The following is a 57671-nucleotide window of genomic DNA, read 5'->3' as shown; positions in this document are numbered from 1 at the left end:
GATCATTTACGATGTCGAAAACCTCCGTGACGGACACAGCTTCAGCACCCGCCGGGTCAAGGCAATTCAGTACGGCCGGCCAATTTTCTATATCACGGCGTCTTATCAGGCAGAAGAAAGTGGGTTCGAGCACCAATCGACCATGCCCAATGTCCCTTCCTATGAAGGATTGATGTCAGAACAGCAGCTCGTGCTGGCAATGGCCGATAAACTACCGAAAAGTGCAGTTAAGCATTTCGGCTGCGATCGGCCGATTGAAGTACGGCCGGTCAATGTGGTCAACCCGCTAGCCCCGCAGCCAACCGAGGCCAAGCAGTACCTTTGGATCAAAGCCAACGGCGAGATGCCAGACGATCCGCGTATCCACCAGTACCTGTTGGCTTACGCCTCCGACTGGGGATTCTTGGTCACCGCCTTGCAACCGCACGGTGTCAGCTTATTCAACCCACAGATGAAAGTGGCAACCATTGACCACTCCATGTGGTTCCACCGCCCGTTCCGTATGGATGAGTGGCTTCTTTACGCTATCGACAGTCCATCGGCTAGTAATGCCCGCGGCTTGGTCCGAGGTGAGATCTACAACCAGAAAGGCGAACTGGTCGCCTCCGCGGTACAGGAAGGCCTGATGCGCCATACTGGGGATAAATAGCTGGGTTGAGCTTACTACATGATTTTAAGAGGCGGTATTCCCGCCTCTTTTCATACCAAATCAGCACCCGCATACTTTCCCTGCATATTGACCCAAGGATTACACCGGCAAGGCCGTGGTGTACTTGAGCGGCTCCATGGCAAAGGTCGACGTCACATTGGTCAGCCCTTCGATGCTGTTCACCAGCTTTTTATAGAACTGATCAAACGCTGACATATCGGCCACCTGCACCTTCATCATGTAGTCATACTCACCGGCCATGCGGTAGAACTCCATCACTTCAGGAAAGTCAGACACCGTATCAACAAATTTGTGGTACCACTCCTTAGAGTGGTTACTGGTTTTGATCTGAACGAAAGCTGTAAACGACAAGCCGAGCTTTACCGGATCCAGCAAGGCAACCCGCTGGCGTAAAATCCCACTCTCTTCGAGACGCTTGAGGCGCTTCCAGCATGGCGTTGTCGTCAGGTTTACTGCCTCTGCCAGCTCCGCCAGTGCCAGCGTGCCATCTTGTTGCAATAGACGTAGTAGGGTTCTGTCTGTTTTATCCAAATCAGCCAATTTGTTTTACCTTGGTAATAGTAATTAGAATATTTTTCTCCATTTTAATTCATCGGGAGTAAATTTGATAAAGATTTTTTCTGCTCTTAGTCATACATTACTTACATAATATGTATACCCAAGTAACTCCAGCAACACAGCAAAAGGAACGACCATGAGCCACGACCCGCAATGGATTCACACCGCAATCCGCAAAATTGAAGCCGACTTTCAACGCTCAGCCGATACCCACCTGATCAAGCTGGATATCCCATCGCTGGACGGCATTGACATCTACCTAAAAGACGAAAGCACTCACCCAACCGGTAGCCTCAAGCACCGTTTGGCCCGCTCGCTGTTCCTGTTTGCCCTGTGTAACGGTTGGATTGGCAAAGATACCCCAATCATTGAGTCCTCATCAGGCAGTACTGCGGTCTCCGAGGCCTATTTTGCCCGCTTGCTCGGCTTGCCGTTTATCGCCGTGGTACCGCGCAAAACGGCCCGCAAGAAAATTGAGCAAATCGAGTTTTACGGTGGCCGCGCCCATTTGGTCGACAGCCCTAGCGAGATCTATGAGGAATCCCGGCGCTTGGCCAAGGAACTCAATGGCCACTACATGGATCAGTTCACCTACGCCGAGCGGGCGACTGACTGGCGGGGAAATAACAACATAGCCAACAGCATCTTTGATCAGATGAAGCTCGAAGAGCATCCCATTCCAAGCTGGGTTGTTATGAGTCCGGGTACCGGCGGCACATCAGCCACCATCGGCCGCTATATTCGCTACCAAATGCACAGCACCAAACTGTGTGTGGTCGACCCGGAAAACTCGGTATTCCACCAGTACTACAAGACCCGCGATCCTTCGCTGACCGGCGAATGCGGCAGCCGTATCGAAGGTATCGGTCGCCCGCGTGTAGAACCTAGCTTTATCCCCGATGTGGTGGATGAAATGCGCACGATTGCGGATGCTGCCAGTATTGCCACAGCGCACTGGCTGGAGAAACTGCTTGGCCGCAAGGCCGGTGCCTCTACCGGCACCAACCTATACGGCGTGCTGCAGCTCGCCAGCGAGATGAAAGCCCGAGGTGAGACCGGCTCAATTGTCACCCTGCTGTGCGACAGCGGCGAACGTTACCTCGATACCTACTTCAACCGGGACTGGGTTGAAGACAACATTGGTGATATCAGTGGTTACCTGGCCCAGCTTGAGCAATTGGAGCAAACCGGCAAACTGAGCTAGCTCTATGTTTCTCCTCGCCGCAGCAACAACCACAACCAGTGCTGCGGCATTTCGTTTCAAGACTTTTTTCTTTTCCCCCGCTGCGGTAGCATGAGCCTGCCAATAGAGAACCTGCTGTTGGCCTACCCTTATGACAATAGGGGTAGTCCCTACCGACTGTTTTTCGGTACGACAACAACATAGGAAAATTTTTCATGCGCAAAGCCGTAGTTGTATTTAGTGGCGGTCAAGACTCCACGACCTGCCTGATCCAGGCCATGGCCCATTACGATGAAGTTCACTGCATTACGTTCGATTATGGCCAACGCCATAAGCTGGAAATCGAAGTGGCTGAATCTATCTGCAAAGAGCTGGGCGTGGCCGCGCACAAAGTGATGGACGTGGGCCTGCTCAATGAACTCGCGATCAGCTCCCTGACCCGCGACAATATTCCGGTCTCCCACGAGCTGCAGGAAAATGGCCTGCCAAACTCCTTTGTCCCTGGCCGTAACATTCTGTTCCTGACCCTTGCCGGCATCTATGCCTACCAGATAGGCGCCGAAGCGGTGATCACCGGCGTTTGTGAAACCGACTTTTCCGGCTACCCTGATTGCCGCGACGAGTTCGTCAAATCACTGAACCAATCGCTGGTGCTGGGTATGGATCGCCCGCTGAAGATTGAAACCCCACTGATGTGGCTCAACAAGGCCGAAACTTGGGCGCTTGCTGATCAGTACAGTAAGCTCAACTTCGTCCGCGAAAAAACCCTGACATGCTATAACGGGGTGATCGGTGATGGCTGTGGCGACTGCCCATCTTGCGATCTACGCAAGGCCGGACTTGATGATTACCTCGCCAACCAAAGCGATATCATGGCAGAGCTAGAAGCCAAGCAGCAGGCCGGGACTGCCTAGCAGAGATCCCGCCTGAAACTGTCTATACCATGAAATGAATGCCTAAAAGCACGAGTGGTATAGCGAATAAATAGCGAGGCAGATTGCTGCCTCCTTTTTATTTTCATCTCACAACTTCCGCCCGTTATTCAATTTTTTTGCCCCTAAAAAAAGAAATATTCCACCAGCGTATTCTTCAACAATAAAACAAATTTAATTTTCTTCGAGACCCGCAGCATAATAAAGCAATCTGTTATTTTGTTTTTCACAACAAATGAGATTCATTTCATTTTTATTTAAAAATTAACACCTTACAATTTAATAACCCTAACCATGACATTGTTTTTTATTTTTCTTAGGACAAAATAAATACCAACTTTTTGTGCTTGGTAGATAATCATGAATAAACCCATCCCTATACTAACGCCACTGCGTGGTATCGCAGCGTTGTGCGTCGTCTTCTTTCACGCCCGGCTGATCATCTTCCCACAATGGATGAAGCCGTTGACTGAATATACCCACTTTATAGAGAATGGCTACTTATGGGTCGATCTGTTTTTTATTCTCAGTGGCTTTGTCATGATGCATGTCTACCGTGCAACCTTTTCCCAATCCATTACTCCATCGCGCTGGTTACAGTTTATGTGGTTAAGGTTCTCTCGGATCTACCCTTTGTTTTTAACCACACTGCTTGTATTAGTTGCCTGGGAAGCCTTCAAATCCAGTAAGGGGGTGGGCTTTTACGGTGGCGCGTTGTTCGAAAGCTGGGGAGTCAGTGGCATTCCTGCCTTTGAGGGGCCATTCAACCGTTCAGAGGCCTTATGGCAAAATGTCTTAATGCTGCACGGTGTACTTGTCCAAGATTTATCATGGAATATTTCATCATGGTCACTAAGCGTCGAATGGCTCAGTTACATGGTATTTCCTTTCTTGGTTCCACTCTTATTGAGAAGGAAGTTATCATATCTGGCCCCTGTATTATTTATTCTTAGTTTACTTTATATCAACCATTTAAAAGGCTCTATGGATGTCACCGGTGGCTTGCTCGCATTCCTCAGGGCGCTAGCGAGCTTTACTCTTGGAGCTTGGATGCATACCCTTGCACTTTCAGCCAAACAACGCCTCCTTCTGAACAATGACTGGGCTCTACTGACCATATTTGCCGTCTGCATTGGCCTGCTTCACCTCCCTAAAAGCGGTTACCACAATGTTGTGGTTATCTCGGCATTTGCTCTATTGGTGCTGATCTCTGCGCAACAAACCGAGAGAGCCACCCCGATATTCAAACTGCTGGATAACCGTGCCACCCGCTTCCTCGGTGATATTTCCTACTCCCTTTACTTGTGGCACGCAGTCCTGCTGCTTGCCGGCATTGAGGTTGCCCAACTGATATTCCCCGACCAACTAACAGTATGGAATAGCCAAACAAGCTGGTTGGCAGCCAGCGGTGGTGCAATGGTATTTATTGCCGTTGCCCTTGGCGTATCGACGCTCAGCTATTACTACGTTGAAAAACCCGCCATGCACGCGCTAAGGTCGCGCAAAAAACGAGGCATGGCAGCCAATCCAACGTAGAGCACGTAAGCGTCAGATATAAAAAATGCCGCCAACCTATCGGTTGGCGGCATTTTGCTATCTCGCAATGGCGTCGCTAATTAGTCGCGGTAAAGAGCAAACTCATCAGCACACTCAAGCAACTGGTCACGGGTCATCATGAATACACCGTGGCCGCCGTTTTCAAACTCGATCCAGGTAAACGGAATATGCGGGTACTGCTCTTCCATATGGATCATCGAGTTACCCACTTCGCAGATCAATACACCATCTTCTTTCAGGTAATCCGGAGCGTTAGCCAAGATACGGCGAACCAGCTTCAGGCCATCGGTACCCGCAGCCAGGCCCAGTTCAGGCTCGTGGCGGAACTCGTCCGGCAGGCTGTTCATATCTTCCTGATCCACGTATGGCGGATTGGTCACGATCAGGTCGTATTTGTCTTTTGGCACATCACGCAGCAGATCAGAGCGCAGCGGGATCACCTGCTGCTCCAGGCCGTGGTCCTGAATATTCTGCTCGGCAACCGCCAGCGCATCGACTGAGATATCAACCACATCGACTTCAGCTTCTGGGAAAGCATGGGCACAGGCGATACCGATACAGCCAGAGCCCGTGCACAAGTCCATAATGCGGGTCGGACGCTCTTTGAGGAACGGTTCGAAGAAGTTTTCGATCAGCTCGCCAATCGGCGAACGAGGCACAAGTACGCGTTCGTCGACAAAGAACTCCATACCACAGAAGTAAGCCTTGTTGGTGAGGTAAGCAACTGGGGTACGCTCGTTGATACGGCGGATCACGCGCTCAACAATACGGTGACGCTCACTGCTGGTCAGGCGTGAGTGACGTACTTCTGATGGCACATCAAGGGGTAAGTACAGCGTTGGCAGGACCAGCTGAACCGCCTCGTCCCACGCATTGTCTGTACCGTGACCATAAAATAGACCGGCAGCATTGAAACGGCTAACCGTCCAACGTAGCATGTCCTGCAATGTATGAAGTTCGTTGACGGCTTCGTCGACAAAAATCTTATCCAAAATAGCCTCCGAATGGCGCTACAATACCGCTATAAAGTTGTTGGAATTTCACTATGAGCAAAAAAGATACTAACCTGGACGACGATCTGATGCTCTTCCAGGAAGCGGTTAAGGGCGTAAAAAAGATCACTAATGATACCATAATCACGCCCCGCCGACAGGGTCCAAAGACTGATAAACCAAAAGTCTCGGCAAAAGAAACACAAAATCACGAGTTTTACTTCTCTGACGAGTTCGAGCCGCACCTCAACGAGACGGGCCCGACCCAGTACGCCCGTACCGGCGTGTCCAAATATGAGGTGAAGAAGCTCCGTCGCGGGGTTTATGTTCCGGATATGTACCTCGACATGCACGGGATGACACAGAAAGAGGCCAAGCGAGAGCTGGCGGCAATGATAGCGGCCTGCATCAAGGAAAATGTCGCCTGCTGCTGTGTCATGCATGGCATCGGCAAGCATATCCTCAAGCAAAAAGCCCCGATGTGGTTGGCCCAGCATCCTGACGTGATGGCGTTCCATCAGGCGCCGCTGGAATTTGGCGGTGATGGCGCCCTTCTGGTGCTACTGGACATTCCGGAGAGGTAGTAAACGGGTTAGGGGCTCGGCTACAAATTTCCTTTGCCCCTCGCCAATCAGTAAACGAATTTGGCCAAAGAGCCTACGTTAATAACCTGGCCTTCTACCAGCAAGGTCACTTCGCCGCTATCACAAATATTCATCCGTGTTTTCACGGCCTGTTCGCTGTAGTAATGCTCGCAGGCCCCGTTGCGGGCACTGTCGATCCGCGAGAAAATCGTGATCCCTCCCGGATTGAACAGGCTTTGCGGCGACGCAAAAGTCAGGGTGCTACCTGACGCTGAAATATGCATATCTTCGGTTATACCATTGGCCCACCTGATGGCACCATTGGCATTGATGCTTGGTGCTGTCGGCACTTGTACACATCCCGCCAGCAGTGCGACACCCATCGCTAGTAATAACTTTGCTTTCATCAAAACGTCTTTGAATTCAAGAGAATTAGAGAATACATCGGCACCACCCGGAAAAACCTTAGGATTTTTCCTAATGTATTCCGGGGGGATCTGAACTAGCCTTCAGGGTTGGCGTGCCACAGCAGGTCGCCACTGTCGCTATCTGGCTGGTAATCTATCGCAGCAATGGAAGAGGTAATGAACATTGGTGGCTGTAAGCCAGGGACCATTTCGGCAGTCAGGTAGCCCACCAAAGGCAAGTGCGAGACGATCAGCAGGTTTTCGGGCTGCTCGATACCGATCACCGCTTTAAGATAAGCGGCGACATCTTCGGCATCACCGTAAGGTGTTATCTCATCGACTGTCATCACTCGCTTGGGTTCTGGCAGAGACGACGCCATTGCTTGCCACGTCTGCTGCGCACGAAGATAGGGGCTCACCCAGACCATGTCCAGATCGTTATCGAACTGGCCGGCAAGTTGCACAGCCATCTGCTCGGAGAGAGCAGCTCCCCTATCGGTCAGCGGGCGGTCTGCATCACTGGCCGCAAAATGCTGGGCTTCGCCGTGACGCATAATATAAATTCGCATAATTTTTCCAATTTCACAGTCTGATACCCGAGCGCACACTCATTTTTTATTACTATCAGTGGTTAGGGATCGATCAAACTCAGGCTTACTTATCCGACTTCTCACCATCAGAAAAGACGTACTCCAGCGCTATGCTAGCAAGTAACGCTAACGGAAAACAGAGATCCCGCTCACCCTGTGGAAGTTCCGTGATCGTGATAGGAAGCCGCTCAGCTAACCTTTTGTTTATTGGCAAATAAACATGGGTTAAATTTGCCACCCCTTCTAATGGGCGTCATAATTAGTCTAATTTCCTCTGAATAATAGGCGCTTCCAGTGCATACAAGTCCTAATGACCCCAAGCAGTACCGCTACCTCACCCTACCCAATGGATTGAAGGTACTGCTGGTACATGATGCTGAAGCTCCCCGCTCAGCAGCGGCACTGTCGGTGAAGGTCGGCCACTTTGACGATCCTCTCGACCGTCAGGGCATGGCACACTTCCTTGAGCACATGCTGTTTCTCGGTACCGAAAAATATCCCAAAGTGGGCGAATTCCAAACCTTCATCAACCAAAGCGGCGGCAGCAACAATGCATGGACAGGAACCGAGAACACCACCTATTTCTTCGAAGTCAGCCCCCATGCCTTTGGCGAGGGCCTAGACCGCTTCGGCCAATTTTTTACCGCACCGTTATTCAATGAGGAAGCTGTCGATAAGGAACGCAATGCCGTCGACTCTGAATACAAGCTCAAGCTCAAAGATGATGTGCGCCGGCTTTACCAGGTCCACAAGGAAACCATCAACCCGGATCACCCTTTCGCCAAGTTTTCGGTCGGCGATTTGACCACACTGGAAGACCGCAACGACAAGTCGGTTCGCGACGAGCTGATCAGCTTCTACCAAACACATTATTGCGCCAGCCTAATGGGATTGGTTCTACTTGGCCCCCAATCTCTGGAAGAGTTGGATGCCTATGCCCAGACCTTTTTCCGCGACATTCCCAATACCGGCAATGCAAAGGCCGAAATTACAGTTCCTCTGGTGTCAGATAACGAGAAAGCCAAATTCATCACGATCGATCCGATCAAGGAAGTACGAAAGCTCACCCTATCGTTCACCCTCCCGGCGGTCGATCAGTACTACCACAAAAAGCCCCTTTCCTATATCGCCCATTTATTGGGCAATGAAGGCAGCGGCAGCCTAATGTCATTATTGAAAACACAAGGTTTTATCAATACGCTGGCTGCCGGCGGCGGCGTGAGCGGCAGTAACTTCCGAGAATTTACGGTCAGTCTCAACCTCACACCCAAAGGCCTCGAGCACATTGATGAGATTGTTAATACCGTTTTCCAGTACATTGAGCTGCTCCGCCAGCAAGGGTTGGACGAGTGGCGTTTTGCCGAGAAAAAATCAGTGCTGGATATGGCTTTCCGCTATCAGGAAAAAAGCCGCCCACTCGACACGGTCAGCTATCTGGTGATGAACCTGCTGCACTATGCGCCCGATGATATTATCTACGGCGACTATATGATGGCCGAGTATGACGAAGCGCTGATTTCCTCTTTCCTTGCTCAGCTTACTCCCGACAACATGCGTCTCATCCTGGTCGCACAAGGTCAAAACAATGACAGAGTCGCCCAGTGGTACCACACCCCATACAGCGTGAAACCGCTCACCGAGCAGCAACTGGCAAGCTGGAAGTCCCCGGGCTGCGAGCCTAAATTGCAGCTGCCAGAGAGAAACCCTTATCTTTGCGAAAGACCCGACCCGCTCCCGCTCGCCGCTGACGCTGTCAAGCCCCCCCAGTTGCTTCAGGATCTGCCGGGATTTCGTCTATGGTACAAACAGGAGCACGAGTTCCGGGTGCCCAAAGGGATTGTCTATGTGGCGATCGATAGCCCACATGCCGTTAACTCGCCTCGCAATATTGTCAAGACGCGGCTGTGTGTCGAAATGCTGCTCGACGCGATCAATGAGTCAGCCTACCCGGCCGAAATTGCCGGCATGTCGTACAACCTGTATGCCCACCAAGGCGGAGTGACCCTGCAGCTATCCGGCTTCAGTGAGAAGCAACCGCTACTGCTCAAGCTGTTGCTCGACCGTTTTGCCAACCGAGAGTTCAACCCGGAACGATTCAGAAATATCAAAGCCCAGATGCTTCGCAACTGGCGCAATGCCGCGCAGGACAAGCCAATTTCACAGCTGTTCAATGCGCTGACCGGGGTATTGCAACCCAACAACCCGCCCTACCCGGTGCTAATCGAAGCGCTGGAAAGCATCGAAGTCGACGAGCTGCCAGCCTTTGTCGAAGCGATGTTTGCCGAACTACACATCGATACTTTTGTCTATGGCAACTGGCTCGAGGAAGACGCAATCGCCTTGGCCGAGACCCTCAAGGATGCCTTCCGGGTGACCGACCAGCTCTACGGTGAAGCTCAGCGGCCGCTTGTTCGGTTGGGCAACTCAGGTACCCTCAGCCATGAAATCAGCTGCGACCACGCCGACTCGGCGTTACTGATGTATTACCAGTCACGTGAGACAACACCAAGGAAAATAGCCATCTATACTTTGGCCAATCACCTGATGTCGACAACGTTTTTCCATGAGCTGCGAACCCGCCAGCAACTTGGCTACATGGTGGGAACGGCCAATTTGCCGCTCAACCGACACCCTGGATTGATCTTATATATCCAATCGCCAGTCGCAGCCCCAACACAGTTACTGGAAGCCATTGATGAATTTACCAACGCCTTTGCGCTGGTTCTGCTCGAGCTCAACGAGGCGCAATGGCAAGCCAGCAAGCAGGGGTTGATTGCCCAGATTTCTGAACCAGATACTAACTTGCGTGCCCGAGCCCAACGCTTCTGGGTTAGCATCGGCAACAAGGATACGGAGTTTAACCAACGGCAAAAAGTGATCGACGCCCTGGCTGACATCAGCCGTGCCGACATGGTGAAATTTATTGTCGATGTGGTGAAGCCACGCACCTCCAATCGCATTGTAATGCATAGTCAGGGGCAGGCACACAGTAACCTAGAACCTTTGCTTATCGGCAGCCCAATCGGCTCCATAGACGAATTCCAGCAGGGTGCCTGCTGAGCCTGAAAGGACATTCTAAATGAAAGTAAAAGCCCGGCATCGCCGGGTTTTTACTTTTTATTCAGCTGGTTAAAACAATACATATTTCACGTTTCATATTTTTTATGATTTTTCACCTGCCAAAACATTTCCTGTAATAATTTATCAAAACTATTCAGTGGCAGGATATTGAACCATTCCACATTATCGGTCGTCCTATAGATTTGTTACCTCCACAACTCTTGGCAACGGCGACCAATAGAGAGGTAGAAACGTCCCCCCCTTAGTTTGAGATCGTGAAGGAGTTGCCCTTATGAGCCAGCACTGCCCACATTGCCACCAGCCACTAAAAACCCCCCTGCTATACAATTATGATGACTACTTCACATGCTCTAACTGCGGCAGTGCTTTAACTCATCATGAAGCAGATATGATCTTATACGCCTTAGTATTTGTCGCTATAGCAACCTCACTATTAGTAGTGTTTACTAAATTAAACATGTTTGTAGCCATGTTACTAACTATGATGACTTACCATATATTAAGACCCAGATGGTTCGAACCCCGCTTCCGCTTGCGAGTAGTCAAATTCTTCCCAGCGCCGGATCTTTAATAAAAAAAGCCAGTCACTCTCGCAACTGGCTGTAACGGCATAAGCCTGCTAAAAACTGGCCCGATTAATCTTCCGCAGGGTAATAACTCTGTCCCGCTTCGGCCATGTCAATCAACGCCTGGCACGGTTTGAACCGCTCCCCGTATTTATCCGCATGCTCTGTCAGTAACTCAACCACCCGCTGGATACCAAGCTGATCCATATAGCGGAACGGCCCGCCAAGGAATGGCGGGAAGCCAATACCGAAAATAGCACCGATATCGCCATCGCGCGCCGAGCGCACTACGCCTTCATCCAGACAGCGCGCGGCTTCATTGAGCATCATCAGGGTACAGCGAATGGCAATAGCCTCGGCGTCAGCCTTCTTCTCGGGATCAAGCCCCAACAGTTTGTAGACGCTCTTGTCGACCGCTTTCTTCTTGCTGTTATACAAATAGAAACCTTTACCAGTCTTGCGTCCTTTTCGGCCGTCGTTAAGCAGCTTGTCGAAGACATCCGGCCCCTGGAATCGCTCGCCCAGTTCACCGACCAGAACAGGCATGATTTTCGCCCCGATATCGACCCCCACCTCATCAAGCAAAGTGATCGGCCCAACCGGGAAACCGAAATCCAGCAGTGCGGTATCGAGATGCTCAATCGGCTCGCCAGCCAACAGCACCTGCGCCGCCTCATTCATGTATGGCGCCAGGATACGATTGACGTAAAAGCCAGCTTTGTCACCGACCACAATCGGTGTCTTGCCCTGTTTTTTCGCCAGCGAAACGACCGTAGCGACGGTTTCCTCAGAGGTTCCTTGATGCGGGATCACCTCGACCAGCGGCATTTTTTCTACCGGGCTGAAGTAGTGCAGCCCCACCACATTTTCAGGACGCTCTGCCGCCTCAGCGATCTGGTGGATCGGCAGCGACGAGGTATTGGTAGCAAAAATGGTCTCCGGCTTGGTATTGGCCTCAATCTCCTTGACCATCTGGTGTTTAAGGCCAAGATCTTCAAATACCGCCTCAATGACCACATCCATACGATCGAACGCAGTGTAGTCAATACCACCGGCGATGCTTTGCATCTGTTTTTGCAACTCAGCCTTGCTGATGATCCGGCGCTTGCGTTTTTTATCCAGCAGCTTGTAGTTATATGACATCGCATTGAGAATACCGTCATTGCTAATGTCCTTGATCCGCACCGGGTAGCCCGCCTTAGTGGCCGTTACATGGCTGATCCCACCGCCCATCAGGCCGCCGCCAAGTACGCCAACATGCCCGATCGAACGCGGCTGTGCTTGCGATCCTGTTTCTTTTTTCATTGCCGTGGTGGCAAAGAAAATACTACGCAGGGCCGCCGATTCCGGTGTCATCACCAAATCACCAAACAGTTTGGCCTCGCGGGCCAAGCCTTTGGCCATACCGTTTTTCAGGCCATATTTGATGACATCCAGAATGGCATCGGCCGCAGGGTAATTGCCCCGGGTTTTCTCATGGGTTTTCTTGGCAGCTTGATCGAACACCAAGGAGCGGCCCAATGCATTGCCCCCCATAGCACGGTCTTGCAGCGACAAATGGCGCTTCGGCTTGGGTTTCAGCGCCTGTTTTTCCGCAACATCGAGCAAGATACTATGTGGAACCGCTTCATCAACGACTCCAACTTTCTTGGCTTTTTTGGCCCGAAGCTGCTTGCCGGTCAGGATCATATCCAACGCCCCTGCTACACCAATCAAGCGGGGTAGCCGCTGGGTACCGCCCGAGCCCGGTAACAAGCCCAACTGCACTTCCGGCAAGCCTAGGCGAGTCTTATCATCGTCGGAACAAACACGGCTATGGCACGCCAAGGCCAACTCAAGCCCACCGCCCAAGCACGGTCCATGTATTGCGGCGACAGTATGGAACGGCAGATTTTCCAGCTCGGCAAATAGCTGCTGGCCTTGTGCTGCTAGCCCGGCGGCCTCTTCGGCGGTGGTGCAAGCCGCCAGCATGCGAATATCCGCCCCAGCGACAAAGTTATCCGGCTTACCCGAATAAACCACCATCCCCTTGATATCACTTTTGCCTTTCAGCTCTTCGAGCACCGCACTGACCTGCTCGCCGAACTGCGCTTGCAAGGTGTTCATTTTCTCGTTGGGCACATCGATTTTGAGCCAGGCAACGCCGTTATCGGCATAAGACAATGTGAATGCAGATTGTTGTTCAGTCATTATTCGGCCTCCAAAATCATTGCGGCGCCAAGGCCACCAGCAGCACAGGCAGTATTCAAAGCTAAACCACCACCACGGCGCTGTAGCTCCCTCAAGGTCTGGGTGATCATCCGCGCCCCCGTTGCGGCAAACGGGTGACCATAGGCAATCGAGCCTCCAAGGACATTGAATTTATCCATATCAATTTCGCCAATGGCTTCACTTCGGCCCAGCTTCTCTTTGGCAAACTGCGTCGAGCCGAACATCTTCACGTTGGCCAGCGCCTGGGCGGCAAAAGCCTCATGCATATCGATCAGGGTAAGGTCACGCAAAGTGACGCCCGCGCGGTCCAGTGCCATAGGCGTGGCGTAGGATGGTCCCATCAGCATATCTTGCTCGACACCAATGGCAGAAAACGCGTAAGAGCGGATATAACCCAAAGGTTTCAGGCCAAGCTCTTTCGCCCTGCCCTCACGCATTAACAACAGCGCGGCAGCACCATCAGTTAGCGGGGTTGAGTTGGCAGCGGTGACCGAACCGAACTTGCGATCGAAGGCCGGGCGCAATTTGGCGTACGACTCAAGGCTGGAGTCTTCGCGGATATTGTTGTCTTTGTCAATCCACTGGCGGTAGGGTTCCGGGAAAGCGGTGATCACTTCATCTTGGATCAAACCGTCACGCCAAGCCTGGGCTGCCAGGGTGTGGGAGCGGTGTGCGAGAGCGTCTTGCTCCTGGCGGGTAATGCCATGACTTTTTGCCATCTGCTCGGCCGTCTGCCCCATGCTCAAACCCGTTGAGTATTCCGCGACTGCAGGCGGGACCGGCATCAGATCTTTGACACTGAGCTTGCTCAGCAGTTTTAAACGCTTGCTCATTGTCTTGGCTTTGCTCAGCGCCAGCAATGTCGCCGCAAGGTGCTTGGATACGCCAATGGGCAAGACTGAAGATGAATCCGCGCCGCCAGCAATACCAATATCAATCGTGCCCGACAGGATACTCTCTGCCACATTGGCAGCGGCCTGGAAGCTGGTCGCACAGGCACGGGTGACGCTGTAGGCATCGGTGCCGATGTCCATGCCGGTACCCAGTACAATCTCACGGGCAATATTCGGCGCTTCGGGCATCTGAACCACCTGGCCAAATACCACCTGATCAATCAGCTTGGGATCAATATCCACCTGCTGGAGCATTTCACTGACAACCATTTTCCCCATGTCCAACGCCGGTACACCGTCAAATGCGGTGGACTGGCGGGCAAAGGGGGTACGTAATCCACTTACAACGGCGATGCGCTCACCCTGTGAGGTCGTGAGCTTTTGGAGACGTGTCATCGCTACTCCTTATTAATTTGTCGGGTACGGGGAACCTTGCCCCAGGGTCTAATTTTAGAGGTCTGACCACACAATTGTAATCCAGTTGTTATCAGAATCAAACAAATGTTTAAAAAATGCGATCTCTATGGCAACTGATATGGTGGTGGGATTTGACGCTGCTGAAAAATGGCAAAGAAAAAGAAAAATTGACGAGAAGTGAAAAACTTAACTATCAATTAAAACATGCGGGTCTTGGATGGGCGGCAGTTTGCTAAGATAAAAAAAAACCATACCGAACGGTATGGTTGTAATTTACACGGAAAGCAATCCATGTAAGGTATAAGTCAATTAACATAAAGCCAATTGCAAATCAGGCAAGCCTGATAGGAGAAAGTAAAGTCAGCCTTCAAAAGGAAGTTGTCATCTTGCTCAACAGATATTGAACCCTGTTATCGCACAAAATCCACTGTACGAGTCGCAAAGCTCAGTATCAGATGACGTGGACTACTATAACTTTCTCACCAAGACACAATTTGAACCAGATCAATTTTAATGCGGATTATTGGATGAATCAGCGGAACATTGTCGTTTTTCTCGCAAATTTAGCGACAAGGTTCGGCATGAAACGGACATTTTTTATGATTAAGTCTTTTTTTCGAAAGAAAAAGCCTGATGCCTCGGTCTCTGTGGATATGAAAAAACAAAGACGATACGAAGCCCTTGTCAGGGCCTGGCACCGGGATCTCTACCGCTACGCATACTGGTTATGCCACGACCCCCACATCGCGGAGGACTTGGTTCAAGAAACCTGCTTGCGGGCATGGCGCTCCCTCGATAGCCTACAAGATGATAACGCCGCCAAATCCTGGTTGATCACTATCCTGCGCCGGGAGAATGCCCGACGCTTCGAACGCAAACAGCTGGATTTGGTCGATATCGATGACTATGCCATCGCTGATACCCAGTCCAACGGCAGCGACAGTGATTTGGAGCAACAAATGCTACGCAAGCAGATAATGAAACTGGCTCCGGAATACAGGGAACCGTTAGTATTGCAGGTGATGGCTGGATTTAGTGGGGATGAAATTGCCGATATCCTGGGCCTGAACCGCAATACCGTGATGACGCGCTTGTTCCGCGCCAGAAACCAACTCAAAGAGCAGCTCGAAAAACACTCCGAGCGAAGGGGGCAGCACAATGGATGATCTAGAATTCCGCCGCCGGCTCTTGGCTGATCCCTCTGATAGCAGCCAAGACATGGCTGAGGCGCGCAATGCATCAATCGCCAACCGCAAGCTATCCGATGAGCTCCAACAGCTCGACAGCAAGCTAGAGCAGGCAATGAAAGTGGACGTGCCTGACGATCTGGCCGACCGTATTCTGTTCCATCAAACCGAACAGCCCAACTCGGTGAGTATCAAGCCGCGCACCCTTGTTGCCCTGGCCGCGTCCGTCGCGTTTGTTTTCGGCTTGTTTATTGGCCAATACAATCAGGGGATCAGTACCAACAATCCGCCGCTGGAAATTGCCCAGATTGCACTGGAGCATGTACAGGCCGAAGCTCCGTTTATCGATGGTATCGATGAGTCCGTTACCCTCAGTCAGGTTAACGCCAAACTAACGCCTTTCGGCTCATCATTTAACAACATTCCCGGTCATATTTACTACGTGAACCATTGTGGCTTTGGTGATAAAAATGCACTGCATATGGTGATGGATACACCGCAAGGCAAAGTCACCGTCTTTATCGTCCCCGAGCAATCGCCGGCTATGACACAGTTCAATAACCGAGCAATGCAAGGTGTGGTGATGCCGGTCAGCAATGCCAGCCTGATTGTTGTCGGCGAAAAAGGACAAGATGTCTCCCCTGTCGCCAAGACGCTTCGCAACGAGTTGAGCTGGGAAATTTAACATCTCCTTACACTTTACAATTCAAAGCCATAAAAGCATAAAGCAACCCCATGCTTTTATGGTTTTTTATTTGGCATAAGCATGCCGATTGTAAAATGTTAGCTCCGTTGCATATTTTAACTTTTTTGCTCCCTTTCCCTGTCAGTTTTACCATACACTCGTTAGCTGATTGTTAACCAAGCACTAACAATCAATGGGTTGCTAACTGGTCTGATTTGATCAAAACCCAACCCCCCATACAATCTTGCGCAATCTGCACAAAGAGGCAGATAAAAAAGTTATATAAAAAATTAGGAATAACTATAAATATGAACAAGAAGCGTCTGTTTACAAAGTCTCTGGTTGCTGTTGCAATCACGATGGCTTCTCAGCAAGCAATGGCGGCTGGCTTCCAGCTTAACTCTCAATCCGCAACAGGCCTTGGCCGTGCATTCGCCGGTGATGCAGTAATCGCCGATAACGCATCCGTAATGTCCCGCAACGCAGCGGCAATGGCGTTATTTGATGCGCCAGCTATTTCTTTGGGTATCAATGTTATCGACACTGATATTAACGTTAAAAATACATCAGTGAATGTACCGGATGTTGGCAGTTTTCCACTTAGTGATGCATCAATTGGTGACGCTAGTATCGTGCCAAACATCTACTACATCCACCCGATTAATGATCAGTGGACTGTTGGTGGCTCAATCTATTCAAACTTCGGAACCAAAACTGAATTCCCTGATGGCTATGGTCAGCAGTTCAACCAACAGTTGCCAAATGGTGTAACAATTGGTCCAGACTTATTCGGTGGCATTACCGATGTTAAAAGCATCAACTTTGGTCTGAGTGCAGCATACCGTATTAACTCCCAGTGGAGTCTAGGGGCTGGTCTCGATATCATCTACGGTGAAGGTAAACTTGTTCGTGGTCGCGGCATGTCTCCAGATCCAAGCAACTCTGATATTGTTAACATTGATGCCGATGGCGTTGGTTATGGCTTCAATCTTGGTGCTGTTTACGAACTGGACGAAAACAATCGTTTCGGCCTATCTTACCGCTACAGCCCGACTCTAAAAGTAGATGGGGACATGTATCATCTGTTAGAAGGTGGAAATATCAGTAATGAAAAACTAGAGATGCCACTGCCTGATATGGCCGAGTTCTCTGGTTACCACCGTTTAAACCAGCAGTTTGCGGTTCACTACAGCATTCAGTGGATCGGTTGGAGTGCTTTTGATGAGCTTAAAACTGATGCTGGTACACCAATTAACACTTATGAGTGGCAAGACGGCTGGCACTACGCCATCGGTGGTACCTACTACCTAAACAACGACTGGACCCTACGCGCCGGTTACATGCACGATACCAGCGCCCAAGACAAGATCACATCGATCTCGGTACCTGATTCAGACCGTAACTGGTTCTCAGGTGGTTTCACCTACCACATCGACAGTAAATCTAACCTTGATGTCGGTGTCACTTACCTAATGGGTGAAGATGTCAAAGTTACTGAAGGCGGTGGTTTAATTACAGCTACTACCCGTGCTGATGCATGGCTATACGGTATCCAGTACAGCCGTTCGTTCTAAGTCAGCGAACATCAGTTCTATGATTTAACAAAAGGAGCCTGATGGCTCCTTTTTTACACCCTCCCTAACCCACTGTTCTTAAATCCACTATTTCCTGCTATTACCTACAACCTCAAAAACGTTGCTAATTTGAGTGAACACCCCGTCGCTGAAATGCGGCTATTTAGATACATATGTACGCTGAAAACTCATCCGACCAGAATTTATTGGACAAGGACTACCAGATAAAACACCAACAATACGAAAATACTCGACACTTTCATCCTATTGAGTATTTGAACACAAGAAAAACTTAAAGCTTTTACTCTAAGGCGTATGATTCGCAGCATTGAATTTCAGCGAACATATTAGACTGATGAACAAAAACAAAATTACTCTTTCGCTTGCAGCAGCGTTAACACTGGGCTTTAGCACCAGCACGATGGCAGCAGGCTTCCAGCTTGCCGAATATTCTGCAACCGGCCTTGGCCGCGCGTTTGCCGGTGAAGCCGCGATGGCAGACAATGCCAGCACCCAGTTCCGTAACCCGGCCATGATGACCTACCTGGAAGGAACCCAAGTTTCTGTCGGTGCTATCTATGTTGATCCGAACATCGATGTTAAAGGTGATGTAAGCCTGCTGGGCCAAAAAGTAGCAACCACCAAAGCCAGTGATATTGCCCATTCGGCAGTGATCCCGAACTTCTATATCTCACACCGAGTAAATGAACAGTGGGCGGTCGGCCTTGCAATAGCAACCAACTACGGCATGGAAACCGAACTGGGTGGTGATTTCCTAGGGACTATTTTCGGTAACCAAGCCAATATCATGTCAGTGGAAGTCAACCCGAACGTGGCCTATAAGATCAACGACCAGTTCAGCATTGGTGCGGGTGTGCGCTATGTGATGGGTGAAGGCCACTTCGGTGCGTCGATTCCGAACAACCTACCGCAAACAGGCATAGACGAGGTTGATGACCTTCTCGGTGCAGCTCAGGGTGCAGACCTGAAATACATGGAAGGCGACGACTCTGCCTGGGGTTGGCAGCTAGGTGGTGCTTGGCAGATCAATGAAAATCATCGCATTGGCGTCAACTACCGCTCTGCTGTCGACCTGAAGCTGAAAGGTGAAGCTTCAGGCCTGCTGTATGGCGGTGTTCATTCTGGCAGCATGGCACTAACCCTGCCAGCCACCGCAGAGATTGCCAGCTTCCACCAGCTAACCGACAAACTAGCGATGCATGCCAGCTTCAACTGGACCGACTGGAGCAGCTTCGACAAGCTTGAAGCAAACATCCCGTCATATAAACCAACACCCGATCTTATCAAAGAGGAGAATTGGGAAGACAACTACCGTTTTGCCTTGGGTGCAACGTACCAGTACACCAGCAAACTGGCTGTACGTACCGGTGTGGCTTACGATACCTCAGCAGTAAGCAGTGAACACCGTACCCAGACCATACCGGAAACTGACCGCCTATGGCTGAGCCTGGGTGCGGGTTACCAGTGGTCTGACGCATTGAGCTTTGATGCCGGCTTTACTTACATTTTTGCCAAAGACGCCTCGATGAACGAGAGTCTGGATGTTGATGGCATGCCAATCGCAAGCTTCTCAGGCGAAACCACCGGCAACGTATGGCTAGTCGGTGTTCAGGCCAACTACAAGTTCTGAGGCTAAAGGCTAAAGGCTAATGAACTCATCAAGAGTGCCTATGTGGCACTCTTTTTTATCCCCCCTTCTAATCATGCTAATTCACTTCCAAAAACTAGAACCCGCTTTTCCGAGTACTCAAGGCCGGCTTTTCCCTAGGAGCTAGGATCGCTTCTACTGCCCTTCCGCTCTTTTTGTTCTTCCTGCTTCTCCTAGGAACTGGGAACCAGGCTCGCTTTCCCCCGCTCTTCTTGCTCTTCCCGCTTCTCCTAGGATCTAGGAACCAGGATCTTCTCTTCCAGCTTTTCATGCATGAACTGAATTCATCCATAAGAAAAATCATTTCATTCGACGCCAGCAAAAACGGGGCATAAAATCGCTGTCTCTTTCGGGCATCCTTATTTACATCTAATAAAATCATGCTATTAACAACTCTCTACATCATCGGGATCACTGCTGAAGCTATGACTGGGGCTTTGGCTGCTGGAAAACGTCATATGGACTGGTTTGGTGTCATGCTCGTGGCCAGTGCCACGGCAATTGGTGGCGGTACCGTCCGTGATGTTTTGCTGGGTCACTACCCACTGGGTTGGGTTGCTAACCCGCAATACTTGGTGATCACCTGCCTGGCTGGACTCTTCACCACCATGGTGGCACCGCAAGTGGTTCGCTTCCATAAAGTGTTTGTCTTGCTGGACTCGCTGGGGTTGATTGTCTTTAGCATTATCGGCTGCCGCGTGGCAATGGACATGGGCCTATCGCCATTGATCTGTCTGGTTGCCGCAGTCGTCACGGGTGTATTTGGTGGCCTGCTGAGAGATTTAATCTGCCGCCGCCCGCCACTGGTGCTGCAAAAAGAATTTTATGCATCAGTTGCCTTCATCGCGGGTGGGATGTACTTCGGCTTGCTCTACTTGGGCGTAGAAGAAACCATTGTCACTGTCAGTACGTTAGTGGTGGGTTTCTGCATTCGAATTGCCGCGGTACAGTTTGGTTGGAGTTTGCCAGTCTTTAGTCTTGACGAACTAGAAACTGTTAAGGAGAACCGAGAAGCACCTGAAAGTTAATCATACAAAGTAAAAAACGGAACGAACGGAACACAAAAAAGCGAGGACATGTCCTCGCTTTTTTGCATCTAGGCAAGACTGAGCACAATTAAATCTTTGGGGTCTCGGTATGCACATCGGCATTCTGGCCACGATGACGCAACAGGTGGTCCATCAGCGTTATTGCCATCATCGCCTCGGCAATCGGCACCGCACGGATACCCACGCACGGATCATGGCGCCCCTTGGTGATCACTTCGGCGGTTTCGCCCTGCCTCGTGATCGTCTCCCCCGGTACGGTAATGCTCGAGGTTGGCTTGAGCGCAATGTGCGCCACGATATCCTGGCCAGAGGAAATACCACCCAAGATGCCACCGGCGTGGTTTGACTTGAAGCCTTCCGGCGTCATGGCATCGCGGTGCTCGCTGCCGCGCTGCTCAACCACATCGAAACCGTCGCCAATTTCCACCCCTTTCACCGCATTGATGCTCATCAGCGAGTGGGCAATGTCCGCATCAAGACGGTCGAATACCGGCTCACCCAGGCCGACAGGCACGTTGTTGGCGACAACCGTCAGCTTGGCACCGATTGAGTCGCCTTCTTTCTTCAGCTTGCGGATCAGCTCATCGAAAGCTTCCACTTTATCGAGATCCGGGCAGAAGAAAGCATTTTGCTCGATCTGCTCCCAGTCTACCTTGTCGATTTTGACATCGCCCATCTGCGATAGGTACGCACGCACTTCAATCCCGTGTACCTGCTTGAGGTACTTCTTGGCCACGGCACCGGCGGCTACGCGCATTGCGGTTTCGCGGGCAGAAGAGCGGCCACCGCCGCGGTAATCACGGATCCCGTATTTCTGGTGGTAGGTGTAATCGGCATGGCCCGGGCGGAACAGATCTTTGATATTCGAATAATCTTTCGAGCGCTGGTCGGTATTTTCAATCAACAAGCCGATTGAGGTACCGGTCGTCTGGCCTTCAAACACACCAGAAAGGATTTTGACTTCATCCGGCTCGCGACGCTGAGTAGTGTACTTCGAGGTCCCCGGACGGCGTCGGTCCAGATCGTGTTGCATATCTGCTTCAGTCAGCGCCAGCCCCGGTGGGCAACCATCAATAATACAGCCCAGTGCCAGACCATGACTCTCACCAAAGGTGGTGACGCGAAATTGTTGTCCAATAGTATTGCCTGCCATTACTTCCTCTGTGAATTCGTACCGCTTTATCGCCGCTAGGGGCGTATAACCAACATTGTCGGCAAGGCCGGCCAAGTGATAATTCGGTGATTGGGTGTTTTCGTCAATGAGTACAATAGTGCAAATTCGCTGACGGGATTGCAAGAGCGAATATGACAGAAATTTTAGCCACAGAGCAGAGACAAAAAAGCGGGCAATCTATGCCCGCTTTTTCCAAATCCCACCGATTTATTCAGATTTTGGCGATTTCCACTTCTGGATCCGGCTTGAACCGCCACTGCGTGAGCGCGGCGCTTCTTCATCACGCTGATTGCGACGGTGACCCGGCTGGACGCCGCGGCCCGGACGCGGAGTTCTGCGCTCGTCCTGACGGCCCTGTCCTTGCCCCTGACCACGACCTTGGCCGCGACCTTGCCCTCTACCGTGCGTGGCGCGGTCATCACGCTCACTGCGCTCGCCACCACGGCGGCGGTTCGGTTCGCCCTTGCCTTTGTAGGTCTTGTACTTGATCTTGCCGTCGCCATCTTGCTTGGCTTGCAGGCGGCTATCAAACAGTTTGGCATCCGTTGCTTTCTTGATGCTCTTGCCTTCACCGTCAACCTTGGAGGCTTCTTCGGTTTTGCTCGAGTCAGCAATCAGGCTATGGATCTCGGCAATTTCGGCCTCGGTCAGGTAACGCCATTTGCCGTTTGGCAAACCATCAATGCTGATGTTCATGATGCGAACCCGGCGCAGTTTGAAGACATCGTAGCCCAGTGCTTCACACATCCGGCGGATCTGGCGGTTCAGACCTTGGGTCAACACGATACGGAACGAATAATTGGTTTCCTTGGTCACCTTACAAGGCAAAGTCACGGTATCAAGGATCTCAACCCCTGACGCCATCTTGTCGATAAACTCCTGGGTAATTGGCTTGTCGACCCGTACCACATACTCTTTCTCGTGCGAGTTACCGGCTCGCAGGATCTTGTTGACGATATCGCCATCGTTGGTCAGGAAAATCAAACCATCAGAAGGCTTATCCAAGCGGCCAATCGGGAAAATACGCTTACGGTGGCCAATGAAATCAACAATGTTGTCTTTGACATGGCGCTCGGTAGTACAGGTAATACCGGCCGGCTTGTTCAGCGCGATATAAATCGGCTGCTCTTTGGCACGAAGCGGCTTATCATCGACCAGCACTTCATCGCCTGGCATGACTTTGACGCCCATCTCGGGCTGCTGACCATTGATGGTCACCCTTCCTTGATCAATAAGCTTGTCCGCCTCACGGCGTGAGCAATAGCCTGTATCACTAATAAATTTGTTAAGTCGTACTGCCTGGCTCTGAACGCCGTTTGCAGCACCCTTGGTAGGCTGATTTTGAGACATAGTTTTCTTCTATATTGTGCGTTTCACAACGCGATCAAGGTTAGTCGTAATTATGGCCGGGTATTCTAGCAACAGCCCAGCACCATGGGAAAGAAAACTTGCTTACCCGCCCTCTCACAGAGATAAAAATGCCACCTTGCGGTGGCATTTTTATCATTGGCGATTATGCTCAGTCGGTCAACGGCTCGCCGGTTGGCCCCACTTTGAGGCTATCATCCTTGGCTAGCGCCTTATCCAACTGCTCAGCCACATAGCCCGGCGACTTGGTATTGGCCGCCATCAAACGGTACATCGCCGGAATGACAATCAGGGTGACGAAAGTCGCAAATGCCATACCGAAGAATACCACGACACCGACCGAGATCCGGCCTTCCGAGCCGGCTCCGGTAGATAAGATCAGTGGTACCGAACCAAACAGCGTGGTAAAGGCTGTCATCAAGATAGGCCGCAAGCGACGCTCGGAAGCATCGATAATGGCCTGCTCAAAGGGTACACCTTTATCGCGCAGCTGGTTGGCAAACTCCACAATCAAAATACCGTTCTTGGTTACCATACCGATAAGCATGATCATCCCGATCTGGCTGAATATGTTGAGGCTCTGATCCATGATAAGCAGACCGGCCAGGCCACCGAAGATCCCCATCGGCACGGTCAGCATCACCACCATCGGGTTGATAAAACTTTCGAACTGCGCGGCAAGCACCAGGTAGGCTACCAGCAGGGCCAGGCCAAACACCATCAGGATACTGCTCTGGTTTTCGCGGAAGTCTTTCGACTCACCGGCGTAATCGATCACGATATCACTCGGCAGCATCGACAAGGCTTGCTCGTCCAGAAAATCTAGAGCCTGGCCCAGGGTATAGCCCGGTACCAAGTTGGCTTTCAAGGTGATCGACTTCTGCTTCTGGTTATGGCTCAGACGCTGCGCCGAAGCCACTTCTTCCACTTCCGCCAGTGATTCCAGGGTGATCAGCTGGCCGCTGCGGGTACGCACGTAGATCTGGCTCAGATCCGAGGCGTTATTGAAGCTGTTTTCATCACCGCGCAGGTAAACATCGTACTCTTCGCCACGGTCAATGAAGGTCGTTTCATTGCGGCCACCGAGCATAATTTCCAAGGTCTCGGCAATGTCATTGACCGGGATACCCAGTTCAGCTGCGCGCTGGCGGTTGACCGAGACCACCAGCTCAGGGGTGGTTTCGGCGTAGTCCAGATCCGCCCCTTCCATCATCGGATTATCTTCCGCGATGGCTTTCAGCTTGCTTGCCCAGAGGAACAGCTCGTTATAGTCCGCGCCGTTTAGCACAAACTGGATGGGCTCCGAGGAGCCGCCGCGAAAGCCCGGCATAAATGGCCATACGCGGACATCCGGGATCCCCTGCAGCGATTTACGCACTATATCCAACGCCCGGGTGGCAGATACATCACGGTCTTCCCAGTTCTCCAGCTGCATGATCACAAACCCTGTCTGGTCACCGGCTCGGCCGCCAAAGGCCGGGGTCTGGATCGATACCGATTTGATCACCCCTTGCCCTACCATCGGCAACAGGCGAGCTTCGACCTCCTCGATATTGCCGACCATACGGTTGTAACTGGTTCCTTCGGCCCCTTTGACAAAAGCAAAGATCACACCGCGGTCTTCCTGCGGCGCCAGCTGAGATGGCACAGTTTTCATCAGTACAACACTAAGGCCAACGAACGCCAGCACGATAAACGGCGCGGCATAGCGGTACCGGACAGAAGCGGTAACCACCTTGCGGTATGCCTTCTCCAGGCGGCCGAACATATGATCAACCCACAGGTTGAACTTGCCCGGCTTCACATTGGCTTTCAGCAGTTTACTGCCCAATACCGGACTCAGGGTCAATGCAACGATCGACGAGAAAATCACTGCCATCGCCAGCAGAACCGAGAATTCGGTAAACAGCGGGCCGACCATGCCATCCATAAAGGAGATCGGCAGGAACACCATCACCAGCACCACGGTGGTCGCCACCACCGCAAAGCCGACCTCGCGGGTCCCTTTGTACGCAGCCAACAGCGGCGGCTCACCACGCTCAATATGGTGATAGATGTTTTCCACCACCACAATGGCATCATCCACCACCAAACCGATAGCCAGGATCAATGCCATCAATGTCAGCAAGTTAATCGAGAAGCCCAAGAAATAGGCCACCATAAAGGCGGAGATCAAAGAGACCGGTACCGTAATAGCCGGGATCAAGGTTGCCCGGGCCTGGCCGATGAAAATATACAGCACCAACACCACCAGCAATCCGGTAATAAACAGGGTGCTGTAGACTTCCTGGATCGAACGGTCGATGAAGACGGTCGAGTCATAATCGACATACAGCTCGGTCCCTTCCGGCAAGAAGCGCTGCATCCGCTCCACTTCTTCGTAGACCGCCTTGGACACATTGAGCGGGTTGGCGTCGGTCATGGTCACCATGCCGAGGCTCAGGTTCGATATACCGTTGTTTTTGAAGGTGGCATTTTCGTTCTTGGCACCAATGCCAACCTCGGCCACATCTTTGAGGTAAATCGGCGAGCCATCGGCAGTGGTACGAACCACCAGGTACTCAAAGTCCGATGCGTCCTGGTACAGGCGAGCGGTGCGGACTGACATCGTCGTGGTGTCATTGCGCACTTCGCCTCCCGGCAATTCGACGTTCTCCAGCTTCAGGGCACTGACGATATCACTGGTGGTGACACCTCGGCCTGCCATTTGCTCTGGCATCAGCTTGACGTACATAACCCGGTATAGCGCGCCGCTGAGGTTGACCGAGCTCACGCCGTTGATCAGGCTGAATCGGTCCATCAGCACCCGCTCGGCGTAGTCGGTCAGCTGGGTACGGTCCATGGTGCTAGAGATCAGGTTGACATACACCGCAGGCTCGCCCGAGCCGTTGTCTTTCGACACCACAGGGTCGTCAGCCTCATCCGGCAGGCGACGCTGGGCTCGCGATACCGCATCACGCACATCACTAACGCCTTCGGTGAGATCCCAACCTAACTCGAATTCAACAGTAATACGCGATGAACCATTGCGGGTGGTCGAGGTGATACTTTCAATACCGCTGATCCCCGACAGCTGATCCTCGAGCACGGTAGTAATTCGGCTTTCCATGATGGTGGCCGAAGCCCCAGAGTAACTGGTCGAGACCGTGACAACCGGATTTTCGACATCCGGCATTTCCCGTACCGACAACTTGGTAAAGGACACCAAGCCAAACACCACCAACAGCAAGCTGAGAACGATAGCGACAACCGGACGCTTTACCGATACATCAGATAACCACATTAAGCATCATCTCCCGTTGGAACCTGTTGTTTCGGTGCGTTTTGGTTTCTTTGCGCCATGATGTCATTAACCTGCACCCCGTCACGCATATTGACCAGTCCCTGAACCACAATACGATCGCCAATACCCACCCCGGACTCAATCACCACTTCGTTCTCTACCCGCACACCGAGTTTGACTTCGGTCCGGTGGGCTTTACCGGTTTCATCAACCAAATACACGAAGCGCTTGGTGCCTGAATACTCCAGTGCCTGCACCGGGATCACTGCTGCATCTTGCGGAGCAAAGCCAATCTTGGCCGCCATCAGCATACCCGGCTTGAGCAAAGCTTCCGGGTTATCAAACACCACGCGAACACGGATATTGAGGGAGTCGGCCTGGACACGGGAGTCAATCGCCTTAATTTGGCCGCTAAACGCCCTGCCCGGCCAGGCTTGGCTCGTGGCTTCCACGGTCATGCCCTCGCGCAGGAAAGAGAGATACTGCTCGGGTACCTGAATATCCAGACGCATTAATGACAGATCATCAAGCGAAAACAGCTCACTGCCGACGGTCAGCATATGGCCCTCGCTAAAGTCCACCAAACCAACGGTACCGCTAAAGGGTGCGCGGATAGCATGATCGGCCAAATCGGCTTTTGCCGCCTGCAATCTGGCATCGGCAATATTGACGCTGGCAAGCTGGGCATCCAACTCCGTTTGGGTGATCGCCCCGCGGCTCACTAGCTTCTGGTATTCGTTGTACTTGCGCTTTTCGTCATTCAAGTAAGCCTGGGCCTCTGCGTATGCTGCTTTCGGCTTGGCATCATCAAGCTGAACCAACAGCTCGCCTTTCTCGACCTTGCTGTTTACCCCAATCGCGATTTGCTCAACACGGGCGGCAACTTGGGTAGCGATATTAACCGAGCGCTGCGCTTCAAGCTTACCGACCAATGACAAAGACTGAGCAACAGAGTGGGCACTCACTTGACCAAGTGTCACCGGGATCTCGCGAGCCGAACGCGCACTTGGCTGCTCGGCGGCTACCGATTGACTCTGGAAGTAAAAATAGCCGCAACCTGTTAACGCGGCAGTCACCATTGCCGCAACAAGGACCTTTTTCATTGTGGAATCCATTTTTTATAAACTGGGGGAATGATATCTGAACCGACCCTTAAGCGGGGTAAAGAAGTGTAAAGAAAAGCAATGTCACATTTACCAAACCGTCAAAAAACGCCAATAACGCCATCTCAATCAACAATATGATGAAAATAGCAGCAAGCAGACAGAAATAGTGAGGAAAAAGGTTTACAGAACATCTCGGTTTGCTAATATGCGCTCCGCACTTGTGGAGGGGTTCCCGAGTGGCCAAAGGGAGCAGACTGTAAATCTGCCGGCTCCGCCTTCGATGGTTCGAATCCGTCCCCCTCCACCATTATTCTTGAAAGGTGTGCCTGACTTGTGTAAGGTACGTTTTTCTGCTAGTTGAGATTACTCCTAGCAACCAGAACCCTGTGGAGGGGTTCCCGAGTGGCCAAAGGGAGCAGACTGTAAATCTGCCGGCTCCGCCTTCGATGGTTCGAATCCGTCCCCCTCCACCATCATTACTGAAAACGGCATCTGCGGTTTTCCGGCTCAAGAAGCCAATACAAATTGCAACACCCCGTGGAGGGGTTCCCGAGTGGCCAAAGGGAGCAGACTGTAAATCTGCCGGCTCCGCCTTCGATGGTTCGAATCCGTCCCCCTCCACCATCATTACTGAAAACGGCAACAGCGGTTTTCCGGCTCAAGAAGCCAACACAAATTGCAACACCCCGTGGAGGGGTTCCCGAGTGGCCAAAGGGAGCAGACTGTAAATCTGCCGGCTCCGCCTTCGATGGTTCGAATCCGTCCCCCTCCACCATCATTACTGAAAACGGCAACAGCGGTTTTCCGGCTCAAGAAGCCAACACAAATTGCAACACCCCGTGGAGGGGTTCCCGAGTGGCCAAAGGGAGCAGACTGTAAATCTGCCGGCTCCGCCTTCGATGGTTCGAATCCGTCCCCCTCCACCATCATTACTGAAAACGGCAACAGCGGTTTTCCGGCTCAAGAAGCCAACACAAATTGCAACACCCCGTGGAGGGGTTCCCGAGTGGCCAAAGGGAGCAGACTGTAAATCTGCCGGCTCCGCCTTCGATGGTTCGAATCCGTCCCCCTCCACCATCATTACTGAAAACGGCAACAGCGGTTTTCCGGCTCAAGAAGCCAACACAAATTGCAACACCCCGTGGAGGGGTTCCCGAGTGGCCAAAGGGAGCAGACTGTAAATCTGCCGGCTCCGCCTTCGATGGTTCGAATCCGTCCCCCTCCACCATCATTACTGAAAACGGCAACAGCGGTTTTCCGGCTCAAGAAGCCAACACAAATTGCAACACCCCGTGGAGGGGTTCCCGAGTGGCCAAAGGGAGCAGACTGTAAATCTGCCGGCTCCGCCTTCGATGGTTCGAATCCGTCCCCCTCCACCATCATTCCAAAGCCAGTAGCGCAAGCTGCTGGCTTTTTTCATCCCCCTCCTTTTTGTCCGCGCATTTTTTTACTCCCAAATCACAAACCTGAGCAACTAATTTGGATTAATGGCCATTTTTTTCCTAAAATTCAATCGGTAGCATATGATTTGGAATAAGGAAATGCCAAACAATCAGGGTCAACCTCAAGGACAAACACTGCCCCTGCACGCAGTGAAAGCCCTGATAGTTGACGATCAGCGTTTAGCGACAACCATGCTCAAGTCTATTTTGCAGCAAATCGGGTTAACCCATATCAACACGGCATACGATCACCAGCAGGCCCAGCAACACTGCGAGCATATTGCCTACGATGTCCTGCTCATCGACTACCATCTGGAAGGCCCTCTCACCGGCACCGAACTGATAAACTTGCTTCGTCGCAGAAAGCTGGTTTCGCCTTACTGCGGTATTATCATGATTTCCGGCGATCACTCGGCCGAGGTCATATTAACCAGCATGTCGGTGGAGCCCGACTGCTTCATGGCCAAGCCGATCACCGCTGATATGGTCAAAGCCAAGCTGCTCTCGACCCTAGAAGAATGTGCACTGCGGGCTCCTGTTTACAAAGCTCTGCTCAAGCAAGACCGGCAACAGGCCATTGCGGTTTGCAAAAAGCAACTTATGCATACTGGCTACCACCACAAACTCGAAGGATTATTGCTGGACTTGCTGATCGAAGATGGCCAGTGGCGCCAAGCCGAGAAATATGCCAGCATCCTGAGAAAGCACCATCCGTCACCCAGGCTGAGCCTCATCTCGGCAAAGATCCTGCACCACAATAACCAGCTCAAAGCGGCTATTCATCTTTTGGAATGCCAGCTCCAGCAATCACCACTGCACATTGAGCTCTACGACTACCTTGCCAGTTACCAAGAGCAAGACAAAGCCTATTACGATGCCCTGAGCTGTGCCCAAAAAGCACTCAAGCTCACCCCGAGCATCAGCCATCGCGCCCTCAAGGTTGCTCAGCTGGCCGCTGATCTGGATCGGGTTGAACAAGTGCTCAAAGCGGGCCAAAACCTTGCCAACCACCTGCCGATCATCGATGTCGAATGGATTATCTGCCTGGCAGAGTACATGGCTATTTTCGAGCAGGTTTATTTCAGCCAACCATCGCTCAGCCAGCGCCAGCATCTTAAGCTCGAGTTGCAAAAAATCAATAAGCGCGCCCATTCGCGGGTGATGCCGGCCCAGGAACCGTTCCTCAACGCCTACAGTCATATCTTCATGAGCCGGTTGCTACTTGGCAATGCGCAGCCTCTCAAGGCCAAACGACGCTTACTGCTAGGACTATCACCATTTTTCAATAAGATCCCCCAACTCCCGTCGGTAATTTTGGCCGATACCCTCCCGCTATTGATCCATCTCGGTGAAACCCAGCTGATCAGCAGTATCATGCAGGCGATAGAAAAACGTAACCGATTTGACGGCCATAGCCAAAACCGACTCAGCGATATCAAACAGCAAACCCACCTTGCTGAGAGAATCAAACAACTTGAGGAGCAGTTGAGCGAGGCTTACCGAGTATTGCAAACATCGTCGGAGCAGGCATTTCCCCGCTACCAGAAGATTGTCCATGAGTATCCGCTTTGCAGCGAAGCCAATCTCGGCTTCCTGCAATGTATGCTGGATCTCAATACGGGCAGCGAAGAGGATATAAAACACAATATGAAAGCCATCAGCTCCATGCCACTGCCCAATGACTTGGAGAACTGGCGCAAAGAGCTACTGGAAGGAATGATCAGTAAGAAAGCCTCCCCGCACCAGCATAGGGTCGCGCTGACCTACAAAAAGCAAACCCAGCGCTTTCTTGATACCGAAACCACCTCCGCCGGCTAACAGAGGTGATGCCGGCCATGGGGGGATGAGAAGTCCAGCTCTGGCCCTTTGGGGACAATACCGGTCGGGTTAATCATATTGTGGCTGTAATAGTAGTGGCGCTTGATATGGTACATATCGACCGTTTCGGCCACCCCCGGATACTGGTATAGCTCCCTAAGGTATCCTTGGAGGTTGGGGTAATCGGCAATGCGCTTAAGGTTACATTTGAAATGCCCGACATATACCGCATCAAACCGCACTAGCGTGGTAAACAGGCGCCAGTCCGCTTCTGTCAGCCTGGTCCCAACCAAGTAGCGACTGGTCGCCAAATGGGTATCCAGCTTCTCGAGTGCCCCGAAAAGGTTGTCAAAAGCGGTGTCGTAAGCAGCTTGGGTTGTGGCAAAACCACAGCGATAGACCCCGTTGTTGATATTGGGATAAATAAAATCATTCCACTGTTCGATGTCCTGGCGCAGCTCGCTGGGGAAGAAGTCCTGCTGATCAGCCGTGAGCTCATTGAACGCTGCGTTGAACATCCGGATGATCTCCGACGACTCATTGCTCACAATGGTTTCTGTCTTCTTGTCCCAAAGCACCGGCACCGTTACCCGCCCGGTGTAATCACTTTTGGCCTTGGTATAAATCTGGTGCAGGTATTGATAGCCATAAAGCGGCTCCGGCTGCGGAAACTCCCAGCCTTTGGTACGCATGTCCGGGCTGACCACGGTGACATCAATATGGGGAGCCAAGCCTTTAAGTGCACGGAAAATCAGGGTGCGATGTGCCCACGGGCAAGCCAGCGAGACATACAAGTGGTAACGGCCCAATTCAGCCTTGAAGCCGGTTTCGCCATTGGGCCCAGCGCTGCCGTCAGCCGTCAACCAGTTTCTAAACCCAGCATCCTCACGGACAAACTCTCCCTTGTTGTTGTCGGTCTCGTACCAGACATCATGCCAAACGCCCTTTACTAACTTACCCATCAGCCGCTCCTCGCCTTCGAATTTTAATGCCTATGTATCTCTCTTAACTATGCATCGATTATAGGAAGCGGCTGGCAAGATGTCCGGAGGCGGGAATTGAACAAGATCATCAGTTTCCTTGAACAACTCCAGCCATTGGCCCTGGTCTTATTTTCGTATGAACTTGTTATACACAAACAACAGGATCAACGCCCCGAAGGTCGCCGTAACCAGGCTACCGAAGTTCACGCCAGTTGCCGCTCCGAGACCGATAAACGATCCCACCCAGCCGCCGACAAACGCACCGGCAATACCGAGGCCCATTGTTGCTATCCAGCCACCACCGTCATCCCCAGGCATTAGCCACTTCGCCAGCGCACCGGCAATAAGCCCAAGAATAATCCAAGAAATAATTCCCATGCTTTATCCTCGCTATCAGTTGCTTGAATAGTACCTGATAGAGCTTAGACAAGGTCGTTTGATATGGGTATATCCCCAGGTGACTTCAGGCGGCAGATCGCACCTTATTGCACTAATCTTAAAAATCACACGGCTTACTCATCCAAAGCCTGCCCTGCGTGAGGACGATGTATATGTTGAACAAACTAACTGCTGGTTTTTTCATACTCTTGGTATCACTGCTCACCGGTTGTGGTGAAAGCACACCTCCGGCCCCTGCTCCTGAAGTGGAAGAAAGTGTCGAAGTCATGGAGGTAACTGAAGGTTCTGACGTTCCTACTGAAACAGAGGACACCGAAGAAGCTGATGAACCTGAAGCTTCAGAGCCTGAGGATTCAGAGCCTGAAGGTTCAGAAACAGACAGCGCAGATGAAGATACTAACTAGCTAATCTTCGAGGCTAATCGCCTTGCCAGCCTCACTCCCAAAGGTTAAACATACCGCATTAACCTTTGGGAAACCCTCCCCTGTCCTTTGTTCAAGCAACAAGTAGCCTTTATGCTCGATGATAACCTGGCCAAAACATAGATGCGGGCAACAAATGTACTTTGTCACACATACACCAGCCAATTTGCGCTAAATGGTGGTAACATCGATGAACTACAGCAGGTTTTGCCAAAGAAGCCTTTACAATCAAGGACACCAAAATCAATGAAAGTCATCTCCTTCAACATCAACGGCCTCCGTGCTCGCCTTCATCAACTGCAAGCTTTGATCGACAAACACCAGCCAGACGTGATCGGCCTGCAGGAAATCAAAGTCCACGACGAGGCCTTCCCGATCGAAGATGTCGAAGCGATGGGCTACAAAGTCTACCACCATGGCCAAAAAGCCCACTACGGTGTCGCCATGCTGTGCAAGCAGGAGCCCGTTGAAGTACGCAAAGGCTTCCCGACCGATGACGAAGAGGCCCAGCGCCGTATGATCATGGCGACCTTCGAGCAGGAAGATGGCCGCAAGATCACGGTGTTGAACGGCTACTTCCCACAGGGTGACAACATTAGCCACGAAACCAAGTTCCCGGCCAAGGAGAAGTTCTACGCCGATCTGATGACCTACCTCAACCAACACCACAGCAACGACGAAGAATTGATTGTGATGGGCGATATCAACATCAGTCCCGTTGATCTGGATATCGGCATCGGCCCGGCCAACGCCAAGCGCTGGCTGAAGACCGGCAAATGTTCATTCCAGCCTATCGAGCGAGAATGGCTCAAAACCCTGCTCGACTGGGGCTTTGTCGATACCTTCCGCCAGCTTCACCCAGAGGTTGACGACAAGTTCTCGTGGTTCGACTACCGCTCGAAAGGCTTCGTCGATAACCGCGGCCTACGCATTGACGTGGTACTCGCAACGCCGTCTCTGGCTGAACGCTGTGTTGAGGCAGGCATCGATTACGAGCTACGCGGTATCGATAAGCCGTCAGACCATGCCCCTATTTGGTCCACTTTCCAATAAAGCCGGATAAGATATTTTAAATCGGTGAGAGGGGCAGTAGCTCCTCTTACTGGCAATACATTGCACACGTTGACCCACAAGGAAAGAAGATGAAACTGTTTGTATTTGACCACTGCCCTTTCTGTATCAAGGCCATGATGGTGGCAGGTCTGAAAAAGGCAGACATTGAACTGGTCTACCTGCAGAACCATGACGTGGACGCACGTATCGACAAAGTCGGTGCCAACCTAGTGCCTATCCTCCAAAAAGAAGACGGCAGCTACATGGCCGAAAGCCTCGACATCGCCGCTTATATCGATGCCCTCGATGGTAACCCGGTATTGGCGACCGGCAGCAATGACGACAGCATCAGCACGTGGGCTGATATTGCCCGCCCCTACAGCAGCCGCTTGCTATACCCGCGCTGGATGAAGGTCGAGCTGCCAGAGTTCCAATGCGAAGAAGCCAAGGCGTGGTTTACCAAGAACAAGACCGCGATGATCGAGCAGGACTTCGACGATGCCTTCAGCAAATCTGCGGAGTACCTGGCCGAGCTCAATGCCACTTTCGAGAAGCTGTCATGGCTGCAGTTGCCGTCTGAGCGCAGCAATGTGTTGAGCTACGATGACGTCAACCTGTTCCCTTCACTGCGCAACCTGACCGTAGTGAAAGGCGTCCAGTTCCCTGAACGCATCCGCCAGTACATTGATGAAGTAGCCGCTCTGACATCGACATCGCTCTACGACGATATCGCGGTGTAATTGGCAGGCGTCAAAATTTCAAAGCAACTGCCGTGTCTGAAAAAAGAAGCCCAGCCAATTATTGGCTGGGCTTCTTTTTCAATATGCCGCATGCATCTCCAATCACTACGACAATGGCCGCATATGCCTCATCCAGCGCCCCTCGAGCTTGCGGAAGCCCCACAGAATGACAAAGGTCAGCACCATATAGAACATACCGGCAAACAGGTAGGATTCAAACGGCGCGTAGTAACGGGAATTCACGATTTTGGCCGCCCCGGTCAGATCGACAATGGTGACAATACCGGCCACGGCCGAGCCGTGCAGCATGAAAATCACCTCATTACTGTAAGCAGGCAGCGCACGGCGCAGCGAGCTCGGCAGGATGATCCGGCGGAACGCCTGAGTGGGGCTCATGCCGTACGCCTTGGCTGCTTCGATTTCGCCTTTCGGCATACTGTTAATCGAACCCCGGACAATCTCTGCGGTGTAGGCTGCGGTATTGAGCACAAAAGCCACCAGCGCGCAGAACCACGCTTCCTGCCACAGTGTGCCCTGTACGCTGATTAACTGGCTCAATCCATAGTAAATCAGATAAAGCTGGATCAGCAGCGGCGTGCCACGGAAAAAATAGATAAACGCCCATGCTGGTCCGAAAACTAGCGGTACCTTGCTGTTACGGGCAATCCCGATCGGAATGGCAATCACCAAGCCAATCACCAACGCAGCGGCCACCAACCATACCGTGGTGTAAAACCCCTGCCAATAAATCGGCCACGAGTCGGCCAGAATACTGAAGTCCATAGCTACCTCGTGTGAATACTGAATTTACGCTCGGCCCACTTGAGGCCAGTTGTCGAGAGCGACGTAAACAGAAGGAAAATAACCGCCACAGCCATGTAAAAGGTAAAGGGCATCTGGGTCGTCCCGGCAGCGAGTGCTCCCTTGCGCACCATATCATCAAGGCCAATCACGGAAACCAAGGCGGTCGTTTTCAGCAATACCAGCCAGTTGTTACCAAAACCCGGCAATGCATGGCGGATCATCTGCGGCAGCAATATGCGGCGGAACGACAGGAAGCCGCTCATGCCGTAGGCCTTGCCGGCTTCCAGCTCGCCTTTATCAACCGCCAGAATCGCGCCGCGGAAGGTCTCTGCCATATAGGCACCGAAGATAAAGCCGATAGTCAAGATCCCGGCGATAAACGGACTGATCTCAATATAATCAGGCAGATAGGCAGTCCACTCATGATTGGGATCGGATGAGGTAAAATACTCGTTGAGAGATTCATTGATCCGGTAGAGGCTGTCATTGAGCAGCATCTGCCCGCCGAAGAAGATCAGCATCATCAGTACCAAATCAGGGATACCACGGATCACTGTGGTATAGAAGGTGGCGATTGCCCTCGCCCAGCGATACGGAGATAGCTTCGCCAACGCGCCAAGCATACCCAATATCATCGCCAGTACCAGTGATAGCAGAGCGACCTGCAGGGTAATCCATGCCCCTTCCACCAGTGACCACTCATAACCTTTCAAATCAATCAAAAGGAAGCTCCTTGTTACAGCTTAGGAGAGTGATCCCAACAAGCTTGACGGCTGGGATCACAGCAAGGTTCTACTGATTACTCACCGTAAACGTCGTAAGCAAAGTATTTCGAGGCAATCTGCTGGTAGATGCCTTTCTCACGAAGTGACTTGATCGCTTCATCAAGCTGCTTGGTCAGATCTTTGTCTTGCTTGCGAACCGCGATACCGAAACCGTCACCGAACCATTGCGGATCCGTCAGCGATGGGCCGATAAACTCATAGCCGTCACCACCCGGTTTGTTCAGCAGGCCCTCTTCCAGTGCAGAGGCATCACCCAATACAGTGGCAATACGGCCCGCTTTCAGGTCAAGGTAAGCATCATCGAACGAGCCGTAGCGAACAATCTCTACCGAGCCGTCAAAGTTATCGGTCAGGTACTTATCGTGGGTAGTCGCACGCTGAACCCCGACTTTAACGCCCTTCAGCCCTTCTTTGGTGAAGTCGAGCTCAGTGCCTTTTTTGGCAACAAACTTGTTAGGGATAAGGGCATATTTACCTGTGAAATCAACACGCTTCTTACGCTCTTCGGTAATAGACATAGCAGCGATAATAGCATCGTACTTACGGGCTAGCAGCGACGGGATAATACCATCCCAGTCCTGGGCAACGATCTGGCACTTGGCTTCCAGCTCTTTACACAGCGCATTGGCCATATCGACATCGAAACCACGAAGCTCACCGTTTGGCTCGGTCCAGCTAAATGGAGGGTAAGCCCCCTCAATACCAAAACGTACGGTCTTCCACTCTTTTGCCTGTACGGCTGTGGTACCCAAAGCTGTTACAACGGCTGCCGCCAAAATCCATTTTTTCATTGTTTACTCCTGCTGTACTTTTTAGTCTGTTGATTGCATGCCTTTGACGATCCTTCCCTCACTGACTTCCCATCCCCAAACAGGTTGCCATGGATCGCAGGTTTGCTGTTTACTCGTTAGTTAATATATCGAAGAGATAAATTGCTGAAGACGCTCAGACTCCGGATTAGAGAACAGCTTGGCCGGATCACCCTGCTCTTCCACTTTCCCCTGGTGCAAGAACATCACCTGGTTGGACACGTCTCGGGCAAAGGCCATTTCATGGGTCACCACCAGCATGGTCCTGCCTTCCTGCGCCAAATCCTGCATGACACCCAGCACCTCTCCCACCAGTTCGGGGTCAAGGGCCGAGGTCGGCTCGTCAAACAACATCACTTCAGGGTCTACTGCCAGTGCTCGGGCGATGGCTGCACGCTGCTGCTGCCCGCCCGACAAATGCCCCGGGTAATAATTACGGCGCTCATAGAGGCCAACCTTTTTCAGCAATGCTTCACCACGCTCAATGGCCTCAGCCTTAGGGACACCCAGTACATGCACCGGTGCTTCAATCACATTGCCCAGTACCGTCATGTGTGACCATAAGTTGAACCCCTGAAATACCATTGCTAGGCGGGAACGAATACGCTGTACCTGTTTTTCATCAACAGGCAAAAACTCCCCCTGGCGATTGTTTTTCATTTTAATCAATTCACCGTTAACCCAGATCTCGCCCTGAGTCGGTGTTTCCAGTAGGTTGATACAACGCAGGAAAGTACTCTTCCCTGATCCGGATGAGCCGATAATTGAAATTACATCACCACGGTGGGCCGTTAACGATATGCCTTTTAGAACTTCGTTCTGGCCAAAAGACTTATGCAAATCCCTTACATCAAGCGCCACTTCACCTGCCATGTGCGCCAACTCCTGTTACTCCGTGAATTACCAATATCCCTTCACCGTATGTTTCAATGGTGGGATTCAACGTGCCCAAAAAGAGCTAAAGATCGCCTGTTTTCCGAACACTTTTATCGACGGTATCACTAGAAATAAAATTTGGCAACATTTCATTAACCAGCACAAAGCAAGAATAACCAGTCATGTTTTCAGAATAAAACCGCAAATAGCTACTGTTTCACCTACATTGAACTATTTCACTGCTTGGGGTAATTTATGTGGCAAAATACATAGCCGGATAAAATATGTCTGTTAAATCAATAATTACAGTAAATTCAACGTTCTTAATCCAACGCGTGACCAGCCTGTTACTGCTTGTTTTTAGCACGATTTATCCGTTTAGCTATGCAGTTGGCGCCCTGCCACAATCTGTAACAATTCTCACGGTGGTTCCGGAGTATAAAGATACGGTGACTGCCAACTTTAACCCCTTTTCAAAAGGGAGCATGCCTACAACCCATGAGTTCATGTTTGAACCGTTAGTCATCTTCAATACACTGCAAAATAACAAGCCGGAATACCGCCTGGCGACTCATTACCAGCTCGACAAAGATCTGATGGGGATCAGCTTTTCGCTTCGTGACGGCGTGAAGTGGTCAGATGGAAAACCATTCAGTGCCGATGACGTGATTTTCTCATTCACCCTGGCACTTAAACATCCAGAACTTGACTCACATGGCATTAGACTATGGGTCGAGTCTATCGAAAAACGTAATGATCATGAGGTCTATTTCAGGCTGAAAAAGCCCAATTCCTTGGTCGCCTATACCCTCGTCCTGCTCCCCATTGTGCCCAAGCACCAATGGCAACAGGTGGACAATTTCGCTCAGTTTACCAACCCGACCCCCATCGGCACCGGGCCTTTTACCGAAATAGAAAACCTCGACGAGAATGGCTATCTGCAGTGTGCCAACCCTGTATATTGGCAAGCCGAGAAACTGCACATTGACTGTTTGCGCTACCCGAAAGTGACGACCAACGACGATTTTATATCGCGTATTTCTACGGGGGAGTTCGACTGGACCGGTAGTTTTATCCCGGATATTGAACGCCACTATGCCTCGTACTCGCCCGACTTCAGATACTGGCTACCACCGGCCAGCAACGTCAGCCTGATGTTCAACTTCAGGGCCGCCGATCCTGGTGTACGAGACCTGTTCAACAAGGTGGAGTTTCGCCGTGCTATCTCAATGACGCTGCAGCGCCAGCTGTTGATTGATATTGCGGCTTTCGGGCAGGGTAAACCCTCTCGCTATGCGTCGGGGATGAGTGAACGCTTCCGTTCCTGGGCCGATCCTGTCATCACGGAAAAATACCTGCCTTACATGTCCTACAACCCGATGCTGGCAGGGGATCTGCTCGACAAGATTGGGCTCATCGACAGCAATGGCGATGGCTGGCGCGATCTGCCTGGCGGCAAACCGTTAGCGCTCACTATCATTACCCCTAAAGGCTGGTCAGATTTCAATACCACCGCCCAGCTGATCAGTGAGATGTTGCTCCGTATCGGGATCAAGGTAACGCCTATCCAGGCTGATTTCCTGCAGTTTAACGAACAGCTCGCCCATGCCGATTACCAGTTGGCGATTACCAACTATCCGCAAGGACCGACCCCCTTCAAGTACTTTGACATGGCGTTCAACAGCACCTATCAGGCACCGCACTACCCCCGCTATGCCATGCACTATTATCAAAATGCCCGGGTTGACGCGCTGCTGGCCCAGTTTCCGGTAGCCGCAACCAACCAGCAGCGCCACCAAATCATCCGCGAGCTCAACCAGCTCATCGCCAACCAGCAGGTCACGGTCCCGCTCTACAACACGGTCGAGTTCTACCAGTACAACACCAGCCGCTTCGAAGGCTGGTTCAACAAAGACAACCCGGTTGCCAGCCCACTGGTTTGGCCGCAGGCCCCCGAACGGCTTCTGCATGTCCTCGCCTTACGGCCAAAAAAACAGCCCAAAGAGCCGCAGTAAGGCTTATCGGGGGCAACAAAAAAGCGAGCCATCAGGCTCGCTTTCCTTTAGGTTGAACGGTTAACACTCATTACGCCATGGCGGCACCGGCAAACAGCAACACCACGGTCACAACCAATACCATAATCACAAACGGCATCACCCACTTAAGGAAGCGCTCGTAAGGGATTTTCGCCAATGCCAAACCGGCAACCAGATGGCCAGCCGTTGGAGCGAAAATATTGATCCAACCACTTGCTGACTGGTAGGCGGTAATGATCAGGTCACGGCCGATCCCCGAGAAGTCCGCCAGCGGTGCCATCAGCGGCATCGACACTGTCGCCAGGCCCGAGGTAGATGGGATAAAGAAGCTCAGCACGATATGGACGAAGTAGGTCACGACCACGAACACACCAGAAGACAGGCCGGTTACCACGCCCTCAGCCCAATTAAGGATAGTATCGATGATCACACCGTTATCCATCACGACGTAGATACCACGGGCAACCGCGACCACCAGCGCAACGCCGATAAGATCTTTGGCCCCTTCAATGAAGGTCTTGATGAACTCGCCTTCGTGCATGCGGTTGATCACCGCAATCAGGATGGCAGCGGCCAAGAACAGGGTCGACAGCTCATCAAACCACCACCACAGTGTCGGAATCGCGGTGATCCCCATGTCTTCCCAAGGAATCACACCGTAAATCATCACCAAGAAGGCACCGAAGAAAATCCCCATGGTCCATTTCTGTTTGGTGGTGAACTCACCGGTATCTTCGCTAACGTGGGAGAACTCGTCATCGAACTCGATATCCGCCAATACAGAGTTGGCTTTATCCGCTTTGACTTTCGAGGCATAGCGCATCACATACCAAGAAGCCAGGACAATCAAGATCGCCAGTTGGACAACACGCAGTACGATACCATCGCCGATTGGCAGGCCGGCAAAGCCTGATGCAATACCGGTTGCAAATGGGTTGACGGTCGAGGCCAGTACCCCGACACCTGAGCCCAGCAGGATGATACCCGCAGCCACCATGCGATCGTAACCCGCAACCGCCATCACCGGCAGGATCACCGCCCAGAATGCCACGGTTTCTTCAGCCATCCCGTAGGTGGAGCCCCCCAGTGCGAACAGGGTGATCAAGACAGGGATCATCATCTGCTCGCGTCCACGGAACTTGCGCACGATCGCCGCCACACCGGAGTCCATCGCACCGGTACGCATGGTCACGGCGAGGAAACCACCGATCACCAAGACGAACAGCGCAACATCGACAGCCTTGTGGAAGCCCTTGATAGGTGCCATCAAGACATCAATCACCCCCTGTGGCGAAGATTCCAGTTCCTGATAGGTACCAGGGATAGGCAGCAATCGCTCACCGCCGTCGTAATCCAGCACTTCGGCCGCCGGGATCACCACATCAGTGCCATTGACCAGGTAGTCATACTTACCTGCAGGCATGATCCAGGTCAGCAATGCCACAAGGGCAATAATGGAAAAAAGAATGGTATAAACAGTCGGCATTTTGAAAGAACGTTTCATTTTGCCAGCCTCTGTAGTCGTGGTCATAGCTCTACTCCCTGCAGCTGATAAATCGCGTTGGCATACACATTCATTGCTTTGAGCATGTCATCAATAATCAAATATTCATTCGGCATGTGCTCAACTTTATCGCGGCCGGGGAAAATTGCCCCGTAAGCCACACAGTTCGGTATCGCACGGGCATAGGTTGCCCCACCGGATGTCATCGGCTCGCTGTCCATATCCCCGCTGATTTCTTGATAGGCACTCATCAGGGTTTGGATCACCGGGCTTTCTGCAGGCATATACAAGGAAGGTAGCACATCAAATTCCTCGTAGCGCAAACCATACTGCTCAGCCACGGCCTGGATATCATTATCAAAGTCCGCTTTTTCGAAAGTTACCGGTACCCGGATGTCAATGCCGATCTTGCTGGCCTGCTCATTGATCTCCAACTGAGCAACATTGAAGGTCAACCGACCGCTGACATCCTCCACCGGGCCGAAGATCTCTTTGGCATTGGCATCCTCCCCGACCTGTTCGGCCACGAACTTAACGGCAGGATGGGTTACCCCTATGTGGCGCAGTGCCAAGCAAAGGCGGGCGATTGCATTGACACCTTTGATGTCGCTGGCGGCGGAATGGGCCGCCTTGCCAAACACCGTGACCTCGGCATCTTCGGCGGTAAAGTCATAACCCAGCTTATCGAGCTGCGAGGCGAGCTCTTCCCATAGCGGCCCTTCATACTTGGCTAACTCGGGGACAGCATTGAGGGCGCCGCCGCACGCCAGCGACAGCACGTTATCACCCGGCCCGTGCAGCCAGGACTGGATCAGCATTTTTTCAGCATGGATAAGCGGGAAGGCTGAATCAGGGGTGAAACCACAGCTTGGGACTTCTTCTTTTTCCAAGTAGCGGTCAATACAGCGCCAAAGGGTTTCTTCATCAGTACCGAAGATAAAGCGGATGCGCTTGTTGAGTACCACGCCGCTATCCAGTAAGGCTTTGACCGCAAAAATCGCGGCTAACGTCGGCCCTTTGTCGTCCTGAGTTCCCCGCCCGTAAAGTCGACCATCGCGGATCTCCGGGCTAAATGGCTCCGAGTGCCAAGCCGACAACTCTCCGGTTGGCACCACATCCAAATGGCCCAACACACCTATCATTTGCTCGCCATCACCAATTTCGGCATAGCCGTAATACCCTTTGTGATCCTTATAGATGGCAAACCCCAAGTCGTGGCATAGCCGCAGTGTTTCATCCAGGCAGTCATCTATTGGCTTGCCAAACGGCTTACCGCTATCATCTTCCTGGTAGACACTGGGAATAGCCACCAAACGCTTCACTGCGGCAATATAGTCATCACGCAGCGCGTCGATATTTGATGCTATTGTTGCTTTCATCGTATCCCTCTTTGACTTCATCTACTTTTGCCTACACAGACGAACGCCCACCGACAAAAGTAGTGAATTTCTATTTTATGTCAGAATTATTAGGTGGTTGGATCTCATCTGACCAATTCATTCTGCTACAAGAAGTAAGGAATAACTGTGACTACTTTCACTGCTCGTCAGCACAAGGTGGGATTGCGGTCAAAATATCGACAAAATGTTTCTGGTTCTTGATTTCGCTCACATTTAGGCATCCGCTGTATTATTAGTTATACTTCGCGCCATCTAACTTCCTGCCTTGTGACGAGATCGATCATGAAAACACACATCCCCGGAAAAGACGCCGCGCTCGAAGACACCATCGAGAATTTCCAAACCAAACTTAAAGAACTTGGTTTCAACATTGGCAATGCTTCTTGGCACAATCCGGTTCCCAATGTCTGGTCAGTGCAGATTGACGATACCGACGCACCGATGAACGTCACCACGGGTAAGGGGGCAACCAAGCAAGCCGCACTGGCATCAGCACTGGGTAAGCAATTCGAACGCCTGGCAACCAATGACTTCTATGCCAACCACTACTTGGGTGCAGCGGTCGCTACCGGCGAATTTGTCCATTACCCTAATGAAAAATGGTTCCCGATTGACCTTGAGGAAAACCTGCCACCCGATGCGATCCTGGACGAGCGCCTAACCCAGTTTTACGATCCGACCCTTGAGTTGCTGGGTACCGATTTGATCGATCTGCAGTCGAGCAACATGGCGCGCGGGATCTGCACCCTGCCGTTCGAACGCCAGAGCGATAAGCAAGTGATCAACATGCCAGCGAATATCATTGGCAACCTATATGTATCCAACGGTATCGCAGCGGGCAACACCCGGTTCGAAGCCCGCACCCATGCCCTGTGCGAGATCATCGAACGCAAGATCAAGCACCGTGTCTTGTCTGGGCAAATCGACCTGCCAGCAATCCCAGAGCAGGCACTAAACCGCTCCACCTCATTCACGGCATCGGTTGATGCGCTGAAAGCCAAAGGCCTCCAAATAAAAGGCTTTGACGCCTCACTGGGTGGCCAATACCCAGTGGCCTGTATTGCAGTAGCCAACCCACAATTTAGCACTGCGCTTATCAGTTTCGCTGCTCACCCTTGCTTTGACGTCGCGCTTGAGCGCGGTATCACGGAACTACTGCAGGGCCGCAGCCTTGATGAGCTAAATACCCTGCTGGCCTCGTTGTCTGACAACGACGCAAGTAACGAGCAACACGTGCCGGACCATCAGCTCGCAGAATCGACAGGATTCATTGCTACAGCCCGGCTGCAAAACGAACCTGAGCTTGAATTCACAGGGTGGAACATCAGCGGCAACGCAGAGGAGCGCTTCGATCATTTGATGAGCCTATTGCACGCCGCGGGGACCGATGCCTACATCGCTGATTATGATCACCTGGGCGTGGATTGCTGCCGTATCATCGTTCCAGGCTGGTCAGAGATAGCCCCGGTGGAAGATCTGATTGAAGCCAACAACAATGTTGCTCTCGAGCTGCGAGAGGTGCTGTTGGCGCTACCTGCCATTGAGTGGGATGCAGAGCAATACGCAGAAATGTTCCACATTGTCGAAGAAGAGTTCGACGACGAAACTCTGTTGCCCACTATGCTTGGCCTGGCAGTTCAACCGGGGGATGCCTGGCAAACCCTTCGCATCGGAGAGCTAAAATGTTTGATTGCCTTGGCGGGCGGCGATCTCGAACTGGCTCTGGAGTTCGCCAAGTGGTGTGTGGCATTCAACGCCTCTAGCTACGGTGCCGATCGCCTGAACTTCTTCCGCTGTCTCGTCGACAGTTTGGCGCTGGCACTAGACGAAGCGCGCGATCCGGCACAGTGCAAAGCGGACTTCGAGCATACATTTGGTACCGACACGGTGGCAGCTGCCTGGGGTTCCATTGAAGGCAGTATCCATTTCTACGGTCTGACAGCAGGTGATCTCACCATGAGCCAGTTCCCAGCTCACCAACAGCTCCTGCACTCTTACCAAAAGCTACAAGTGGCTAAGCAAGCAAAACAACGCTAACTCCCGCCCAAAGGCTGTCCGGGTTGTTCAACCTCAACCTGGGCAAGTTTGTACTTTGCTTACAAACTTGCCGCCCTGCCGTACGAGCCAAATACTCAAAAAAAGTTGAATGCATTATTCAAATTGCTGTTACTTGCCTGCTACTTTGTAGGTAACACCCTTGTGACCCGAAACTTTTGCGCTTCAGAATTAAAACCACACTGAAAACAATGATATAAAGACAAAAAAAAGACTAGAGTCACATTTCACACTTTTACTTTTGTTATAAAGTTTCTTTCATATTTAGCAACAATTGTACTTTACGCTCAATTTTTTTTGGTTTTTTTCTTACAAAATTTTAGTGAGAGTGATCGAGATCAATTCAATAAAAGTGGACAAGCGGTACACTGCAGCCAAATTTGGTGAAATTAAATTACACTTAACAACTGCTTGGCTTAAATTTATACAATTGGCAGTTTGTTGAATGCGTTTCAACCAACAATAAATAAAAATTACTTTTAAATGTAGAACGAGGCACTTATGTCATCACAGGAAAGAAGTTATCAGGAGCTACACCGCCCTGCATCTGACTTCGCTAGTCGTTCAGACTATCTTGATCATGAGCTGAAAATCATGAAGCCACGTCGCTGGAAGCTAAACCTTCCTGGCCGCGACTTCCGTTTTGAGCTTGAAGATTTGGTTCCGGCACTAGCGGGTACGATTGCCATTATCGCGATGTACTCATCAGTTGCCATGTCATGGGCTGATGGCCTGACTGCCGCTTGGGATCACGTTGAGCTGGGCAAGACCTTCGCTATCGAAGTTGCCCGTGTAGAAATGCTCATCCCTGCTCTTCTTTTCTGTATTCTAGCCTCGGGCTTCTTTAACCCACGAGCCAACCTGGCGGGTAACCACGGTCCAATGATCCCGTTGATCGGTACCATTGCACTGGCTGGTGCTCACCCACTGGCACTGGCTATCCTGATTGGTGTATTCGGCCTGTTGCTGAGTTACTTCAAAGGGGGCTCGAAACTGGTTAACCTCACCAGTGAAGGTGTGGCCGGTGGTCTGCTTATCTTCCTCGGCTTTACCGGGGCAATGAGCCAGATCGGTGATATCCAGTCTTGGGCTGTGGGTCTTGAAAGTGCTGACGTAGCAAAAGGCAGCTTGGGCTACATCGGCTTGGTGGTTCTGGCGGTAAACATCATTCTTTATGCTTACCTTGCCAAAGTGAACAAGCGCTGGCTGGCGATCCCTGCTTGTGCGGTAACCGGTTTATTGGTTTCCCTTGCACTTGGTGCAGGCTTTGACCTAGTATTCGAAACCGAAACTGGTTTGCCTAACCTAAACCCAGTGTACTGGTGGGGTAGCACAGAGCAAGGTTGGATGCTTGGCCTTCCAGGTGTTGAGCATTTCATCGCTTCTCTACCGTTCGCGATTCTTGCGGTAGCAATGTGGTCTCCAGACTTCCTGGGTCACCGCATCTTCCAGGAACTGAACTACCCGAAAGGCACTGACCGCGTTCTGATGGACGTTGATGACACCATGACAACTTGTTCGCTTCGCCAGATGGTTGGTACTGCGGTAGGTGGTTGTAACATCACTTCATCTTGGGGTACTTACATTATCCCAGCCGGTATTGCCAAGCGTCCGATTCCTGCGGGTGCGATCCTACTGGGTACTTTCTGTATCATCGTAGCGATCCTTGGTTTCCCGATGGACGTAGCAGTATGGCCACCAGTAATGCGTATCGCACTGCTTGTAGGTGTATTCCTACCGCTTCTTGAAGCGGGTGTTCAGATGGTGAAAGACACCAAAGATTCACAGGCTGCTGGTATCTGTGTATTCGCAGCAATCGTTGCTAACCCGGTTCTAGCGTGGGCACTGACCATGCTGCTGGACAACAACGGCCTAATCGGTAACAAAGAACGTGCAGCCAAGCTGTCTGTTGTCGATAAAATCGTCATTCCAGCGGGCGCGCTAATCATTTGTTTGGTTGCGATGCTGGCAGTAGGTATGCTTGAGGGCCAGTACGGCATCCCAGCACTACTGTAACAATGAAGTAAGGGCAGTGCGTGCACTGCCCTATCAATTGGTGCCTTAGCACTAATACGAATAATCAAAACCACACTATCCTGACACGTTTTTTGGTTATCCGTATTATTGTTAATAAAAGTGTACTGTTCACCGCTTGGTGAGGCTGGCTCAACAGTCACCGCAGTACGTGTTTTTTCTACTAAAAAGGTAGGTATGTCATGGCAGAGCAATTTGCTAAAGCTTGGGAAGGATTCGCAGAAGGCGAATGGCAGAACGAAGTAAACGTTCGCGACTTCATTCAGAAAAACTACACCCCATATGAAGGTGACGAGTCTTTCCTAGTTACTGAAGGTACTGAAGCAACTAACAAGCTTTGGGATCAGGTTATGGAAGGTATCAAGCAGGAAAACAGCACTCACGCTCCTGTTGATTTCGATACTTCTGTTATCTCTACCATCACTGCTCACGACGCAGGTTACATCAACAAAGATCTAGAGACTATCGTTGGTCTTCAGACTGAAGCGCCTCTGAAGCGTGCAATCATGCCAAACGGCGGCGTGCGCATGATCGAAGGTTCTTGCAAAGCTTACGGTCGTACTCTAGACCCACAAGTTTCTAAGATCTACTCTGAGTACCGTAAAACGCACAACCAAGGCGTTTTCGACATCTACTCTCCAGACATCCTGAAGTGTCGTAAGTCTGGCGTTCTGACTGGTCTTCCAGATGCATACGGCCGTGGTCGTATCATCGGTGACTACCGTCGTGTTGCTCTGTACGGTATCGACTTCCTAATGAAGGATAAAGCCGCTCAGTTCCACTCTCTACAAGAGAAGCTTGAGAGCGGTGAAGATCTGCAGATGACTATGCAGCTGCGCGAAGAGATCCAAGAGCAGTACCGTGCACTAGGTCAGATGAAAGAAATGGCAGCTAAATACGGCTTCGACATTTCTAACCCAGCAACTAGCGCGAAAGAAGCTATCCAGTGGGTATACTTCGGTTACCTAGCAGCGGTTAAATCTCAGAACGGCGCGGCAATGTCTCTAGGCCGTACTTCTACTTTCCTAGATATCTACGTTGAGCGTGATATTGCAGAAGGTAAGATCACTGAGGTTGAAGCTCAGGAAATGATCGACCACTTCGTAATGAAACTACGTATGGTTCGCTTCCTACGTACTCCTGAGTACGATGAGCTATTCTCTGGCGACCCAATCTGGGCAACAGAATCTATGGGTGGTATGGGTGTTGACGGCCGTACGCTAGTAACGCGTACTAACTTCCGTTTCCTAAACACGCTATACACTATGGGTCCTTCTCCAGAGCCGAACATCACTGTTCTATGGTCTGAGCAGCTACCTGACGGCTTCAAGCGTTTCTGTGCGAAAGTATCTATCGATACTTCTTCTATCCAGTACGAAAACGACGACCTAATGCGTCCTGACTTCAACAACGATGACTACGCTATCGCTTGTTGTGTATCGCCAATGGTTATCGGTAAGCACATGCAGTTCTTCGGTGCGCGTGCAAACCTTGCTAAGACGCTTCTATACGTAATCAACGGCGGTGTTGATGAGAAGCTGAAGATGCAGGTTGGTCCTAAGACTGAGCCAATGATGGACGAAGTACTAGACTTCGACAAAGTATACGCTGGTCTAGACAGCTTCATGGACTGGCTAGCGAAGCAGTACGTGACTGCACTAAACGCTATCCACTACTCTCACGACAAGTACAGCTACGAAGCAGCGCTTATGGCTCTACACGACCGTGACGTTCGCCGCACTATGGCTTGTGGTATCGCTGGTCTTTCTGTTGCTGCTGACTCACTAGCTGCTATCAAGTTCGCTAAAGTTAAGCCAGTACGTGACGAAGACGGTATCGCAATCGACTTCGAAATCGAAGGCGACTATCCGAAGTTCGGTAACAACGACGCTCGCGTTGATGACATCGCTTGTGAGCTTGTTACTAGCTTCATGAACAAGATCCGTAAGCTTGAGACTTACCGTAACGCGATCCCTACTCAGTCTATCCTAACTATCACTTCAAACGTGGTATACGGTAAGAAGACTGGTAACACGCCTGACGGTCGTCAAGCAGGTGCTCCATTCGCACCAGGTGCTAACCCAATGCACGGTCGTGACGAGAAAGGTGCAGTAGCGTCTCTAACTTCAGTAGGTAAACTACCATTTGCTGACGCGAAAGACGGTATCTCTTACACCTTCTCTATCGTACCTAACGCTCTAGGTAAAGACACTGACTCTCAGCGTTCTAACCTAGCGGGCCTAATGGATGGTTACTTCCACCACGAAGCGGGTATCGAAGGCGGTCAGCACCTGAACGTTAACGTTCTAAACCGTGAAACTCTGGAAGACGCTGTTAAGCACCCAGAAAACTACCCACAGCTAACTATCCGTGTATCTGGTTACGCTGTACGCTTTAACTCTCTAACTGCTGAACAGCAGAAAGACGTTATCGCGCGTACTTTCACTGAGTCTCTATAATCCATAGAGCCTTAGGCCATTGCTGCCATAAGCAATGAGAAGAAAAGCCGATCTGCAAAGATCGGCTTTTTTATATCTGCACGCGGCAGCCATTCAGTAATACGACTAGTAGTATCCTTACGATTTAGGTGCTTTTTGACTACTTTGCCAGTCCATTTTGTAATAAAATAACAGGCAAAACACGCCCCCAAGCGGAGAAGCAAAGTAATGTCACTAAAAGGTCGAATCCACTCTTTTGAGTCCTGTGGTACTGTCGACGGTCCCGGTATTCGTTTCATCGTCTTCATGCAAGGCTGCCTCATGCGCTGCCAGTATTGCCACAACCGAGATACTTGGGATCTACATGGCGGTAAGGAAATCACTGTCGAAGAGCTGATCAACGAAGCCAAATCCTACCGTTTCTTCATGAACTCTTCTGGTGGCGGTGTCACCGCATCAGGTGGTGAAGCCATGATGCAACCAGAGTTTGTCCGTGACTTCTTCCGCGCCGCTCAAGCGGAAGGGATCCATACTTGCCTCGATACCAACGGCTATATCCGCAAACACACTGATGTGGTTGATGAGGTGCTAGATGCTGCCGACTTGGTCATGCTCGATCTGAAACAACTTGATGACAGCATTCACCAAAACCTGGTCGGTGTGCCGAACAAGCGCGTGCTGGACTTTGCTCGCTACCTGCATCAGCGCGGCCAGAAAACCTGGATCCGCTATGTGGTGGTTCCTGGCTTTACCGATGACGAACGTTCTGCCCACCTACTGGGTGACTTTATCAAAGACATGGACAACATCGAGAAAGTCGAGCTGCTGCCGTACCACCAGCTGGGCGAGCACAAATGGGAAGCGATGGGCTTTGATTACCCACTGACAGGTGTCAAACCACCATCGAAGGAAGTGATGGAAAAAGTCAAAGAAATCATCAGCAGCTATACCCAGGCGAAAGTGATTTATTAATATCAGCTTTTGTCATAGATACTATAAAGGAGAGCCGAAGCTCTCCTTTTGTGTATTTAAGCAACAAAACTCATATGCCAGGCACTTGACAGTGAAAACGCAGTAACAATCCGGTGTGCCCCTCACGCTAACCGCGAAGCTGGCATTGCCGCCCCTTATTAATCTATTAGTTAATTAGATGCATATCATCAGGAAAATTGAAACTAATAGCATATGGCTTAATAAGCCTGCTCTGCCATACAATGCTTCCTAACTAGAAAGACGGAATCGCTACCTCATGAAGATCTGAGTTTGTGGTTCTTCATCATTCGGTGCCCTTCACGCTTGATACACTCCAGCAACGGGTGATCCCCCATTTCCTTGCGCCAGATAAACGAAATGGCTCGGTCCATTTTTAATTCAGGCACATTCAATGCGGCCAATTCACCACGCTCAATATGCGGGGCCACATCCAGATAAGGCAAGCACGTAAGGTAATTACCATTCGCCACCATGCTGCGGATCACCGGCACATGGGAATACTCTCGCCATACGTCCAAGTCTGGGATCAGCGGCACCATCGCGCTTTCGAAAATCGCCCGCGTCCCCGCTCCGCCCTCACGCAGTACCCACTGCGCTTGTTCCAGCTGCGCCAGGCTGACTCGAGAGTTCTTGGCAAAAGGGTGATGAGCCGAACTGACAACAACCAAGTGATCCCGGCACCATTCTTCCTGGTGGGTGCGGTTATCATCACAGCGACCTTCGATAATGCCGATGTCATACTTGTAGTTCAGTATCCCCTCGATAATCCCCTGGCTACTTTTTACTTCCAATCCCGTTCTGACTTCAGGAAAGTCTGTATCAAGAATACTGATAAGCTCCGGCACTAGGTGTTCAGCCGGTGTTTGACTAGCCCCAATTGTGATGCTGCCGCTAAAAAGATGCTGATCGTAAAAACCCGCCTCGATCTGCTCGGCATCCTGCAACAAGCGCCGGGCTTTCGGGCGCAACCAGTTGCCCCAGTGGCTCAAGCGCATGTCTTTACCCTGGCGTACGAAGAGATCTCGACCTAGCAGTTTCTCTAATTGGCTGAGAGACATACTTGCAGCAGACTGGGTCACTCCCAATCTTTCAGCCGCCTGGCTAACACTGCCCAACTCAGCAACCGCATCAAACACTGATAACTGTTTCAACGAATAACGCACTTTTACTCCTAGATATACAACAGGGGCTTAACACCGATAGATAGAACTCATATACCAAGTCACTTTGGTATTTTTGCCAATCAATAAATCTGATTAGTAGATAAACTCAAGCAATATTGTATCAAGTTTTAACAGCCGGGTAATGTAAACCGTATGCACATTACCGTCTATATCTTGCTCTGCTCTTGAAAAACTGTAAGTAAATACCTAGCAATATGACATCTTTAATATTCCGACACCTTAAGGATAATATCCTGAATAAGTTTTAATTATTCCACTTTGGAGAGTTAATCAGTAATACTTATACAACTTACTGCCAAACACGATATTCAGTGGCAGTAGCAAGTTGCCGAATAAAACGGCAATCTCGCCTAACTCCTCCTCATATAACCTAAATTGATGCTGCTTTGAAACGACACTTCCTGAAATACTTTTAAACAAAGTATCAGATAAACTGAATGACAACCTAAATAAAATCAATTTTACTAATGCACGGGTGCTGAGTAACATTTCCGTCAGCCGCTGAATGAGCCATTTTCAATGACTCTTGGCGAGTTACTGCAACAGTGTTGATTTTTGATTTAAGGATATTGTTATGAGTGCATTACTTACAGTGAGAGACATTGTAAATACGCAAGCCCCGACCTTGGGTGTAGAAGCCAGTTTGCCTTCGGCTATCGATGTATTGTCAAAAAACCACATCAACGGTGCGCCGGTTTGTGATGCCAGCGGCCAGCTAGTCGGCTTTTTATCTGCTCACGACATCATGGTGGAAATGTGGTGCCAAGACTACCTGCCTGATGACGACGTAACCGTAGGCAATCTAATGAAAACCGATTTGGTTACCATGGATATCGAAGATCGCCTGACGGATGCTCTTGAGTATCTGGCATTGGATAAAGATCAGCTATACCCAACCACGGCGATGGGCTATGCAACGCAATTGACAACCTTGTCGCTCGAAGAGCGTGCCAAATCAATCAAGGTTAACAAGCCACAGATTCTACCGGTATTGGACAACGGTAAATATGTGGGTGTGGTATCCCGCCAGGAAGTGTTGAAAGCCCTTCGCGCCCTATTCAATGATGCAACAGCGCCAACGCCAGTTGCAGAAAATGTTGCCCCACAGGTTGTTACCTAATCAGTAACGGACACATCACTCGCCCACAGCCAGCCTAACCCCATAGTTAGCACTTCATGTTCCTAACGCATGAAGTGTGCCTGTGAGCAGTTCGAAAGAGTTTTTGGAGTTAAAATGGAACAAGTTTCCCATCTTTATGCTTTTAACCACTTTGTTATTGCGATAGCCGCCCTAACGATTATGGTATTGGTTGCCCGCACCCTGGTCGCAGGAACTAAATATTCCTCGCTGCTGGTGATCGTTGTATTTGGCCTCGCTTTAGGCTCGCTGTTGGTTCACAGCGACATGGCGACACCGGGACTAGAACAGTTTCCGGTTGTTGCGCTAATTGGCCAGACAACCGTGATTGCATTGATCGCTTCCTTCTTCGTTGGCGGACAAGAAATCCGCCGCCTGCTGTCCAAGAAAGACTTTGATGAAGAATGTGACTTCTTTTCCCCGTCTTCTCAGGAGGTGGTACTAGGCACCAGCAGCACACAGCTGACTTACATTATACGTGCCTTCCTATTGCTGATTGGTATTCAGACGGCTGATGTGCTGATTTCAAACCGTACCACAGACTTTGCTCTGGGTGACTCTTTCCTACTACTCTCATACATCTGCTTGGCACTGGCGTTTGTCCTTGTTGACCGCAAGGCAGTGATCTCGAACAAAGGGCAGTACGTCCGCAAGGGGCTGTTCGAAGTCGTGGCGATTATCGTGGTATTGAATATCTCGCTATGGCTATCGGGTGTTGTCTCGTCGATCATCGGCCTACCGCAGATCTTCTTTGCAATGATCCTGTCTTCGGGCTTGGGCGCGGCACTGCCTAAATGGAAACATGGCCCGACAATGAATGCGCTGCTATTTGCCGGTATCCCTCTGGTATTAGCCGGTAGCTTCCTGGTTGGCGGCTCCCACATGGTTGAAGCTTTCGGCATCCCTGGCCTGCAGAGTGTTATTGTTTATGGCTTCTCGGGGCAGATCTTCTGGATGTTTGGCGGCCTGGCACTGTTGATCTTCGTCGGTAAATCAAACCATGTCCGTAACCTGGCTCCGGGCCTAGCGGGTGGCCTGTCTCACTCGGGCCTGACCGGTGCCTGTACGGCTGGCGACTTCGGCCGTACCGCGGCTTCCCGTGCGCCGATTATGATCAACATCCCGTTTGCCGGTCACATCTTCGTATTCACGATTCTGGCGGCCAGTGCCGAGCGTGGTTCGCTAATGGTCGGTTGGACACTTCCGCTCCTGCTTGCCGGGGCAGCCTTTGTCTTCATTGCCCTGAAGAACCTACGCGCAGCTAACGGCTGCGATAAAACCGAAGTAAAAGGCTTGATGCTATTCTCGCTTGGCTGGCAGATCATGGCGGTATTCGGAAGCTTCACGCTGCTGAGCGTTGCCGGTATGTCTCTCGAGCACGCGTCAATGTCGGCGGCTTCTGGCCTGTCCCACTTCGGCCTGTTTGCCGCAGTGCAAGAAGGTATGTTCGGTTCAGCAGCGGCAAGCCTGATCACCTTTACTTTTGCCATGACCTTCCTGGTACACCCATTCGTATTCGCGATGTTCGGCAAAGCCGCAGAAAGCAATGGCAAAATGGCTGAAAAAGCCGTTACCGCACTGGCCAGTGCCGGCTTGATCGGGGTGGTGTCCTCGACCTTGATGATTTAAATGCCGTAATCGGTCATGCCGGCTTGAGCCCTCGGCTTAACTAGGCAGGCTGAAGATAAATAAAAGGGGCTGATACTATCAGCCCCTTTTGTTGTTCGTTCCTTTTCGCTTTATCCGCAATAGGTTACAAGTTGCTCGCTAACTTTGCTGCCTTCAGCTCACCGGCTGGTTTGCGTAAGCAGCCTGCTTGGCCGCTTCGAGGGAAGATCCCCCGCCATCGCGGCCAAATAACTGCTGCAATTGCTCTTCGGTATCAGACGTTAACACCAAAATCTCAATCCGACGGTTCAAGTGAGAGTAAGGGGCATCTTCATCGAGCAGCATGGTATCGGACATGGCCGTTACCTGGGCCACACGCTCGCTTGGCATTCCCCCGAACTCCAACACTTCCCTTGCCCGCTGGGCCCGCTGGCCCGACAGAACCCAGTTATTGCCCGATGAGTGGCGGCTAAAGCCACTGGCATCGGCATGACCGGAAATCATAATAGGGTTTTCAATCGTGGCAAACGTCGGGGCGATGGCCAACAGCAGATCTTCAAAAAACGGCGTAAGCTCGGCTCCACCCAGTTTGAACATCGGCTTCTGGTTGTCGTCATTGACCAGCACCCGAAGGCCCTGCGGTACAACTTCAACCGTTAGCTGGTTACCGGCCGAGAGGAATTCACTGACATCCTTGAGGTACTGCCCCAACACCACCATCTGCTCATGGGTTTCATAGCGACCGGGAACCAACGACGGCCCCACCTCCCCCAATCCACCGAAGTTGTTGCCATCACCATCCACCACATTGATGGTCAGCGAATTCCCCAGGTTCATCGGATTGCTCGGCTGCTGGCTCTGCAGACCGGGCAAAGCCCGGCCGCCAAAATCAACCACAAACGGGCTGTTCTCCTCGAACATTTCATCGTATGGCAGCAGTTGCTGCTGGCCACTGAGGCGGCCAACAATCCGCTGTTTTTCGTCTTCCGTGGTCACCTGCAGCACCCACATCACCATGAAAAAAGCCATCATTGCCAGCGTAAAATCGGCAAAAGCCACTTTCCAAGCCCCACCATGACGCGCCTCTTTATCGCGGCTGCGGCGCCTTTTGATGATGACCGTATCAGCAGTATTGCCCTTTATCATTGGAACACCTGCTGCGTTACCCAGCCTTCCATTTCGGCAAAGGTCGGTTTGACATCGAGCAAGATCAACTTACGCCCTGAGTCTGCCGCAACCAGCGCCGGCTTGCCCGCGGTATAACTGACCATCATGGCTTTAACACATTCGAATGCCGACAGCTCACGCTTGACCTGGTTGCCCATTGCCGAGCTCAGTGGGTCAAAGACACAGTAGCAGAAAAAGATACCGAGGAAGGTGCCGACCAAGGCATGGGCCACGCTGATCCCGATCTGCGCCATGTCACCATCGATATTGGTCATGGTGATCACAATGCCCATCACCGCGGCCAAGATGCCAAAGCCCGGCATGGCCTCGGCAATACGGTGCATCGAGTGGGACGGCTCCATCAGGTCGGCTTCGATGGACTCAAGTTCGAGTTCCAGCATCCCCTCCAGCTCATGGGCCGTGATTTTACCCATCGCCATCAAACGGAAGTTATCGGTGATAAAGGTCACCAGCTTCGGGTATTCCAGCACTTCCGGGTAGCTCAGGAACAAGCTGCTCTGATGCGGCTCTTCGATATGCTCATCGAGTACCCGCATACCGTTTTGGCGGACCTGCTCGAGCAAGTGGTACATCAGTGACAGTAATTCACGGTAGAGCTTGCGCTCGTCACGCTTGACCACCACCCCGCGGGCCTGATGCCACATTTCCACAATCACATGGTGGGGATTGCCGATCGCCAGCGCACCGGCACCCGCCCCCAAGATAATCATCAGCTCAGCCGGCTGCCACATAGTACCGAGATACCCGCCCGCCAGCACAAAGCCACCGAACACGCAGATAATAATGATTAAGACACCGATAATTTTTTGCATAACCTTTCTCCTACAACAAGCTCTTAATCATGGCGTTCATTTGTTTGATTGCCTGCTTATGAAGCTGGCAGATCCTCGCTTCACTCAGGCCGACCACAATGGCGATCTCCTTCAGGCTGAGCTCTTTCTGATAGTAAAAATCCAAGATAAGCTGTTCGCGCTTTGGCAACTGGGACAGTACATGCTTGAGCAAATCGTCATTGATCAAATGCTGAAGGTTGCTGTCTTTGGCGCCAAAGTCGACACTGGTACTGTCCGATTCGAACAGCTGCTCCAAGCTATACAGCTCCTCGGCCTGAGCGGCGTACAGCAGGCGGTGGCATTCATCCAGGCTGATCTTCAACACCTCGGCCAACTCATGTTCCGTTGGCTGGCGCTTGAGCTGTTTGGTCAGCAGCTTGGTCACCTTATTCAGTTCATGGACCTGCTGGCGCAATTGGCGCGGACGCCAGTCACGACGGCGCAGCTCATCCAAAATCGCCCCCCGCACGCGGCGGGCAGCAAAAAAGCGGAAGTTATCATCCATCTCGCCATACCGGCGCACGGCCTCAAGCAACCCGAGCAGACCAATTTGCTCCATATCATCGAGCCCCATGCAGCCCGAGGCATGGTGGTGGAGCTGCTGGACAATACGCTTCACCAGCCCCAGGTGCTGGCGCAAGATCTGCTCTTCATTGTTTTGCGAGGGCTGCGCCTGCCACTGGGCATACTCATCCTCGAAAGGTAACTGCTGTGCTTCTAACATGATTCCGTTCCTTTATTGCAGCACGACCTTGGTAAACAGCACTTCTTCAATCTGGTAGGCATATCCATTGACGGCCATCGCCTGACGAAGCTTTCCTAGCACCTGATTTTGCAGGCGGTCAATGTCACCTATCTGGCGCAGCTCTTCGAAGGTGCTTTGGCTAAACATTTTCAACAGCACATTGCGAGCCAGCGGCTTGTATTCAATCAGCTGGTCATGGGCTTTGGAGGAATTGGTCTTCAGCGCCAGCTCGAGCATCAGGTAGTGGGTTCGCTCTTCGCCATCAATGGTGATCACAAACTTGTCCAAATTCATAAAATGGGCGCGAGCTTGTTCATTGCTTTTGGAAAAAACACTGAACTCGGCAGATTGGTCGTTGACGATGAATGCGTAAGTTGCGATTGATGAGACAGCAATAAGCACCGAAGCGGCGAGTGCTGCCAAAATCACTTTTGCGCTCATTACGTTAGTTCTAGCCATTATTATTTATTCCTTACACCATACGAGTGAGGCGGTATTGATCCGCCTTTGATAAGAGGTCTTGCGATGCATACCAGTCTGACTCTTCAATCACCGGCTGCATGGCCAGTGACATATCCGCGGTTTGTTCAGAAGGTTGCTGCTGAGAGTGGTCACTCACATCGACATCGACCGTAGCACCGGCAAGCT

46 protein-coding genes and 8 tRNA genes (2 of these 54 running past the window's edge) are annotated in these 57671 nt (G+C 51.3%); 30 read left to right on the top strand and 24 right to left on the bottom strand.

Annotated features, from left to right (window positions below; translation table 11 throughout):
- A protein-coding gene (gene tesB, locus PTW35_RS04440; protein WP_281026672.1) for an acyl-CoA thioesterase II crosses the window boundary here: on the top strand, positions 1-649 show its 3' portion. The gene continues 218 nt to the left of window position 1, outside the view; 649 of the gene's 867 nt are visible here — the last part of the coding sequence; its start codon lies beyond the left edge, outside the window; the stop codon is at positions 647-649.
- A gap of 99 nt (positions 650-748) precedes the next feature.
- Here tesB and PTW35_RS04435 read toward each other — a convergent pair whose 3' ends face one another.
- Positions 749-1210 carry an Lrp/AsnC family transcriptional regulator gene (locus tag PTW35_RS04435; protein WP_039462060.1) on the bottom strand — a complete coding sequence of 154 codons (462 nt, stop codon included), beginning with the start codon at positions 1208-1210 and terminating at the stop codon, positions 749-751.
- Positions 1211-1364: 154 nt separating this feature from the next.
- Here PTW35_RS04435 and PTW35_RS04430 point away from each other — a divergent pair, with 154 nt between their 5' ends.
- The 3 genes from PTW35_RS04430 to PTW35_RS04420 all read left to right on the top strand — a co-directional run bounded on the left by PTW35_RS04430 (position 1365) and on the right by PTW35_RS04420 (position 4879).
- Positions 1365-2432 (top strand): PLP-dependent cysteine synthase family protein, encoded by a 1068-nt coding sequence (locus PTW35_RS04430; protein ID WP_281026671.1) that lies wholly within the window; start codon positions 1365-1367, stop codon positions 2430-2432.
- A gap of 194 nt (positions 2433-2626) precedes the next feature.
- On the top strand, positions 2627-3325 hold the full coding sequence (gene queC / locus PTW35_RS04425) for a 7-cyano-7-deazaguanine synthase QueC (protein ID WP_281026670.1): 699 nt from the start codon (positions 2627-2629) through the stop codon (positions 3323-3325).
- Between the two features lie 378 nt (positions 3326-3703).
- Positions 3704-4879 carry an acyltransferase gene (locus PTW35_RS04420; protein WP_281026669.1) on the top strand — a complete coding sequence of 392 codons (1176 nt, stop codon included), beginning with the start codon at positions 3704-3706 and terminating at the stop codon, positions 4877-4879.
- 80 nt (positions 4880-4959) lie between these two features.
- Here the strand turns inward: PTW35_RS04420 and prmB are convergent, their stop codons facing one another.
- The gene (prmB, locus tag PTW35_RS04415; protein ID WP_281026668.1) at positions 4960-5892 is read right to left on the bottom strand and encodes a 50S ribosomal protein L3 N(5)-glutamine methyltransferase; all 933 of its coding nucleotides are present in this window, start codon (positions 5890-5892) and stop codon (positions 4960-4962) included.
- 53 nt (positions 5893-5945) lie between these two features.
- Here prmB and smrB point away from each other — a divergent pair, with 53 nt between their 5' ends.
- Entirely contained in the window at positions 5946-6476 is a 531-nt protein-coding gene (gene smrB, locus PTW35_RS04410) for an endonuclease SmrB (RefSeq protein ID WP_281026667.1), read from the top strand.
- A gap of 47 nt (positions 6477-6523) precedes the next feature.
- Here smrB and PTW35_RS04405 read toward each other — a convergent pair whose 3' ends face one another.
- Complete coding sequence (locus tag PTW35_RS04405) at positions 6524-6883, bottom strand: hypothetical protein (RefSeq protein ID WP_197078618.1); 360 nt, start codon at positions 6881-6883, stop codon at positions 6524-6526.
- 95 nt (positions 6884-6978) lie between these two features.
- Positions 6979-7452 (bottom strand): phosphohistidine phosphatase SixA, encoded by a 474-nt coding sequence (sixA, locus tag PTW35_RS04400; RefSeq protein ID WP_281026666.1) that lies wholly within the window; start codon positions 7450-7452, stop codon positions 6979-6981.
- 315 nt (positions 7453-7767) lie between these two features.
- Here sixA and PTW35_RS04395 point away from each other — a divergent pair, with 315 nt between their 5' ends.
- Complete coding sequence (locus PTW35_RS04395; protein ID WP_281026665.1) at positions 7768-10533, top strand: insulinase family protein; 2766 nt, start codon at positions 7768-7770, stop codon at positions 10531-10533.
- A gap of 656 nt (positions 10534-11189) precedes the next feature.
- Here the strand turns inward: PTW35_RS04395 and fadJ are convergent.
- Both fadJ and fadI read right to left on the bottom strand, forming a co-directional pair.
- Positions 11190-13310, bottom strand: coding sequence for a fatty acid oxidation complex subunit alpha FadJ (gene fadJ, locus PTW35_RS04390; protein ID WP_281026664.1), 2121 nt, complete (start codon positions 13308-13310; stop codon positions 11190-11192).
- Positions 13310-14620, bottom strand: coding sequence for an acetyl-CoA C-acyltransferase FadI (gene fadI / locus PTW35_RS04385; RefSeq protein ID WP_281026663.1), 1311 nt, complete (start codon positions 14618-14620; stop codon positions 13310-13312). Before fadI ends, fadJ begins: the two co-directional genes overlap by 1 nt.
- A 620-nt stretch (positions 14621-15240) precedes the next feature.
- On the opposite strand from fadI, the gene PTW35_RS04380 reads away from it, so the two are divergent.
- The 5 genes from PTW35_RS04380 to PTW35_RS04360 all read left to right on the top strand — a co-directional run bounded on the left by PTW35_RS04380 (position 15241) and on the right by PTW35_RS04360 (position 20784).
- The gene (locus PTW35_RS04380) at positions 15241-15807 is read left to right on the top strand and encodes a sigma-70 family RNA polymerase sigma factor (protein WP_281026662.1); all 567 of its coding nucleotides are present in this window, start codon (positions 15241-15243) and stop codon (positions 15805-15807) included.
- Entirely contained in the window at positions 15800-16513 is a 714-nt protein-coding gene (locus PTW35_RS04375; protein WP_281026661.1) for a DUF3379 domain-containing protein, read from the top strand. Before PTW35_RS04380 ends, PTW35_RS04375 begins: the two co-directional genes overlap by 8 nt.
- Positions 16514-16821: 308 nt before the next feature.
- Positions 16822-18087: an outer membrane protein transport protein gene (locus tag PTW35_RS04370; protein ID WP_281026660.1), complete on the top strand. Its 1266-nt coding sequence runs from the start codon at positions 16822-16824 to the stop codon at positions 18085-18087.
- A 355-nt stretch (positions 18088-18442) separates the two neighbouring features.
- Positions 18443-19738, top strand: a complete 1296-nt coding sequence (locus tag PTW35_RS04365; protein ID WP_281026659.1) for an outer membrane protein transport protein — start codon at positions 18443-18445, stop codon at positions 19736-19738.
- A 398-nt stretch (positions 19739-20136) separates the two neighbouring features.
- Positions 20137-20784 (top strand): trimeric intracellular cation channel family protein, encoded by a 648-nt coding sequence (locus tag PTW35_RS04360; protein ID WP_281026658.1) that lies wholly within the window; start codon positions 20137-20139, stop codon positions 20782-20784.
- 88 nt (positions 20785-20872) lie between these two features.
- Here the strand turns inward: PTW35_RS04360 and aroC are convergent, their stop codons facing one another.
- The 4 genes from aroC to PTW35_RS04340 all read right to left on the bottom strand — a co-directional run bounded on the left by aroC (position 20873) and on the right by PTW35_RS04340 (position 27733).
- Complete coding sequence (gene aroC, locus PTW35_RS04355) at positions 20873-21958, bottom strand: chorismate synthase (RefSeq protein ID WP_281026657.1); 1086 nt, start codon at positions 21956-21958, stop codon at positions 20873-20875.
- A gap of 228 nt (positions 21959-22186) precedes the next feature.
- Complete coding sequence (gene rluF, locus PTW35_RS04350) at positions 22187-23329, bottom strand: 23S rRNA pseudouridine(2604) synthase RluF (protein ID WP_281026656.1); 1143 nt, start codon at positions 23327-23329, stop codon at positions 22187-22189.
- Between the two features lie 169 nt (positions 23330-23498).
- Positions 23499-26630 (bottom strand): multidrug efflux RND transporter permease subunit, encoded by a 3132-nt coding sequence (locus PTW35_RS04345; protein WP_281026655.1) that lies wholly within the window; start codon positions 26628-26630, stop codon positions 23499-23501.
- The gene (locus tag PTW35_RS04340) at positions 26630-27733 is read right to left on the bottom strand and encodes an efflux RND transporter periplasmic adaptor subunit (protein ID WP_281026654.1); all 1104 of its coding nucleotides are present in this window, start codon (positions 27731-27733) and stop codon (positions 26630-26632) included. The genes PTW35_RS04345 and PTW35_RS04340 overlap by 1 nt, the downstream gene beginning before the upstream one ends.
- Positions 27734-27958: 225 nt before the next feature.
- Between PTW35_RS04340 and PTW35_RS04335 the strand changes: the two genes are divergently transcribed.
- The 9 genes from PTW35_RS04335 (at position 27959) to PTW35_RS04295 (ending at position 30996) form a co-directional block, all read left to right on the top strand.
- A tRNA-Tyr gene (locus PTW35_RS04335) sits at positions 27959-28043 on the top strand.
- A gap of 81 nt (positions 28044-28124) precedes the next feature.
- Positions 28125-28209: transfer RNA gene (locus PTW35_RS04330), tRNA-Tyr, on the top strand.
- A 66-nt stretch (positions 28210-28275) separates the two neighbouring features.
- Positions 28276-28360 (top strand) — tRNA-Tyr (locus PTW35_RS04325).
- Positions 28361-28426: 66 nt separating this feature from the next.
- Positions 28427-28511 (top strand) — tRNA-Tyr (locus tag PTW35_RS04320).
- 66 nt (positions 28512-28577) lie between these two features.
- Positions 28578-28662, top strand: a tRNA-Tyr gene (locus tag PTW35_RS04315).
- Positions 28663-28728: 66 nt separating this feature from the next.
- A tRNA-Tyr gene (locus PTW35_RS04310) sits at positions 28729-28813 on the top strand.
- 66 nt (positions 28814-28879) lie between these two features.
- Positions 28880-28964: transfer RNA gene (locus tag PTW35_RS04305), tRNA-Tyr, on the top strand.
- Positions 28965-29030: 66 nt separating this feature from the next.
- Positions 29031-29115: transfer RNA gene (locus PTW35_RS04300), tRNA-Tyr, on the top strand.
- A 162-nt stretch (positions 29116-29277) separates the two neighbouring features.
- Positions 29278-30996, top strand: a complete 1719-nt coding sequence (locus tag PTW35_RS04295) for a response regulator (RefSeq protein WP_281026653.1) — start codon at positions 29278-29280, stop codon at positions 30994-30996.
- On the opposite strand, the gene PTW35_RS04290 is transcribed toward PTW35_RS04295, so the two are convergent.
- Positions 30993-31958, bottom strand: a complete 966-nt coding sequence (locus PTW35_RS04290) for a glutathione S-transferase family protein (protein WP_281026652.1) — start codon at positions 31956-31958, stop codon at positions 30993-30995. The two genes, PTW35_RS04295 and PTW35_RS04290, sit on opposite strands and share 4 nt — an antisense overlap.
- A gap of 147 nt (positions 31959-32105) precedes the next feature.
- Complete coding sequence (locus PTW35_RS04285) at positions 32106-32357, bottom strand: GlsB/YeaQ/YmgE family stress response membrane protein (protein ID WP_044622716.1); 252 nt, start codon at positions 32355-32357, stop codon at positions 32106-32108.
- 173 nt (positions 32358-32530) lie between these two features.
- Here PTW35_RS04285 and PTW35_RS04280 point away from each other — a divergent pair, with 173 nt between their 5' ends.
- From PTW35_RS04280 to grxB, 3 genes are all read left to right on the top strand, one after another.
- Positions 32531-32782: a hypothetical protein gene (locus tag PTW35_RS04280; protein ID WP_281026651.1), complete on the top strand. Its 252-nt coding sequence runs from the start codon at positions 32531-32533 to the stop codon at positions 32780-32782.
- Positions 32783-33046: 264 nt separating this feature from the next.
- A complete protein-coding gene (xthA, locus tag PTW35_RS04275) occupies positions 33047-33853 on the top strand; it encodes an exodeoxyribonuclease III (protein WP_281026650.1) in 807 nt (268 codons plus the stop codon).
- Positions 33854-33942: 89 nt separating this feature from the next.
- Positions 33943-34593, top strand: a complete 651-nt coding sequence (grxB, locus tag PTW35_RS04270; protein WP_281026649.1) for a glutaredoxin 2 — start codon at positions 33943-33945, stop codon at positions 34591-34593.
- 105 nt (positions 34594-34698) lie between these two features.
- On the opposite strand, the gene PTW35_RS04265 is transcribed toward grxB, so the two are convergent.
- From PTW35_RS04265 to PTW35_RS04250, 4 genes are all read right to left on the bottom strand, one after another.
- Entirely contained in the window at positions 34699-35376 is a 678-nt protein-coding gene (locus tag PTW35_RS04265) for an ABC transporter permease (RefSeq protein WP_281026648.1), read from the bottom strand.
- 2 nt (positions 35377-35378) lie between these two features.
- Positions 35379-36119, bottom strand: coding sequence for an ABC transporter permease (locus PTW35_RS04260; RefSeq protein WP_281026647.1), 741 nt, complete (start codon positions 36117-36119; stop codon positions 35379-35381).
- 77 nt (positions 36120-36196) lie between these two features.
- Positions 36197-36973 carry an ABC transporter substrate-binding protein gene (locus PTW35_RS04255; protein WP_281026646.1) on the bottom strand — a complete coding sequence of 259 codons (777 nt, stop codon included), beginning with the start codon at positions 36971-36973 and terminating at the stop codon, positions 36197-36199.
- Positions 36974-37093: 120 nt separating this feature from the next.
- The gene (locus PTW35_RS04250; RefSeq protein WP_107301326.1) at positions 37094-37864 is read right to left on the bottom strand and encodes an ABC transporter ATP-binding protein; all 771 of its coding nucleotides are present in this window, start codon (positions 37862-37864) and stop codon (positions 37094-37096) included.
- A 488-nt stretch (positions 37865-38352) separates the two neighbouring features.
- Between PTW35_RS04250 and PTW35_RS04245 the strand changes: the two genes are divergently transcribed.
- Positions 38353-39882 (top strand): ABC transporter substrate-binding protein, encoded by a 1530-nt coding sequence (locus PTW35_RS04245; protein ID WP_281026645.1) that lies wholly within the window; start codon positions 38353-38355, stop codon positions 39880-39882.
- 70 nt (positions 39883-39952) lie between these two features.
- Here PTW35_RS04245 and PTW35_RS04240 read toward each other — a convergent pair whose 3' ends face one another.
- Together PTW35_RS04240 and PTW35_RS04235 are read right to left on the bottom strand one after the other, a co-directional pair.
- Positions 39953-41434, bottom strand: a complete 1482-nt coding sequence (locus tag PTW35_RS04240) for a YfcC family protein (protein WP_281026644.1) — start codon at positions 41432-41434, stop codon at positions 39953-39955.
- The gene (locus PTW35_RS04235; RefSeq protein WP_281026643.1) at positions 41431-42786 is read right to left on the bottom strand and encodes a M20 family metallopeptidase; all 1356 of its coding nucleotides are present in this window, start codon (positions 42784-42786) and stop codon (positions 41431-41433) included. Before PTW35_RS04235 ends, PTW35_RS04240 begins: the two co-directional genes overlap by 4 nt.
- Before the next feature lie 303 nt (positions 42787-43089).
- Between PTW35_RS04235 and ycaO the strand changes: the two genes are divergently transcribed.
- The 4 genes from ycaO to pflA all read left to right on the top strand — a co-directional run bounded on the left by ycaO (position 43090) and on the right by pflA (position 50306).
- The gene (gene ycaO / locus PTW35_RS04230; RefSeq protein ID WP_281026642.1) at positions 43090-44844 is read left to right on the top strand and encodes a 30S ribosomal protein S12 methylthiotransferase accessory factor YcaO; all 1755 of its coding nucleotides are present in this window, start codon (positions 43090-43092) and stop codon (positions 44842-44844) included.
- A gap of 519 nt (positions 44845-45363) precedes the next feature.
- Positions 45364-46878: a DUF3360 family protein gene (locus PTW35_RS04225; RefSeq protein WP_281026641.1), complete on the top strand. Its 1515-nt coding sequence runs from the start codon at positions 45364-45366 to the stop codon at positions 46876-46878.
- A 200-nt stretch (positions 46879-47078) separates the two neighbouring features.
- The gene (gene pflB, locus PTW35_RS04220; RefSeq protein WP_281026640.1) at positions 47079-49355 is read left to right on the top strand and encodes a formate C-acetyltransferase; all 2277 of its coding nucleotides are present in this window, start codon (positions 47079-47081) and stop codon (positions 49353-49355) included.
- 207 nt (positions 49356-49562) lie between these two features.
- A complete protein-coding gene (gene pflA, locus PTW35_RS04215; protein ID WP_039463560.1) occupies positions 49563-50306 on the top strand; it encodes a pyruvate formate lyase 1-activating protein in 744 nt (247 codons plus the stop codon).
- A 275-nt stretch (positions 50307-50581) separates the two neighbouring features.
- On the opposite strand, the gene PTW35_RS04210 is transcribed toward pflA, so the two are convergent.
- Positions 50582-51490 (bottom strand): LysR substrate-binding domain-containing protein, encoded by a 909-nt coding sequence (locus tag PTW35_RS04210; RefSeq protein WP_281026639.1) that lies wholly within the window; start codon positions 51488-51490, stop codon positions 50582-50584.
- 595 nt (positions 51491-52085) lie between these two features.
- Between PTW35_RS04210 and PTW35_RS04205 the strand changes: the two genes are divergently transcribed.
- Both PTW35_RS04205 and PTW35_RS04200 read left to right on the top strand, forming a co-directional pair.
- Positions 52086-52631 carry a CBS domain-containing protein gene (locus PTW35_RS04205; RefSeq protein WP_281026638.1) on the top strand — a complete coding sequence of 182 codons (546 nt, stop codon included), beginning with the start codon at positions 52086-52088 and terminating at the stop codon, positions 52629-52631.
- Between the two features lie 114 nt (positions 52632-52745).
- Positions 52746-54278 carry a hypothetical protein gene (locus PTW35_RS04200; protein ID WP_281026637.1) on the top strand — a complete coding sequence of 511 codons (1533 nt, stop codon included), beginning with the start codon at positions 52746-52748 and terminating at the stop codon, positions 54276-54278.
- A gap of 153 nt (positions 54279-54431) precedes the next feature.
- On the opposite strand, the gene PTW35_RS04195 is transcribed toward PTW35_RS04200, so the two are convergent.
- The 5 genes in view from PTW35_RS04195 to PTW35_RS04175 are tightly spaced (at most 13 nt apart) and all read right to left on the bottom strand, a layout consistent with a single transcriptional unit that may run on beyond the window.
- On the bottom strand, positions 54432-55403 hold the full coding sequence (locus PTW35_RS04195; protein WP_281026636.1) for a flagellar motor protein MotB: 972 nt from the start codon (positions 55401-55403) through the stop codon (positions 54432-54434).
- Entirely contained in the window at positions 55400-56257 is an 858-nt protein-coding gene (gene motA, locus PTW35_RS04190) for a flagellar motor stator protein MotA (protein ID WP_281026635.1), read from the bottom strand. The genes PTW35_RS04195 and motA overlap by 4 nt, the downstream gene beginning before the upstream one ends.
- A gap of 10 nt (positions 56258-56267) precedes the next feature.
- Positions 56268-57002 carry an RNA polymerase sigma factor FliA gene (gene fliA, locus PTW35_RS04185; protein WP_281026634.1) on the bottom strand — a complete coding sequence of 245 codons (735 nt, stop codon included), beginning with the start codon at positions 57000-57002 and terminating at the stop codon, positions 56268-56270.
- 12 nt (positions 57003-57014) lie between these two features.
- A complete protein-coding gene (locus tag PTW35_RS04180) occupies positions 57015-57482 on the bottom strand; it encodes a flagellar basal body-associated FliL family protein (protein ID WP_281026633.1) in 468 nt (155 codons plus the stop codon).
- Between the two features lie 13 nt (positions 57483-57495).
- Positions 57496-57671, bottom strand: partial view of a flagellar hook-length control protein FliK gene (locus PTW35_RS04175; protein WP_281026632.1) — the final stretch only. It continues 907 nt past the right edge of the window; the window shows 176 of its 1083 coding nt (coding positions 908-1083); its start codon lies off the right edge, out of view; it ends in the stop codon at positions 57496-57498.

The sequence above is a fragment of the Photobacterium sp. DA100 genome, from assembly GCF_029223585.1.
Lineage (GTDB): Bacteria > Pseudomonadota > Gammaproteobacteria > Enterobacterales > Vibrionaceae > Photobacterium.
Note: the sequence above shows the minus strand (reverse complement) of the source record. Positions and strands in the feature narration are given on the sequence as shown.

What these genes read in the sequence shown, in the direction of transcription:
- PTW35_RS04370 (WP_281026660.1), top strand. Translation starts at nt 16,822, where the DNA reads ATGAACAAGAAGCGTCTGTTTACAAAGTCTCTGGTTGCTGTTGCAATC.
- PTW35_RS04375 (WP_281026661.1), top strand. Translation starts at nt 15,800, where the DNA reads ATGGATGATCTAGAATTCCGCCGCCGGCTCTTGGCTGATCCCTCTGAT.
- PTW35_RS04200 (WP_281026637.1), top strand. Translation starts at nt 52,746, where the DNA reads ATGGAACAAGTTTCCCATCTTTATGCTTTTAACCACTTTGTTATTGCG.
- PTW35_RS04180 (WP_281026633.1), bottom strand. Translation starts at nt 57,482, where the DNA reads ATGGCTAGAACTAACGTAATGAGCGCAAAAGTGATTTTGGCAGCACTC.
- sixA (WP_281026666.1), bottom strand. Translation starts at nt 7,452, where the DNA reads ATGCGAATTTATATTATGCGTCACGGCGAAGCCCAGCATTTTGCGGCC.
- queC (WP_281026670.1), top strand. Translation starts at nt 2,627, where the DNA reads ATGCGCAAAGCCGTAGTTGTATTTAGTGGCGGTCAAGACTCCACGACC.
- PTW35_RS04245 (WP_281026645.1), top strand. Translation starts at nt 38,353, where the DNA reads ATGCCTACAACCCATGAGTTCATGTTTGAACCGTTAGTCATCTTCAAT.
- motA (WP_281026635.1), bottom strand. Translation starts at nt 56,257, where the DNA reads ATGCAAAAAATTATCGGTGTCTTAATCATTATTATCTGCGTGTTCGGT.
- PTW35_RS04340 (WP_281026654.1), bottom strand. Translation starts at nt 27,733, where the DNA reads ATGAAAAAGGTCCTTGTTGCGGCAATGGTGACTGCCGCGTTAACAGGT.
- fliA (WP_281026634.1), bottom strand. Translation starts at nt 57,002, where the DNA reads ATGTTAGAAGCACAGCAGTTACCTTTCGAGGATGAGTATGCCCAGTGG.
- PTW35_RS04285 (WP_044622716.1), bottom strand. Translation starts at nt 32,357, where the DNA reads ATGGGAATTATTTCTTGGATTATTCTTGGGCTTATTGCCGGTGCGCTG.
- smrB (WP_281026667.1), top strand. Translation starts at nt 5,946, where the DNA reads ATGAGCAAAAAAGATACTAACCTGGACGACGATCTGATGCTCTTCCAG.
- PTW35_RS04290 (WP_281026652.1), bottom strand. Translation starts at nt 31,958, where the DNA reads ATGGGTAAGTTAGTAAAGGGCGTTTGGCATGATGTCTGGTACGAGACC.
- PTW35_RS04420 (WP_281026669.1), top strand. Translation starts at nt 3,704, where the DNA reads ATGAATAAACCCATCCCTATACTAACGCCACTGCGTGGTATCGCAGCG.
- PTW35_RS04195 (WP_281026636.1), bottom strand. Translation starts at nt 55,403, where the DNA reads ATGATAAAGGGCAATACTGCTGATACGGTCATCATCAAAAGGCGCCGC.
- fadJ (WP_281026664.1), bottom strand. Translation starts at nt 13,310, where the DNA reads ATGACTGAACAACAATCTGCATTCACATTGTCTTATGCCGATAACGGC.
- PTW35_RS04255 (WP_281026646.1), bottom strand. Translation starts at nt 36,973, where the DNA reads ATGAAAAAATGGATTTTGGCGGCAGCCGTTGTAACAGCTTTGGGTACC.
- PTW35_RS04250 (WP_107301326.1), bottom strand. Translation starts at nt 37,864, where the DNA reads ATGGCAGGTGAAGTGGCGCTTGATGTAAGGGATTTGCATAAGTCTTTT.
- PTW35_RS04240 (WP_281026644.1), bottom strand. Translation starts at nt 41,434, where the DNA reads ATGACCACGACTACAGAGGCTGGCAAAATGAAACGTTCTTTCAAAATG.
- pflB (WP_281026640.1), top strand. Translation starts at nt 47,079, where the DNA reads ATGGCAGAGCAATTTGCTAAAGCTTGGGAAGGATTCGCAGAAGGCGAA.
- PTW35_RS04365 (WP_281026659.1), top strand. Translation starts at nt 18,443, where the DNA reads ATGAACAAAAACAAAATTACTCTTTCGCTTGCAGCAGCGTTAACACTG.
- PTW35_RS04225 (WP_281026641.1), top strand. Translation starts at nt 45,364, where the DNA reads ATGTCATCACAGGAAAGAAGTTATCAGGAGCTACACCGCCCTGCATCT.
- PTW35_RS04430 (WP_281026671.1), top strand. Translation starts at nt 1,365, where the DNA reads ATGAGCCACGACCCGCAATGGATTCACACCGCAATCCGCAAAATTGAA.
- PTW35_RS04360 (WP_281026658.1), top strand. Translation starts at nt 20,137, where the DNA reads ATGCTATTAACAACTCTCTACATCATCGGGATCACTGCTGAAGCTATG.
- fadI (WP_281026663.1), bottom strand. Translation starts at nt 14,620, where the DNA reads ATGACACGTCTCCAAAAGCTCACGACCTCACAGGGTGAGCGCATCGCC.
- PTW35_RS04280 (WP_281026651.1), top strand. Translation starts at nt 32,531, where the DNA reads ATGTTGAACAAACTAACTGCTGGTTTTTTCATACTCTTGGTATCACTG.
- PTW35_RS04345 (WP_281026655.1), bottom strand. Translation starts at nt 26,630, where the DNA reads ATGTGGTTATCTGATGTATCGGTAAAGCGTCCGGTTGTCGCTATCGTT.
- PTW35_RS04235 (WP_281026643.1), bottom strand. Translation starts at nt 42,786, where the DNA reads ATGAAAGCAACAATAGCATCAAATATCGACGCGCTGCGTGATGACTAT.
- grxB (WP_281026649.1), top strand. Translation starts at nt 33,943, where the DNA reads ATGAAACTGTTTGTATTTGACCACTGCCCTTTCTGTATCAAGGCCATG.
- PTW35_RS04295 (WP_281026653.1), top strand. Translation starts at nt 29,278, where the DNA reads ATGCCAAACAATCAGGGTCAACCTCAAGGACAAACACTGCCCCTGCAC.
- xthA (WP_281026650.1), top strand. Translation starts at nt 33,047, where the DNA reads ATGAAAGTCATCTCCTTCAACATCAACGGCCTCCGTGCTCGCCTTCAT.
- PTW35_RS04380 (WP_281026662.1), top strand. Translation starts at nt 15,241, where the DNA reads ATGATTAAGTCTTTTTTTCGAAAGAAAAAGCCTGATGCCTCGGTCTCT.
- pflA (WP_039463560.1), top strand. Translation starts at nt 49,563, where the DNA reads ATGTCACTAAAAGGTCGAATCCACTCTTTTGAGTCCTGTGGTACTGTC.
- rluF (WP_281026656.1), bottom strand. Translation starts at nt 23,329, where the DNA reads ATGTCTCAAAATCAGCCTACCAAGGGTGCTGCAAACGGCGTTCAGAGC.
- PTW35_RS04405 (WP_197078618.1), bottom strand. Translation starts at nt 6,883, where the DNA reads ATGAAAGCAAAGTTATTACTAGCGATGGGTGTCGCACTGCTGGCGGGA.
- PTW35_RS04265 (WP_281026648.1), bottom strand. Translation starts at nt 35,376, where the DNA reads ATGGACTTCAGTATTCTGGCCGACTCGTGGCCGATTTATTGGCAGGGG.
- aroC (WP_281026657.1), bottom strand. Translation starts at nt 21,958, where the DNA reads ATGGCAGGCAATACTATTGGACAACAATTTCGCGTCACCACCTTTGGT.
- PTW35_RS04205 (WP_281026638.1), top strand. Translation starts at nt 52,086, where the DNA reads ATGAGTGCATTACTTACAGTGAGAGACATTGTAAATACGCAAGCCCCG.
- ycaO (WP_281026642.1), top strand. Translation starts at nt 43,090, where the DNA reads ATGAAAACACACATCCCCGGAAAAGACGCCGCGCTCGAAGACACCATC.